Below are 57,671 nucleotides of genomic sequence, written 5' to 3'. Positions count from 1 at the left end.
CCTAATATAGATCCTAGCTTTTTACGGTTGATAGTGGCGATAATACATCCACCCAATCCTTTTTCAACCGCTCCCAACATAATGGTCTGAGAAGCAATACCTTGATCGCAATGAGAATCTTCAGCAATGGTTTTATCCAACAGAACAACAATATATCCAGTCGGACGCTCTCCTTCATTTGGACCGGGCCAATCCTTGAGATAACCAGCCCATCCCAAAAGAGGAAAAATTTCGGAGCATTCAGTTGGATCTACTGTAACATGATACTTCAATGGTTGCTTGTTCATACCAGATGGCATCAAACGAGCGGTATCAACCAAATCTACTAGATCTTCCTTTCGGAGAAGTTGTGCCTGGTCAAAGCGGCGGCGGCTTCTGTTGGCTGCCACCAATTCTTTGAAATTCATATACCCTCCTTACGTCAAGTTTCACTGTAGTAAAGGACTTTTCCTGCACCTGCAATGCAGATTTACGTCTCTTCTCAATAACCAACTCATCATGTTGATTTTCTCTTCTTTATGATGAAAAGTCTACTGACTACGAAAATAAATCTTTCCAACTCCATATTTAGTATGAATAAATTCTTCTCCTTTAAATTCAAGGAGTGAGATAAAGCCCTTGACGCAACAAAAAACATGAGGCAGCTTATGGTTATGAATTTTTTTTTATTTTATAGCTGTTCATTTTTTATGAGCTTCCAGTAGGGAACTCGTGGAACAGCAATGGCTTAGAGCGCCAAATCAAACCACGGGATTCCAGAACCGTGGTTTTTTATTGTCGATTGCGTGATTGATGAAGGTCAAAAAGGAGGACTAGGGGATGATTTACGATATACAGAATGAAACACTGCCTCGTGATGAAATGGAAAAACTTCAACTTAGACGACTCCAGGCCCTCTGCGAACGGGTCTACGCCAATGTTCCATTCTACCGAAAGAAATTTGATGAAAAAGGGGTCAAACCGACAGACATTAAATCTTTGAAAGACCTGAGTCTGCTCCCCTTCACGAATAAACAAGACCTCCGAGATCAATACCCCTTTGGCCTCTTCGCTGTCCCGAAAGACCAGATCGTCCGCATTCACTCATCGTCCGGCACGACAGGCAAAGCCACAGTTGTAGGATATACAAAGCGTGATATAACCAATTGGGGCGAACTTATGGCTCGTTCTTTCGTCGCATCCGGCGCTTCGGCGGCAGATGCTGTTCACAACGCTTATGGGTATGGCCTTTTTACCGGCGGATTAGGGGCGCATTATGGGGTTGAAGCTCTTGGTGCCACAGTTATCCCCGTCTCTGGCGGAGCAACTCGCCGACAAGTTATGTTGCTCAAGGATTTTGAACCCGATGTCATCTGCTGCACTCCTTCATATGCGCTCTTCTTGGCAGAAACTGGCGAAGAAATGGGAATTGACATCAAAAAGTTACCGTTGCGCATTGGTATTTTTGGAGCAGAGCCCTGGACAGACGAAATGCGTCTTCAGATAGAAAAACGACTTGGCATCACAGCCATAGATATCTATGGGCTTTCAGAAATCATGGGACCGGGAGTAGCTATCGAATGTTGGGAAGCACAAGATGGACTCCATATTCAGGAAGATCACTTTTTGGCCGAAACCATTGACCCTGAATCAGGAGAAACCGTTGCCCCCGGAGAAGAAGGTGAATTGGTATTCACTACACTGACCAAGGAAGGTATCCCCCTCATTCGCTACCGAACCCGCGACCTGACTACTTTAAATACAATTCCATGCAAATGCGGAAGAAGCACTACCAGAATGAAACGCGTTACCGGACGTTCCGATGACATGCTAATCATCCGTGGTGTCAATGTTTTTCCATCTCAAATTGAATCGATTCTCATTGAGACAGAAGGACTGACTCCTCACTACCAACTGCTGGTGGGACGACAAGGCAACCTTGACACTTTGGAAGTCCAGGTCGAAGTCAATGAAGCAATGTTCTCTGACGAGATCAAGAGTTTACAGCGTGTGGAATCAAAGGTAATGAAAAATATCAAAGAATTTCTTGGCGTCACAGCCAAGGTCAAATTGGTGGAGCCCAAAAGTATCGAACGCTCTTTGGGGAAAGCCAAGCGCATTATCGATAATAGGGATGAAGCTTAACAGCCATACTTCAAGGAGATCACCATGAAAGTCAATCAACTCTCCATATTCCTGGAAAACCGAGCAGGCCGATTAGCCGAGGTCACCCGCCTGCTTTCGGAAGCTCAAGTGAATATCCGGGCACTGTCTCTGGCAGATACCTCGGATTTCGGAATCCTCCGTCTCATCGTTTCCGATTTTGAAAAAGCTAAAGCAAAACTGAAAGAAAATGGTTTCACTGTAGGACGTACCACCGTTGTGGCAGTAAAAGTTCCCGACAAACCGGGTGGGTTGCATGATATTTTAACAATGCTTCAAAATGCTGAAATCAATGTTGAATACATGTATGCATTTGTACAGCAAAGTGGAGATTCAGCAATCCTCATTCTGCGCTTCGATCGCACGGAACAAGGAATTGAACTTCTCCAAAAAAACACCATCGAAATTATTCCCGGTGAAAAATTATACACGATGTAACCCAGCCATAATAAGTCGATGACTATCATGGGGTGGAAGCTGAAAGCTTCTGCCCTTTTTCATGGTATTCCTTCTCACGTAATTCCATACGATGATTCGCGTCAAAATTGTTGCCGAAAAATTACTGCTGACGTATAGAGATGAGAAGATGTCATTGTCTGGATGTTGAGGGGCTTTTGATTTTCACTTCGATTCTTCTGCAAAAGAATGATGTTGTAACATCGATCGATTGATATGGACAAACACGAAGTCATAGATAGTAAATTTCTTGATTCAATGGCTGGTAAACAACCGTTTTTAAAACGAATGTTTACCGTTTTTATCTCACAAGAGCCCAAGAGAATCCAAGAGATCAAGGATGCATTGGGCTCACAAGATGTTGAACGCCTCCGCCATTTGGCTCATGCTTTAAAAGGAGGAGCGGCAACAATGGGAGCTGGCAGAATCCGAGACTGTTGCTTGCTCCTTGAAAGAGCGTCCAAAGCAAAGGATATGAATGCGGCCCAATCCCATCTAAGTGAGCTTGAACTAGAAATGCGCCATGCATATGCTTTTATGTTCAATTATCTGGCTGAGCATTAATTCCAAACCTGAGCAAAGCATAAAAAAGGCTGCCGTGTGGCAGCCTTTTTTATGCTTTGCTCAGAGGAGCATCTCCTACACCTGGCCAAATTCGTACGATGCCAAATCCTGCCCGAAGGAGTGTCCAAAGAATTGTGACGAGCCATATGTAGTAAACAACGTCATTCGACTTAGCATCAACACAAAAGACTATTATTACACAAAGGACTGAAGAGATGACCATGGCATTACGAAGATATCTGAAATCGCCACTCCCCCAATGCAACCCATCTGTTGCGAACGATAAAGACCCCAAGGGCATGGAAAGAGCGGCAGCAGACCACGCCGGACCAAAAACACCTACAGCAGTCGCAGGCACAAGGAGCCACGCGACAAAATCCTTACCGAGAAGCATGGCTAAACAGACGACACATCCTGTCACGATGCTCCAGCGACATACAACAACAGCTACCCGATGTGCAAAAAAGGTGTCCCCACGCCCTAAAAAATAGCCGACCAGGCTTTGCCCAGTAATAGCATAAGCATCCAGCGTAAGAGCTGAAAAAATATAAAATTGTCGAATAGCCTGATAAGCGGCCCCTTGGTCTGCTCCAGCCCCATTCGCCACTCTGGTGCAGAGTCCGAAGAAGAATAAAAGCACCCCTGTTCTAATAAATAGATCTCCCCCCACTTGCATCAATTCGACTATCCCTGCGCCCTTAAATTTCCAAGTCAGTCCTATTTTTTTCCTGACGACAAGGAGTAACCATAGAGCGCCCCCCCATTGACTCACAGAACTGGCCAGGGCTGCGCCACTGACTCCCATCATTGGAAAGGGACCATTCCCAAAAATCAAGACCCAATCCAAAAGGAAATTGATGGCATTGATCCCGAGAGCGGCCAATAAGGGAGTCCTCATATCCTGAACACCTCGTAAGGCTCCGAAGCATACCAGAGAAACAAGAACAGCCGGAGCGCCTAAAAGCCTATATGCCATATATTTACAGGCCAGATCATTCACGACCCCATATGCCCCGAAAAGAGTGGCAATCGTATCAAGTAGTGGCAAAGAAGCTGCAATTAAAACAAAGCCAAGACAAAGAGCAACCATAGAGGCAAGTGACGTCACTTTAACCGAATTGCCACCTCCCCCTTCATTCCTGGCCACCTGAGTCTGGGTTCCAATCCCCAAAAAAGCAAAGACCCAGAAAAGAGAGGAAAACGCCACACTCCCAATCCCCAAGGCCGCCACAGGCTCAGGTCCTGTCAAACGAGCAATAAACGCAGTATCTGCCAAACCTGTCAGAGGCTCTGCAATCAGGGAAAAAAGTACAGGTAGAGCCAAACGCACCAACGTCAAATTAGGCGATTCCTGAAAGGGGTGTTGTGATAATTTTTCTTTATTTTCAAAGGGCATATTTACTATCCTACGGCCTTGATTCAGACCATATTTCCTCCGCGTGAGCAAGGGACTCTGTTCCTCTTTGAATAATTTTCTGCTATTTCACATTTATGAATTCTACTGATCTGAATTATTTATTTACCGCATTGAGTATAGCGTACACTGCGCTTGAGATAGGAGCGATAGCAACTGCGATCCTGGCTGTTCGCGACACAAGAACACCACAGGGCGCTGTAGCCTGGGCACTTTCACTCATATCAATCCCCTTCATAGCTCTCCCACTTTACTGGGTCTTTGGACGAAGTAAATTTCATGGCTATGTAGAAATCATGCGGGCGAGGAAAATACGGTATCTGAAAAAAATTAGTAAAAACAACATACCCACTATCAAAGGGCTTTCTGAAAGACTCTCTCCACATGCCCCCCGATGTGCCTTTGAAACATTGGCAGAGATTCCCTTCCTTGAAGGCAATGATGTTGCACTTCTTGTGGATGGAGTAACTACATTTGATGCGATCATAAGCTCAATAAAATCTGCACAAGACTCCATTTGCTTACAATTCTTCATCGTCCGCAGTGATCAATTGGGAAAACGACTTCAAAAAGCCCTGATTGACAAAGCTGCGTCAGGAATCTCGATTCGGTTCCTCTACGATGAAGTAGGGTGTGGCCCAACACCTTCAAGCTACTGGAAAAAAATGCAAGATGTTGGTATTCAAGCGCACTCATTTCACAGTACTAAAGGCCCTGGCAACCGATTTCAACTTAACTTCAGAAACCATCGAAAAATAGTTATCATTGATGGTTGTACTGCATTTGTTGGAGGGCATAATGTTGGTGATGAATACCTCGGACAGACAAACAAGTTCAAAGGCTGGCGCGATACCCATCTAAAAATTACCGGCCCTGCTGTCTTGGGAATCAAGATAAGTTTTGCCAAGGATTGGTACTGGGCTACCCATGAACTTCATGAGCACGATTTGGCAATGCCAGAACGGGCCGGAGATGTTGATGTGCTCGCTCTGGCAACAGGTCCGGCTGACGATCTCGAATCCTGTTCACTCATGTTCATCAGAGCCATCAATGCAGCCAAGAAGCGCTTTTGGATAGCAAGCCCCTATTATGTTCCGGACAGTTCCGTGACCAAAGCGCTTCAACTGGCAGCTATGCGCGGTGTCGATATTCGTATTATACTTCCCCAAAAGGCAGATCACCTTCTCGTCTATCTGGCTGGGTTTGCATGCCTCAACGATTTGAGACTCCCCGGCATTCGTATTTACCGCTATCATGCTGGTTTTTTACATCAAAAAGTATTTCTCGTTGACGACACCATCGCGGGCATCGGAACGGCAAACCTTGATAATCGTTCGTTCCGCTTGAATTTCGAAATTACCATGTTGGTTGAAAATCAAACATTCTGTCAGCAAGTTGAAGGAATGTTTGAAGCTGATTTTGCTCGATGTAAAGAAACAGATACTTTGGAATATAATCGGAAAAATATCATTTCACAAACCGTCATTCGCTTTGCCAGATTACTTTCCCCCATACTGTAATGCTTCAAAAAAAACGGGAACCGCTTGTATACACAGTCCCCGTTTCTTATTCTCACATAGAAGAGAATTACACCATATCTGCCATGGAGTAGAGCTTTCCGTTTTTTTGCTTTGCCAGCCATTTTGCAGCCCTCAACGCTCCTGATGCAAACGTTTCACGAGAATGAGCCCTGTGAGTTATTTCTATACGCTCGCCAGGTCCAAAGAAAAATGCTGTGTGGTCGCCAACAACATCACCACCTCGTAAGGTTTGCACACCTATCTCATTCTTGGGGCGTTCCCCAATAATACCGTCACGACAATGCTTCTTGACGTCATCATACTCCCAGCCACGGGCCTCGGCCATGCATTGAGCCAGCTTCAGGGCTGTTCCACTTGGAGAATCCTTTTTCATTTTATGGTGAGTCTCAACCATTTCCATATCATAATCTGGGCCAAGCGCCTTTACCAGCATAGGTAGAATCTTCAGCAAAGTATTGACTCCCACAGACATGTTTGGTGCCCAGAAAAGAGGAACCTCCCGAGCAAACACTTCCAAATCAGCTTGTTGGGTCGAATTCAGACCGGTTGTTCCAATCACAGCGGGGTTGCCATTTTTTGCTGCAATTTGAGCCATTGCCAAAGAAGCTTCGGGAGCTGTAAAATCTATTATAACAGCCCCTGGGACTTGTGGCAGAAGCTCCTCAAGACAGTCAGTCATGATGCATCCTTCATGCTCAATACCTCCTGTATTGCCTTCTCGTTCACATGCTCCGACAAGATTCAACTCTGCATCTGCCAGAGTCAAATTGACCAAGGTTTTTCCCATACGTCCCTTTGCACCAAGAATGACAATATCTGTTGTCATAACAGCTCCTCCTGAAATTTTATTACGAATCAGATGATTAAAGTAACGCTTTGAAAGCATCAGAATCAAGTATCTCAAGCCCCATTTTTTCTGCTTTGGCCCTCTTTGATCCAGCTTTGTCTCCAACCACCACGTAGTCAACTTTTTTTGAAATCGATTTCGCTGCGCTCGCTCCTTGAGCCTCCACAAGCGCTTGAGCCTGAGTGCGCGACATGTCAGGAAGACTCCCGGTAAAAAGAAACACTTTACCTGCCAACGGTCGTAATTCCTGTTCCGAAATGGCAGTAGATATGCTGCCTTGTGGCCAAAATTCAGCGGCCTTGAATTTTTCTATCAACTCTCGGGTTGAAGGACGCTGAAAATATTCAAAGAGACTCTCGGCTACGATCGGTCCTATATCTTCCAAATCCTGTAATTCTTCGCGTGTTACCAACCCAATCGCTTCCAAATCCGTGAAATGAGCTCCCAGCATCCTAGCAGTCTGTTCTCCCACATGTCGTATTCCCAATCCAGCAATCAACCGCCAGAGAGGAGCTTCTCGCCGTCTTTTTTCTACAGCCGCAATAAACTTATCGGCAGACTTGTCACCCATGCCTTCATACTTGAGCAGAGTTGTCTTCTCCAAAAAGAAAAGATCTGCCGGAGTTTTCAACACACCATCCAACGCAAGGCGTTCGACCCATTTTTTACCGACCCCCTCCATGTCCAGCCCTGCCTTGGAAACAAAATGAATGATCTGCTGAACCGCTTTGGCTGGGCATGTTTCATTGACACACCTCACAGCTTCACCGTCCTCTATAGCGACACTCATGCAAACAGGACAGTTACTTGGAAACTGATATGGGACAGCATCGTCCGGTCTCTCTGCTTTATCTACGGACAAAACTTGAGGAATAACATCCCCTGCGCGTTGTATCAAAACATTATCTCCGATACGAAAATCACGCTCTTCAATGTAGCCTTTATTATGTAGCGTTGCATTAGAAACCACGACTCCAGCCAAGGATACCGGCTCAAGCTCTGCAACCGGCGTCAAAACACCAGTTCTGCCAACTTGAATTCTGATTGAATTCAATCGGGTTTTGGCTTGATAAGCCGGGAATTTCAGTGCCAGCGCCCACCTTGGGGCACGAGAAGTATATCCCAAAGTTCGTTGTAGATCGAGACTATTGAGTTTCGCGACAACCCCATCTATTTCGAAGGGCAATGAGGAACGACGTTCCATAAGATCAAGAAAATATTCGGCAACTTCCTGCTTCGAATTGCAGAGTTTTGCTTCAGGAGGAATGGAAAATCCCAACTCGCTCAGCCCGCTCATTATTTCCGCTTGGCTATTCCACGAAAAAAGAGGTGTGCTCCACTCGATTGTCCCAATCCCGTACGCAAGGAATCGGAGAGGACGTGATGCTGCAACTTTGGAATCAAGCTGTCTGATTGACCCGGCAGCAGCATTACGAGGATTCGCGAAAACTTTGGAACCAGCATCTCGTTGTTTCTGGTTGAGAATGGCAAAATCTTGATTTGATATGACAACTTCACCACGGACCTCAAGTCGGTCAGGAACAATTTTCCCTTTCAAAACCATGGGCAGATTCATGACAGTTCTCATATTCCCCGTCACATCCTCACCGATAAGCCCATCTCCCCGAGTCGCGGCTCTGACATAGCGGCCCTTCTCATAGATGACCTCAAGAGCAAGACCATCCATTTTTGGATCAGCCCAGTATAATGCGTCTGATCGCCCTGTATTCGCAACGATCCGATCTGCAAAGGCATCCCATCCATCAAGGCTCATAGCATTATCCAAGCTATACATCCGCATGGAATGTTCATAGGGAGAAAACCCTTCAGCCGGTTCCCCTCCTACTCTTTTCGTTGGGGAATTCGGGTCATCAAACTCAGGATATTCCTTTTCCAGTTCAATCAGCTTGCGAAAGAGTTCATCGTATTCAGCATCAGTAATTTCCGGTGCATCCATGACGTAATAACGATGATTGTGATATTCGATTTTTTCACGCAACGAGTGAACGCGCGTTGCGACGTGAGAAGAAGCCATATGCTCAATGTGTCCGTTTTTCTTTAAAGGATTGCTTTAATTTCAGATAGATTCGTTTTCTTACCAACAGCTAACAGTGTGTCATAAGCGTGAATGACTTCTTTGGGACCAGGGTTAAATACCATTTCTCCAGTCCCTTTCTTGATGGCAATAATAATCAAATTAAAACGAGGTCTAATTTTGGACTCAATAAGATCCAATTCGCACAATTCGGAATGTGGTGTGATTTCCAATTCTTCCATTTGGAGATCAATACCACCACGAACTGCAAGTTCTATAAAGTTGGTAACCGTCGGGCGCAACACATTCTGCGCCATTCGAAGACCCCCTATAAAATGAGGAAGGACAACTCTATTTGCTCCCGCCAATTCCAAACGTGAAATATGAGACTTGTCCCCAGCACGGGCAACAATTGTAATATTTGGATTTAATTGCCGCGCAGTCAAAGTGACATAGACATTGGCTGCTTCACTCGTGAGCGCCGAAATAAGGGACTTGGCATGAAGCAGCCCCGCAGCAAGAAGAGTCTGATCACTTGTGGCATCTCCATCCAGGCAAAGAATCCCTTCCTGCTCCATTTTGTCGATAAGCTCCGGGTCCTGCTCGATAACAACAACATCAAGTCCTTCGTTGCTTATCTCCTGCACGACAATACTTCCTATTCGGCCGTGCCCACAGACGATAAAATGATTTCTCAATTTACTTATTTCTTTCATCATTTTATGTTTACCCCACATAATTTGCAATCGACCGTCAATAAGGATCTGTGCGAATGCACCAGCCATATAAACAAAACCGCCCACCCCCCCCATAATCAAAAAAGCCGTAAAAATCCGACCAGTCTGAGAGAGTTCATTCACTTCCATGAAGCCCACGGTAGAAAGGGTAATAACCACCATGTAAAATGAACTTGCGAAATCCCAGTTCTCATAGCCCATGTAAAAAGCAATCCCAACAATGAAGACGTTGAAGAGATACACAAGCCCCAGAATCACACTCCAGACTGACCCCAATTTAGCCCTCAATTTGAGCATTCGCCTGTGTACTGTTTCGAGCATGGATTACCCCAATTCTAAAAGACGTTCACGAAGCAAGGCAACACGGTCACGAAGATCGGCTGCTCGTTCGAATTCCAGTTCTTTGGCGGCGTCCCGCATATCACGCTCTAGCCGCTTGATACTTTTTTCCAACTGCTTCGGATCTGCACCATAATCCGCAGAAGTCTCCGCAGCCATTCCCATCTTTCCACTCTCTGATGCTCCGCTTCCCAGATCGCCAAACAAATTGTCCACTTTCTTCCGAATGGTTTGAGGGACAATCCCATGCTTAATATTATGATCCAGCTGTTTTTCCCGACGTCGCAACGTTTCATCCATGGCAGAAGCCATCGAACCAGTAATCTTGTCCGCGTACATTATGACGCGCCCTTCAACATTGCGCGCCGCACGACCGAATGTCTGGATAAGCGAACGATTCGAGCGCAGAAAGCCTTCTTTATCCGCATCCAGTATGGAGACCAGTGAAACTTCCGGAATATCAAGTCCTTCTCTAAGAAGGTTGATCCCTACAAGGACACAAAACTCTCCAGCCCTCAAAGCCTGAATAATTGCCATCCGCTCCAAGGTGTCAATGTCTGAATGCAGATATCGTGTCGGCACTCCCATGGAATTGAGATAATCATTCAGGTCTTCAGCCATCCTCTTCGTCAGTGTAGTCACAAGAACCCGTTCATTAACTGATTGTCTTTTTTTACACTCGGACAACAAGTCGTCAATCTGTCCCTGAACCTTTCGCACCTCCACGATGGGATCAAGCAATCCGGTAGGACGAATGATTTGTTCAACAACAAGTCCCTGAGCCAAATCCATTTCCAGAGGCCCCGGAGTTGCAGAGACATAAACGGCCTGTTTAATTCGATCTTGGAATTCCTCATAGTTGAGAGGTCTGTTGTCCAATGCAGAAGGCAATCTGAAGCCGAAATCAACCAAGGTCGTTTTTCTCGATCGATCACCATTAAACATCCCGCCCACCTGAGGAAGCGCAATATGTGACTCATCAACGAAAAGAATAAAATCTTCAGGAAAATAATCCAGCAAGGTTGAAGGAGGCTGCCCGACGGTTCGTCCGTCCAGATGCCGGGAATAATTTTCGATACCATTGCAGTACCCCAACTCTTCGATGATCTCCAGATCATACATCGAACGCTGTTCCAACCGTTGGGCCTCGACCAACTTATTGGCTTGCTTCATCTCTGCCAGACGGGTCTGTAATTCGTTTCGTATATCCTGCACTGCGCGATCAAGATTCTCACGATCGGAAACAAAATGGCTGCCCGGATATATGACTGTCTTACGAAGATGGTCCTTCACCTCACCGGTCAGAGGATCTGTCTCGGTAATAGAGTCAATCTCATCCCCAAAAAACTCCATTCGTATTGCCTTCTCTCGGCTATACGCTGGGATTATCTCGACAACATCCCCCCTCACCCGAAATGTTCCACGGTGGAAATCATAATCATTTCGTTCGTAATGAATTTCAACCAAACGACTCAAAAGAGTCTCCATGGGCATAGATTGCCCTTCCTCAATAGGAATGACCATTTTTGCATAATAATCAGGGGAACCAAGCCCGTATATACAGGAAACAGAAGCAACAAGAAGGACGTCCTGACGAGTCAGAAGCGCGTGGGTCGCGGCATGGCGCAATTTATCTATGTTGTCATTGATGGAGGAGTCTTTCTCAATGTATACATCTGAATGAGGAAGGTAGGCTTCTGGTTGGTAATAGTCATAATAGCTGACAAAATACTCGACTGCATTATCAGGAAAAAGCCCTCTGAATTCCGTGTAAAGCTGTGCCGCCAAAGTTTTGTTTGGTGCAAGCACAAGAGCAGGTCGATTTAATTCAGCAACAATATTGGCCATGGTGAAAGTCTTTCCGGTACCTGTCGCACCAAGCAAGACCTGATCCCTCACCCCTGCTTTCAAATTCTCTACCAATTGATGAATGGCCTCTGGCTGATCTCCCTTTGGAGAAAATTCACTAACAAGCTTGAAGTCTGGCATAAATTTCTGCTGAGTTGTGGAATTCAATTGAAAAACGTTATAAACAACTATATACTGTAATAATGACAGCTTGGAGGAACCAAATGAAAATAACCATTACAGAACCGAACTCAAAACCTCTGGCCCCCTACGCTCATTCCATTTCCATGGTCATCCGAAGTTTCAAAGGACGGCGAAATGTCGAGGTCCACCTCTTCCGGTCCAGTTGGAGCGCTTCCATGGAGGAGAGCATTGATTGGTCTCACACGCTATACACTCCAAAAACAGACATTCCAGTTTCGAAGAGTAGTCGAAATGTTGTTATGGAATCATTCACTCTTGATGAACGGAACCGTATTATAAACTATCTGAAAGAACAGTATTCCACAAGGCTTACAGCTATTCACTCCACCCCCCTATCCTTCCCTGTCCCAGACGGACTTATGGGGCTGTCGCAAGCTGTTCCGAATAAAAATCTCGGGGTTATAGAGTTCAAAAAAATTCCAAGTTATCCACTCAATATTCCACTCAAGGGATTATATGATCTCAGCAAACACCCGCCCCTTATCGAAGAATAAAAGAATAACACAAAGGTAAACCATGATTATTCGCTACCTGTGTGCCCTGGTCTTATTAACTTCCCTGCTTTTACCGTTAACAGCTTATGGAAACGAAAAAAACATCGACAAAAAAAAGATCCTTGCAGAAGCGACGACAGCCAATGGTGAATCAATTTTCTTACATGGGAAACACTCCCATGGAGCGCATATACCTTTTGATGGTGGTCCATACTGGCTTAGAAATAAAGGAGGAGGCTGCGCTGCTTGCCATGGCGTTCAAGGGCTTGGTGGCATCCAACCCGATTTCTGTTTTGTTGTCACCCCTCCCATCTCTTTTAAATATCTTGTCGAAGATGGCTACCCATTTGCCAGCCGACAAGACGGCTCACACCCTGCGTATACCATGAGAACCCTACAAGAGGCTCTCTACGAAGGACTGCGCCCCAATGGATATGAAATGGACTACTGCATGCCACGTTGGAAAATGTCAGATAATGACTTTCGGGACTTGCTCAGCTATCTTATAAGGCTTGATATCAAAGAATAACAGATGTTTACGAATCAAATACCCAGCGTCCTTCCTTTGTCGGTTGATTCATGGCTTCATGCAGCATGTCCAAAAAACGAAATCGCTGCATCTCTCTCGCTCCAAACCGTAAAAGATGCGCTGTTGTCTGTTGACAATCAATCAGAGTGAAGCCCCAAGCTCTTAACTGGTTGACCAGAACAACAAATGAAGCTTTCGAAGCATCTGGGATTTTGAAGAACATCGATTCACCAAAAAAAGCAGAACCAAGTGAAACGCCATAAAGTCCACCAACAAGAGAACCATCCTGCCATGCTTCTACACTATGGGCATATCCCAGTTCATGCAGCAGAGCATAAGCTTCAATCATTTCTTCAATGATCCATGTACCATCTTGATCTCCCCTCTTTGATGCCGCACATCCTTGAATGACCCCATCAAAATCCTGATCAAGGGTAAAGCTAAAGACATTCTTATTGAGAGCTCGCTTTAAACTCCGCGGTACATGAAGTTCTTCCGGCAACAAAATGAGTCTGGGATTGGTTGACCACCAAAGAATCGGAGAATCCTCAGCATACCAAGGGAAAATGCCATTTGCGTAAGCTGTCAGTACTCGTTGTGGAGATAAATCCCCTCCGACTGCCAGCAGACCATCAGGGTCTGCATCTTCCGGATCTGGAAAAACGGGGTCATCGAATAACCTGTAGATAGTCATTGAGGTCCTAAAAGCCCTCTCTACTCACCCAGCTTGAGAAGGCCACTACTGGAGAGGATCAGATAGTTCATGGAATCATACTTTAACCAACAACATTTTATAAAAAAACGGCTCGAAACGACAGGCGTTCCGAGCCGGACGACTGATGTGAATCACTATTGTTTTTTGGGAGTAGCTTCAAAAGCGAAGCTAAATTCTCCAGATTCCCCAACAAACGAAGCGGCCCTTCTCTTTTTCGATTTCTCAACGCAATCAACTGTTACGACTCCTCCTTTGGTCAATTCACCAAAGAGTAGTTCATCTGCAATAATATCCTTGATTTCCGTTTGAATAACCCGTCCCATAGGCCTTGCCCCCATAGTCGTATCATAACCAAGCTCGGCAAAACGGGTTCTCGCTTTATCTGTCAGTGTCACAACCACACGTCTGTCCTGCAATTGATCATTAAGTTCCTTTATGAATTTATCAACAATCAGTTCCATAACCGGTTGCTCAAGGGCCTTAAAGGTAATTATGGAGTCAAGACGATTCCTAAATTCAGGACTAAAGAGCTTTTCCAAAGCCTTCAGGGCATCTCCTGTACGGTCCGAATCCTGATTTCGAGTGAACCCTATAGCTCCTTTCGACATTTCTCGAGCACCTGCATTTGAGGTCATGAGCAATATAACATGACGAAAATCTGCCTTTCGCCCATTATTATCTGTCAACGTTGCATAATCCATAACCTGAAGGAGAATATTGAAAACATCAGGATGTGCTTTCTCGATCTCATCAAAAAGGACAACACAATGGGGTTTCTTACGAACTCCTTCCGTGAGCAGACCTCCCTGATCAAACCCGACATATCCGGGAGGGGCACCAATAAGACGTGCTACTGCGTGCTTCTCCATATACTCACTCATGTCAAACCGTAAAAAACCGATACCAAGCACCTGCGCCAGTTGGCGAGCAAGCTCTGTTTTTCCCACTCCAGTCGGCCCGGTTAACAGAAAACTCCCCACAGGACGCCCTATCTGTTTCATCCCAGCCCGAGAGCGTTTGATGGATTTTGACAAAGCCATAACCGCTTCATCCTGACCGAAAACAACAGCCTTCAAATCGTCCTGCAGGCTTTTAAGGCGAACCTTATCGGATACAGTTAAACGACGAGCAGGAATTCGAGCTATACGCGCAACGACTTTTTCAATGTCGGAAACTTTTATCCTATCCCCTTTGCGGGAACGACCAGACAATTTATACAGAGCACCAGCTTCATCCATGACATCAATAGCCTTGTCTGGCAGATGTCTGTCCATGATATGACGTTCTGCCAATTCTGCCGCGGCTTTCAACGAAAAGTGAGTATAATTGACTCCATGGAACTCTTCGTAGTGCGGTTGCAACCCCTTAAGTATTGCCACTGTCTCTTCAACCGAAGGTTCACTTATTTCTATTTTCTGAAAACGTCTGGAAAGTGCACGATCTTTTTCAAAGTGATTCTTATATTCCTCAAAGGTCGTGGATCCTATGCATCGGATTTCGCCGGACTGGAGCAGTGGTTTGAGAATATTGGATGCATCCATACTGCCGCCGCTGACTGAACCAGCACCAACAATCGTATGAATTTCATCCACAAAAAGAATGGCTTCACGATTAATCTTGAGCTGTGCCAAGACTCCCTTGAGTCGAGCTTCAAAATCCCCCCGATATTTGGTCCCTGCAAGCAATGACCCCATATCCAGAGCATAAATCTCAGCCTTGAGAAAATCTTTCGGTACGTGTCCTTCAACTATCATCAACGCCAGACCTTCAGCCATAGCGGTCTTACCAACGCCCGGATCACCAACAAAAATCGGATTATTCTTGCGCCGACGAGATAACACTTGAACAGTTCTCTCAAGTTCAGCGCTTCTTCCGATGAGCGGATCAATCAGTCCCTCGGCCGCCCGATCAGTCAGGTTGACAGTATATTCTTCAAGTGGACTTTTCTTATCAGCTGATTTGTCCAAAGGCGCACCCGGAACATGAGCTTCTCGATCTCCGAGGTCATTCCAATCGTCACCTGTAGACATTCCGTGAGAAATGAATTCAAGAATATCGAGACGCGAGACATCGTGTGTTCTCAAAAAATAGACTGCATATGAATCTTCTTCATCAAACATGGCAGCCAGAACATCTCCGACTTCCACTACGGTTTTCCCCGAAGCTTTTTTTTGCCATACGGCTCTTTGCAAAACCCGGCGAACTCCCAGAGTCTGGATAACCTCTGTTTCTGTCCCTTTGGGAAGAGCTTCCATGTTCTCGACAAAGAATCTCCCGAGTTGATCGCGGAGTTTCTCCATTTCTGCTCCACACGCTTCGAGAATTTCCTCTCCCTGTTCCTCGACGGAAATCGCATACAAAAGGTGCTCAAGTGTCAGAAATTCATGATTTCTTCGCTTCACCTCATTGACAGCTGAAGTCAATGCACTTTCCAATTCCTTACTGAGCATCGTCATATTTTATTCACCTTCCATGCTGCACTTGAGGGGATAGCCAGCACTTTTTGCCAGCCTGTGCACCAGGTCCACCTTGGTTTCTGCCACCTCAGCGGTGTAAATTCCACATATACCGTACCCTTGATTGTGTACGGACAGCATTATAGCTGTGGCCTGGTCTTCATTTTTTTTGAAAACACGGACGAGGACTTCAACAACAAAATCCATGGTCGTATAATCATCATTGTGCAGCAAGACCTTGTATTTTCGAGGTTCTTGAATCTCACGTTCATCAAGAAGCTCTGAGTCTAAGTGATCACCAGTAAAAGGGTCGCTCATATGCATTACTCTCCAACAGTCCTCTTTTTAATCCATATCAGCAAATATAAATTCGTTTTACCCATCTGTCGAGTGACGATGGCTAATCTTTCCCAATTTGTTTGTCGATGGCCTCTTTCTGTTCTTTCGTAAAGACAAAACTCTCCTCGTCTGCCAGGCCATTCTGTTTACGATATGCTACATTCAAGGCATGGTATGTCTGTTTTGAAGTCTTTGAATCTTGAATACCTAGCAATTTTGAGACTTGGAAAATATCATGTTCTTCTCCTTCTATCTCAACGAAAGACCCAAATGGCAATTCATCCAGACAAATTGCACATCGCATGAATCTCCACTTCTCTCTGACTTTTTCATACGAAAAAGAAATGAAAAAACCGAGAGTGTCCAAGATGGCAAGCATCGAATCAAAATCATCCACAGTTGTCTCAAGCTCTTCGACAACCTTCAACATGGAATCGATTATAACCTCTGGTGGTCGTTTCACCGTTAAAAGAACATCACTCCTTTTTTGACGAAGACGCAGGAGGATATTACTTTCCCGTAAAGACCGCTCTCTTGTATCAAAAACCAAATTTGTTTCAAAATATGGCCCAGAGCTTTCAGCCCCAAGCTCTCTCAACGCATTGCGTAACTTCTTAAAATCGACATTCAAATATTTTAATTCACACTCCAGTGCCATTGGCTTTCTCCCATTGAATTGATATGATGGCGCAAGGATAATAAAATGTTGACAAAAATACTCTTCCTTTCTGCAGGTGGTGCAGCTGGCACCCTTTCTCGATACTGGCTTTCAGGTGTAGCACAAAAATTGGCAGGAGGAAGTTTCCCCGCCGGAACCTTTGCTGTAAATATGCTGGGCTGTCTCTTCTTCGGCACTGTATGGGGATTCTTCGAAAACAGGCTCCTCCCGGGAAGTGAGATCCGCCTTTTAGCTCTCACTGGATTTATGGGAGCCTTTACCACCTTTTCAACATACATGTTTGAAACCGCAGAACTGGTCAAGCTGAGCCAAATAACAACAGCACTCTTTAATGTCGTCGGGCAAAGTCTTGTTGGACTATTCCTGGTTTTAACCGGCATCGCACTGGGTAGACTCATTTAAACACTATCGGCAGGAATGGCATGAAACTTTTGGAAAAAGCAGAACGCATAAGAATTTACACGGGCGAAGACGATAAAATTGAAGGCCGTCCACTGGCTAATGTTGTTGTTGAGCAGGCTCGCAAAATGGGACTTGCAGGAGCAACTGTTTTTCGTGGATTGGCAGGATTCGGTGCCAATAGTCGTATCCACACCAGTAAAATTCTCAGGTTGTCCGAAGATCTTCCCGTGGTCATTGAAATCATAGATCATCCGGACAGACTTGCTCCACTGCTGGCTTTTCTTGATGAATCAATCACTGAAGGAATGATCACGAAAGAACCTGTTCATGTCATTGTGTACAGACATTCACAAAAAATCTGACCAGAAAGCAGAATAGATGCCTCTCAAGAAAGGTCTCCCTCACAAAATCAGCCACAACTTTTGACGATTTCGCCTGCTATTTGCTGAAGTGGCATCACCTTGTGTACACCACCGTGCTTAATAGCCTCCTGTGGCATCCCGAAAACGACACATGTCGCTTCATCTTGAGCAATAGTGTATGCACCAGCATCGTAGAGTTCCTTCATACCCTTGGCACCATCATCTCCCATTCCTGTCATAATAGCGGCGACGACATTACCACCTCCATACCTCGCCCCCGAGCGAAATAAGACGTCAACAGATGGCCGATGCCTGGAAACAAGTGGTCCCGCCTTGACTTCGACATAATATTTAGAGCCACTTCGCTTGAGTAACATATGCTTGTCACCCGGAGCGATCAAAGCCTGCCCACGCAGCATGGGGTCTCCATCTTCAGCTTCTTTCACTGTAATCTGACAAATGGAGTTCAACCGATTTGCAAATGCTTTGGTGAAATGTTCAGGCATATGCTGGACTATCCCAATAGGAGGGCACCCTGGAGGCTGCATCTCAAGAAACACCTTAAGAGCTTCCGTTCCCCCAGTCGAGGCTCCCACGAGACATATCTTTTCCGTTGTCCCCATGGCTTGAGATTTTCCCATAGGTATGACCGCATCTGCATCAAGCTTGGGTGCAATCTTGATTGGCGTAATCGCACTGGCAGGTTTTGCTTTGGCCATTGCTGCGGCCTTGACCTTGTCAATGAGGCGAATGCTGGATTCTTCAAGAAATTTTTTTGTCCCGATTTTGGGCTTGGTGATAATTTCTACAGCACCAAGCTCCAGGGCTTTCAAACCGTTTCCTGTACCTTTCTCTGCAACAGATGAACAAATAACGACGGGAATAGGTTTCTGCTTCATTAACTTCTGCAAAAAAGTCAGGCCGTCCATACGCGGCATTTCGATATCCAGCGTTATGACATCTGGAACTTCTGTCTTGAGCCGCTGGGCCGCGACATACGGATCTGAGGCTGTTCCCATCACCTCGATATCAGGATCGGAACTCAATATATCTTCAAGAGTTTGCCTGACCACAGCAGAATCATCTACAATAAGAACTCGAATTTTCTTTGCCATTTATCAACGCCTCGTAAGTAACTAATGATGAAGCACGTTACTTGGATTCAGCCACAACACGACGAACCAAACTTGGTATATCCAAGATCAATGCAATGGAACCATCCCCTTTAATTGTGGCTCCGGAAATGCCCTCAACGTCCTTGTAAACTCGACTCAAACTCTTGATGACGGTCTGATGCTCACCGATGACTGTATCCACGACAATGCCAACCCGGCTCCCTTCGACTCCGGTTATCACAATCTGCTCAATGGGAGGGTTATCTCCCTCAATATCAAACCAATCACGAATATGGATATAGGGGACAATCTCCCCTCTCAGATGCAAAATTCGCTGTGCAGAATCACTCGCTTCTACTTCACTTCGAGAGAGTTCAACGCACTCTTCAACCAAGGATAAGGGAATAACATAATACTCATTTTCAACGCGAACCTGCAAACCATCTATAATGGCCAGAGTCAAAGGCAATCGAATCGTAATTGTCGTCCCTTGTCCCGGTTTGCTGTCAATATCGATAGTCCCCCGCAAAGAATCAATGGCACGTTTGACCACGTCCATCCCGACTCCCCTACCAGAGACATTTGTCACTTCTTTTGCTGTTGAGAAACCTGGCTCGAAAATGAGTTTTAGCAATTCTTTTTCTGTCAACTCGGTATCTCTCAGGATCAAACCGCGTTCGATGGCTTTCTCACGAATGGCTTCCGTACTCATCCCACGTCCATCATCCGTGATTCTAATCAGGACTTCACCACCGGAATGCTCGGCAGAAAGAAGAATCATCCCTTGAGATGGCTTACCTTGTGCCTGACGCTCCTCGGGGGTTTCAATTCCATGGTCAAGACTGTTTCTCAATAAATGGACCATAGGATCGCCAAGTCGCTCAATCACTGTTTTATCAAGCTCAGTGTCTTCTCCACTTGTCGACAGTCCAATCTCCTTGCCAAGCTCACCGGAAAGATCACGCACTAACCGTTTAAATTTGGAAAAGGAAGTGCCAATCGGCAACATGCGTATACCCAGAGTAGAATCTCGCAACTCATCACTCAAACGCTCCAGCTCCTCAGCCAGAGCAGTCATTTGCGGATCATTCCTCTCACTGACAACCTGAGATATCTGGGCCTGAACAATGACCAATTCACCAACAAGATCGACAAGAAAATCCAATTTGTCCGCAGCAACTCGAATAGAAGACATTGCTTCCTGACGTTTCTTATTGGCTTCTCTTTCCTTGACTTCTATTTGCTTTTGAACAGCTTTCTCAACCTTATCCGGCTCGATCTTTCCATCCTCTGCGAGAATCTGGCCCAATGGTTTCTGTTTTTGGAGAGCCTCTTGAACATCTCTTTCCGTCAATTCTCCAGAATCGATCAACAACTCTCCAAGCTTGGGAGGCGGAGTTTCAAGGGGTGTGCCAGCCCCTGTAGGCTGCAATGTTTTTGGGGGTGCAAGAGGAGAAGTCGGAACAATTTGCTCAGGAGATGTGGTAACTCCTTCCGCTTCCCCATTAAGAGAACTCGATAGAGACTCATTAAATTCACTTATTTCAATGGCCAAATCAGCATCAACAAAAAGAAATACATCATTGACATCATCCACGCCCACAGCAGTGTCAAGAGACAGTTCCCATTCACCTCCAAGTGGGTGTGTCCCATCTGAATCTTGAGGTCTGGAAACGATAGAAAATTCCCCAAGAGTTTCAAGCTCGTCGAAAACGGATTTAAGCATCGACTCATCAACATCTGAACCAGGTCTGGGGATCATCCTGATTTTATAGCGGACAGAATCAGAGGATTCGCCCCCCTCCTCTATGTCATCCGGTGAAACAAGAACTTCCGAACTTTCCACGAGCCTGGGCTCTTCAGCATCACCCATCCCTGAAATATCCTTCAAACCATCAAGGATTTCATCCCTCACAGGAGAATCTGCTGCCGCTTCACCGTCGAGCATAGACTTGATATAATCACGCGATTTGAGCCCAAGACCGCACAGAGCTGGTGAAACTTTCAGTTCACCATTTCTAACTATATCAAAAACAGTTTCAACTTCATGAGTGAATTCGGCAATATCCTCGAATCCAAACATGGACCCGGACCCTTTTATGGTATGCAGGGCACGAAAAATCTGATTAATCAAATCCATATCATCTGGATTTTCTTCCAACTCAAGCAAAGCGCCTTCAAGTTCTCCAAGGAGATCGTAAGCTTCTTCTCTGAATATCTGCCTGTTGAGATCGTCGGACATCCTCAATGCTCCTCAATGAATGCTAACTACCGTGATGTACATCTTGAAAAAACGCTCTCATATTCAATGCCATGATCACTATCACAGAAAAGAACACAAGTAGCCCATTATAAATTATAAACTGAAAAAGATCATGCTTTTCCGTAGAAGAGAATTTCTGCTCTGGCTGTATTTTCATCCAGTGGTTTGATTGCTATGGAAACCTTTTCTCCCTTGAAATCAGCCGCCCCCAGAAGCACCCCTTCAAAAAAATCGAAGAATCCACGACCAGACCTATAGTTTATAAACAACTCATCTCCTTTGTCTTCAAAAGTAAAGCTCGGCAGCCTGACCCCGTTATTTTTTGAAAGTAATTCCCCGTAAATATCATTCATTCTCAAATAAAAATTCTTCAAAGGTTCATCCTGGAAGTGCTGAGGGTACATTTCATGAAACTTTTTAATCGTAACTCGCCCAAGATCCAAGAAGAAATCCCTTACTGCAACTCCTTCCAAAGCTGAGAGCAACTCTGCCATTTCCATCATGACCGAATCTGAATAACTTTCCGTTGGCAGAAATGTCTTGATCCCCATCTCTTCTTGCAAACCATCATAGGCTTCAGCTCCATATGTTTGTCGAATAAAATCCTGAGTGATTATTGGAAGGACACCATTGAGCGTTGTTCCGGATTCCAGCAAGCGCCCTTCACCACCCCCGTGCATGAATTCATTTGCAACACCCAAAAGTTCCCGAGCCAGACCAGCCAAATCTCGTGTTGCTCCTGCTGCCTGATCTGCAGCTTCGTCAGAGTCACTCGCTATTTCAGCAATCTCATCAATACTTCTATTTATCAGCTCAGCAGCTGTCGACTGTTGCTCTGCGGCTGTCGCAATCTGAGAGACTCTTGCAACCATATTATCCATACTAGTGAGAATTTGCTGAAGAGCATCGCCTGCCAAATTAGACAAATCTGTACTTTCCAGAACGAGATGTTCTGTCGTTCGCATTGTGTCTGATGCATCATGTGACTGTTTTTGAATATTTTGAATAACTTCCGAAACATCTTTGGTTGCCAAAACTGTTTTTTCAGCCAATTTTCGGACTTCATCTGCTACCACAGCAAAGCCTCGCCCTGCTTCGCCAGCCCGCGCAGCCTCAATAGCAGCATTGAGAGCGAGCAAATTAGTTTGATCAGCTATCTCACTTATAGTGTTGATTATTTTCCCTATATCTCCAGCTTGAGAATCAAGTTCGGAAATTTGATGGCCCAACGTATCGGTGGATTCGGCGACCCCAGTAATCGCTGCAACAGCTTTGTTTACCATAGAAACACCTTGAGCAGCAGACTGTTGTGCGTCTTTCGCAGCATCACTTGTTGCCGCGGCATTCTGGGCAACATTAATAACAGTCCCTGTCATTTCTTCCATGGCTGAAGCGACTGCTTCCGTTTGACTACGCTGTTTTTTCGCTCCCTGAGCTTGATCATCCGCAGAGGCAGATAAAAGTTCCGTTGCTGATGCTAAATGTTCAGCAAGCCCGCTCAATGTTTCTCCTGCATGAATAATACGTTCTTGCTGCGTCGCCTGAGCCTGCTCTATCAACTCAGTCGTATCCACAAAAAAACCCACAGCTCCAATTTGATCATCAGAAGCAATCACCGGATTCACAAACATTTTGCCCTTAAGAGGTCTGCCATCCCACAGTTTCCGCTCAAGGGAAACTATGACCGATTGATGACTTTGGAGCGCTTTCTCAACCTCAGTTGGAACTGTTTCATTAAAGAAGGCCTGTGCAAAGGAAAAGCCAATCACCTGGGTAGGCGTTCTTTGCACAAGCGCCAAAGCAGGTGATCCAACCCAAATTATCCGCCCCATTTGATCAAAAATAAAAAGAGGGCTCCCAATATTCTTCAAAGATTCTTCATAAAAAGATATGGCCTTTTGCTTTTCTCGCAAAACCGAAGCCAAGGAACAAACTGACTTTTCAAAATTTGTGGTAGGTTCAAAACAAATTTTTTTTTCCAAAAAGGACGGCTCGACTAGCTCATCAAGAACCTTGTAAAATTTCTTTTGCGAGGCCCGTATATAAATCATCCCACCCACTATAATGATAAATGAGACAATTACTGCCCCGCTAAAAGCCCCCCCATTCCCCACAACAAAAGCCAAGCCAAAGACCCCACATAAAAAAAACCAAAAAACCAGAAGCAACCAGTGAGATTTGATCTTCATCAACTTAACTCCATTGGTTTTATGATTAAGCCAGCATAATATTGATAAAAAACAGGGATTACTAAGTAAGTAATTACTCCCTATTATTGGGAAAAGCAATCAAGTGAGATGAATACGGCGGGAATCTCTCTGATTAGATTTGTTATTCATGATTCCAAATACCGTCGAGCCTCAGCGTAAATGAGGTACGCTGAGGCTCGACGGTCAATTCTTTATTGATTTAAAATAGGTAAAAGCACATCAAAAAGACGTGGTGGATCAGTTACCAGTTCTCTTTCTGAGTTGTTTGATCGCGCGGCGCTTCCGATAACGCCTGATTATATATAATGAGAAAAAATATGTTATTATTGTAGCTGGAACCCCAAAAGCCAAACCGCCGACAAACATGATCAGAAAAACATCCCATCCCGCAGAGATCATCTTTGCCATTTCCAGATTCTGTGGATCGAACACAACATTACTAAAAGAAGTGACCGAATTCCCCACCTTAAAAAGGAAGTAATAAAAGGGAACCATTGTCGCAGCGTTGGAATAACACGTCGCAAGCCACGCTGCCAGCTTATTGACTCTGAAGAGAAATGCCAACGCAATAACAACAATCGACTGGAAGGGAATTATTGGCATGGCTCCGATGAACATACCAAGGGCCATGGCAGCAGCCAAATTCTTCGGCGAAGAATTTTGACGCATCAGGCGTAAATACCAGTATTTAAACCACCTCTTGGAACCAATCAGCCAGTCTTTCTTGTCTCTACTTTTTCCCTCTTCAAGAGAATGTCGACGGAGGTCACTCACTCACTACTCCAAAACATCAAACCGATGAAATTTCATGATAAAACCAGCTCGGCCCTGCGTCGCTGAACGCAATTCGGTCGAAAACCCAAACAAACTTTCCAATGGCGCAAGACCCTGTACAATCTTATGACCAGCCTTATCAAGCATGTTTTCTATTTTTGCCCCAAGAGAGCCCAGAAGCCCCACAACTTCTCCCACAAAATTCTCCGGCACATTAACTTCAATCCACATAATCGGTTCCATCAGCTTGGGAGATGCCAAAGACAGAGCCTGTTTGAGAGCTCCTGCAGATGCCATACGATAGCCGACGGGAGTTGATTGACCGTCTATCCGTTCCATTCCAAGAACCCGTACCCGTATATCCTGCACAGGATAGCCTCGGACAGTGCCACTTTGAAGACCATCAGAAATACCATCCTCTACAGCTTCAACCCAAGTATCAGGCCATTCATCATAAGCGAATTCAAACGAAATCTTACATCCCTGCCCGCGCTCTCGTGGCTCCACTGAAAGCAAGACCTTACCATAGTGCATGGCATCACCCAGTTCTCTATGGAATTCCCCACTGCCCTGAGCCTTGGTCATAACAGTTTCCTGATAAACAACTTGAGGCTTTCCAGCCCTTGGTTCCAATTTATATTCGCGCTTTAATCTTTCCAAAACGACAATGAGATGAAGCTCACCCATCCCTGATAGAATAATCTGATCGGTATCACCGTCGCGTTTCAAGTTCAGAGTCGGGTCTTCCAAAAGATATTTTTCAAGCGCTTCATCAAGCTTCTCTGCCTCTTCAGAGTTTCGTGGCTCTATCGCAAGTGAAATAACGGGCTTATAATCGGCAATCTGTTCTAAAAGAAGAGGGGATTCCTCAGAGCAGAGAGTATCCCCAGTCCGCGCAAATTTCATTCCCGTTGCACCAATCATATCACCTGCATAAGCCACATCTATTTTTTCCTTTCGTCCAGCATGAAGACGAAATAGACGGGCGACACGTTCAGACTTCCCCTGTGTCACATTATAGACTGGTACTGTCGTCGTGATCTTTCCTGAATAAAGCCGCATCATGGCCAACTTACGCCCTGAGTCCATGACCACTTTAAACACAAGGGCAGAAAGCGGTTCTTTATGAGAGACCTTAAAAGCACTCTTTTTTCTGGATGTTGGATCAATTCCCATAGCAGGGGGGACATCAAGCGGGCTTGGAAGGTAATCGCAGACAGCATCCAACACCGGCTGCACGCCAATATTTTTGAGTGCCGAACCAACTAAAACCGGCACAAAACGCCTTTCAAGCGTTCCCTTGCGAAGAGCTGAACGTATTTTCGCAGGTGGTATATCTTCCCCACCCAGATATAATTCCAAAATTTCTTCATCCTCATCCGAAGCAACTTCAAGAAGTCGTTCTCTCCAAGGAGCAAGTCTGTCAATCTCGTCTTCACTGAGTTCAACCGATTCAAAGATCTCCCCATTTGACTCAGCATCAAACTCAAGTCGTTTCATTGAAACAAGATCAAAGACCCCTTTGAAATCAACCCCTTCTCCATCCGGGAACTGAATGGGGAGAGCCAAGGCCCCCAGCTTCTCAGTTATAGAATTGACAACCCCTTCAAAGCAAGCACCGAGACGATCCATTTTATTGACAAAAACTATTTTTGGCACATGATAGGCTTCACTTTGCCTCCACACTGTTTCCGATTGTGGCTCTACTCCGCTTACACCACAAAAGACACCAACGGCACCATCTAAAACCCTCAGAGAACGCTCAACTTCAATGGTAAAATCAACATGCCCAGGAGTATCAATGATATTAATCATGCACGGGTCCCATTGGCATGATGTTACCGCAGAAGTGATCGTAATCCCTCGCTCCTGTTCCTCTGGCATATAGTCCATGGTGGCTGTCCCTTCATGAACCTCCCCAATCCTATGTATCTTCCCTGAATAATACAATATCCTCTCTGAGAGAGTAGTTTTTCCCGCATCAATATGAGCGATAATCCCTATATTGCGAAGATTCTGCAAAGCTTTCGCAGAAGGAGCATTGCTTTTGCCCATATTAGCCTCCGAGGGTCCAGGCTGTAGTATGAAATTGGAAGTGTTCAGGGTGTAGATCAGGCCAAATCCAACACCCCTCCTGCCCAGGACCAAGAATCAACTTTGCCCGGTTGAGGGCATCGGGAAGTCGGGCATCGGGAAGGTAAGCGACATCAATAAGAGCATTGAGACAATCACCAAAATCGGCACCTTCATATGAAAAATTATCAGTGGGCATCTCACACTCAGCACCAAAGACACTAAAAATGATATCGGGATGAATGAAAGCGAGGGTTTCCAGATCAAATGGAGCAGTCTTATCCATCCAAACGGTGGCAGCTCGACTAAACCGGGGGCGCCAAAAAGAAAGACGAGATGCAGCCTGAAGCTCGGAAGATTTGATCACAGCGGCTTTAGGCCCAAGAACCGTCACGGCTCCGGTATGGTTTGAATCTCTCAACTCATTGAACAAACGACGGACTTGGACATCCGTCATATCAACCACCAGTTCCTGCCCCGCCAATTCAAGTCCGGTTAAAAGAGCTTCGCGCCAGGGAGGTTGTGCTGAAACACGAATTGCCAGAACATTTTTGACCCCACCTGCAAGTGCCGGCACCAAAGCTGCCAACAATCGGGCGGGAGATTGAAGACTACCATCAAAAAGGACAACAGCAAAATCGACGACCTCATAGGCAGTTCTGGTTTTAAAGCCCGCATCCCAAATTCTGGTCACATGGCCGGAAGTGTCTTTGCGCGGGCCATACCAGTCAAACAGGCGGGCAATGGCGGTTTTCATCCAAGCCCGCTGAGTATCGGCAATACCATCGTATGCCTGAGCAAAGAGTTCATCCGCGGGAATGAAGTCATTTATCCAGTCTGGAAAAGAAAAAGATGTATGTTTCATAATATAAAAAGGCGGTCGAAGACCGCCTGTGTTTTATAGCCACTCCTTAAGCCAGAGCTTCCAACTTCCTTGAATACGCAAACGTTCCTCTTCCGAGATCGTCTTTTGATACTCAAAATATGAATACTCTGCCCTTTTTCTGGCATAATCCCGCAAATCTTTAATGTCTGAAAAATTTTCAACAACATACTGATACCGATGCCATGCTGGGCCATATTGTTCAGTACGCCAAAAGAAATCCGCAATATAAACTTCATGCTCTGCGAGTATTCTTCGACTCTGCACAATCAACTCGCGCGCGGTCTTCGCGTATTTTGAGTCAGGATAAGTTTCTTCTAGACGATAAAAATACTCTAGTCCTTCCTTGATATTTTCCTGACGCCTATCAATTGATTTGAATAAATTATAGTTACCTTTTCCAATCTGGAAAAGAACATATGGGATTTCTGAGTTGCTGGGATGAAGAGCCTCAAACTCTTTATATGCATCCAAAGAGAGTTGATATTTTTCATCAAGAAAATAGGCATCACCCAAAGCCAATTCGGCCTTCAGGGCATATGGACTGAACGGGAAACGATCTTTAAGATTCGTAAAATACCCTTGCGCTGTGCTAAATTCTTTTTCCCCCATGGATTCCATACCGGCCTCATAGAGTTCCTGTGCAGTATCATCTGGAGGAGGAAGAAAAAATTTATCAATCAGTGCACAACCAGACACGAGACAAAGCACGAGTATGGACACAAAAACGCGCGATGAACGCATGCGGACTCCTAAATACCGAACTGTTGGAGGTATGTGAACGCGGCATTAGCCGCAGTTGCACCATCCCCAACAGCGGATGCAACCTGACGGCACAGTTTTGAACGGATATCACCAGCTGCGAAAACCCCAGGAATATTCGTCCGCATTTCCACGTCTGTTATGATACCATTTTTATCCCGCTCGACTTCCACTGGGACAAAATCCATAATAGGTTCAAAACCGACAAAAACAAATGCCGCATCAATCTTCAAATGTGAGCTTTCTTTGCTCTTCACATTGCATAAGGCCAAGGATTCAACCTCATCAGCCCCCTCAATCTCATTGACGACGGTATTACGGACAACCTCGATTTTTTCATGATTAAGGCACTTGTCCTGATAACAAAGAAGACCACGAAAAGCGTCGCGTCGATGAATGAGATACACCTTGTTGACCAACCGAGCCAAATACAAGGCTTCTTCCAAGGCGGAGTTTCCTCCCCCGATAACAGCAACATCTTGACCACGAAAGAAATTCCCATCGCATAAGGCGCAATAAGAAACGCCTTTCCCAAGCAATCGCTCTTCTCCTGGAATCCCAAGCTTACGATACCGAGAACCGGTTGCGAGAATGATCATTTTTGTCTGGACTACCTGCTCGCCGACATGAATGGTATGAAGCGATGTGCCGAGTTCAATAGAACGGACCTCATCATTAATACGATCCAATTCATCATTCTCGATATGCGCTGCAAACTTATCTGCCAGCTCCCAACCCTGAAGTCCCTCAGGAAAACCAGGATAATTCTCAATCTCCGCCGTCATGAGGACCTGCCCCCCAGGGGCAAGTTTTTCAATCATGGCTGTCTTGACACCAGCCCTCAAAAGATAAAGGGCAGCCGTCATTCCTGCCGGCCCCCCTCCAATGACTACAGCGTCATATGATTTCATGTAACTACAGCGCCTTCTTGGTAATCATTTCCTTGATGCTGCTCTTGGAGACAGCCCCGGTAGACTGATCAACCACTTCTCCATCCTTGAACAAGATCAAAGTCGGAATGGCACGAATACCGTACTTACCCGGAGTAGCGGAGTTCTCATCCACATTCATTTTTACAATCTTCACCTGATCCGCATATTCCTCAGACAATTCATCAATAACAGGTCCCATTGCACGGCAAGGGCCGCACCAAGGAGCCCAGAAATCAATAAGGACAGGGATTTCACTCTGCAGAACTTCCTGATCAAAAGTACCGTCCGTAATCTGATGTGCCATTTGAATCTCCTTTTCCGGCTCCCAGCCGTCGTATTATCGTAGTATTTATTCGATGTTTCCAGACTCGCGGAAAACATCATATGTTCAATAGATTTATTTAAAATAGGTTCCTACACACTCGGCTGTCAAGAACAGCTAACGTATTTATTACCCTGCTCAGACGCTTTTGCCAACCTTCCAATCCATTGGGACAACCTGCCCTCTCGGGATAGCTTCGATATCAAGGCCATGACTGTATCCGGCTTCGATCAAAAGAGAACCAGCATAGGCAACCATGGCTCCATTATCTGTACATAAATCAAGCTCCGGCAATGTCAACTGAAGTGATTTTTTAACAGCAAACTCCTGCATGGTATTTCGAAGCCTTGTATTGGCGGCAACACCTCCAGCAATGACCAGGCTCTTCACTCTTCTCGTTTGCTGCAAAGCGCGCTCAACCTTTATTTTCAAAGTTTCGACGACGCTCCAATTGAAGGAAGCACAGACCGTTGCCAAATTATGTCTTTCATTACTAGATAAAGCTTCGATAGCGTCAGTGTCGGCCATTTCTGAAAATATCAATTCTGGGTGAGAAGCAACATATTGAGCGACGGCAGTTTTCAACCCACTAAAGCTGAAATCAAGACTTGAGTTGTCAATATAGGGACGAGGAAAGAGACGTGTATCCGGCTCTGCCTCATGACCCAGCATATCAATAAAACGACCACCAGGATAAGGAAAATTCAAAAGTTTCGCGACCTTATCAAATGCCTCTCCAGCTGCGTCGTCCAGTGTCCGACCGAGCAACTCGAATTCGATCGGTGAGGATATCAAATAGGTATGAGTGTGCCCCCCGGAGACCAAAAGCCCTAACGCTGGAAAAGCAAGCTCTTCAACGAGTCCTGGTGCCAACAGATGCGCCCAAAGATGATTAACACCAATAAGTGTCGCCCCTGTAGCCAAACTTAATCCCTTGGCAAAACTCACACCCACGAGGAGGCTCCCAAGCAACCCTGGCCCCCTGGCAACGGCGACATTATCAATATCGCTTGCCAGAATACCGGTTTCAACGAGAAGCTCCTGGAAAAGACACGGCAAGACACGCAAATGCTCACGTGAGGCTATTTCCGGCACCACCCCACCAAAGAGCGCATGGACATCTATCTGTGTGGCCAATTTCTCACAGAGAAGTTTCCCATCCTCAACTAAAGCAACTGCTGTCTCATCACATGATGTTTCAATTCCAAGCGTCAGCATTACTTTTTCTTTTTTCTCCGGGCTTCGGCTTCAAAAATCTCTTGGACAACTTGAACATCTTTGGCTGAACCACAAAAAAATGGAGCACGTTGGTGCAAATGCTCAGGCTCAATGTCCAGAATCCGTTTCAATCCATCGATAGCCAAGCCACCGGCCTTTTCAACAATAAAAGCCATAGGATTGCATTCACAGGTCAACCGCAGCTTACCCCATGGTTTTTTAGGATCTCTCAAATCTGCGGGGTACATGAAAATACCACCGTACAACAAGTTACGGTGAAAATCTGCGACAAGAGAGCCGATGTACCGCCCACTATACGGCTTTCTCAAGGCGTTTTTTGGTGATTTGAAATATGACAGAGCTTTTTTCGTATCCCTATCCCAATAACGTTCATATCCTTCATTCACAGAATATATTTTACCTTGCTCAGGTATACGAATATTCGGGTGAGACAAAATGAATTCGCCCACACTGGGATCAAGTGTAAAACCGTGTACTCCGTCACCAGTAGAAAAAATCAACATGGTTGAAGAGCCGTAGAGTATATACCCGGCAGCAACCTGTTCGCTCCCCTTTTGCAAAACATCACTCGAAAGCAAAGCTGCATCCGAATTGGATCGACGTTTGAAAATTGAAAAAATCGTCCCAATATTGACATTCACATCAATATTGGATGAGCCATCAAGTGGATCAAAAATTATAATATAATCTCCACGCGGAAAATTCTCCGGAACCTCTATAATATCAGCGTTTTCTTCAGAGGCCATAGCACAGAGCACACCTGAACGCGAAAGTCGGTGAATCAGAATTCGATTCGCATATTCATCGAGTTTTTTGACTTCTTCGCCTTGTACATTAATATCACCGGTAAAGCCCAGCACATCGACAAGGCCTGCTTTGTTCACTGCACGCGCAATAATTTTAGCCGAGAGAACCAATTCATTAAAAAGGCGTGTAAACTGCCCAGTTGCTCCTGGTATCATTTTTTGATGCAGGAGAATATGCTCTGTAACCGTTACTTGCTGTGACATTCCTTCTTCCTTTACCCGTGTTAGTATGAATCAGAAATGGAAAACACTAAAAAGACCACCAAGAGTCGACATCAGCCTCGGGAGCAACACTTTCTGTGGCGTAAACATAAGGGTCTTTCCCCACATAACGGGCCAACCAAGTATAATGTTTCTCTCCGACCTTGATCTGCCCAAAAACATTTTCCTTCAAAAGTTCCTTCCACGGCACTGCCAGAAGCGCCTCTTTGTCGATATCAGCCCCACGAGACCACACGCCGCCTCCTGGGTGAATGATAATCAGCTTACTGGGTTCAGGACTCAACGACAATAATGCACGCGGATCAAACCCCACTCCAATCAGACCATTAAAACGGGTATCCTGAAAATAAGGACGGCCTATATATAACTCAGGCCCGAGGTCAGAATAATCGACCACAGTCAGAAGCTGGATATCACGCCAGACTCCCTTAAAAACAAGAGGCTTGGAAATTTTCTTTACCGGGATTTCCGGTTGCATAAAAATAATAGTTCCATTTTCATCGGTAACCAGGACACGACTAACCCATGGGAAGCGCGCCAACAAGAGGTCAAGCCAATCAACTCCCGGCAGTGTGTCCTTGTCATCAACAAAACGAGACAGCGAAGTCAGTGGGCCATCAACAGGAGTGAATAAACGAGCCAATTTTTCCTGGTTGGGACTTTCAAACTGATAGTTATCAACATCAATTTGCGGTGGTGGATCAATATATGCCTTTGTCGTTCCCCATGAATCCTTGGCGTATTCTTTCGTAGAAGTCCACATTCCACAACCAGCCGTCAGAAAAAGCTGCCCTATTACTAGTAAACAAATATATCTCATATTAGTACCATAAATAAAACAACGGACACCCATGACCGATGCCCGTCGTAATTGGTGAATTGGTTAATTCTGAATTCTTGCTTCAAAACGAGAAGCAAGCGTTTCAAGAGTACTGATCAAACGATTTTTGGCATGGACACTAAAAGCATCTTCCTGCCTGTCGGCTTCGCTTTCATTTCCAGTGTCTGATTCAAGCTCGGTGATTCGCTTGCTCAACTCAGCACGCCTGTCGTCGGAAAGAGTTGAATGCAACAATTCGCGATAAATTTCCAGTGCTCCATTCACATCACCCTGGGAAGCGAGCAGGTCAGCCATCGTTTTGGTTCGATAGGCCCCTGCCCTCGGCCTGGGGGGCTCTGGTTCGTCAAAATCAGAGGAGGTATGGCTGTCCGCTTCTACATGAGGCTGAAGAGATGAAGAACGGGTATCACAAGGCGGAGGCAAAGGTGCTCCTACCAACCGTTTGGCTAAAGTGCTTATGCCTTCAAAAACAACATCAGTCCACTTGATCGTATCTCCCATAAGATTCGACGAAACAAGCATCAGAAAAACGGCAAGATCTCTTTGATTTTCTGGGAGGCTTCTCGCCCATCCACGCCAAAAAGCAGGATAATCCTGTAAGGGAGTGATAACCCGTTTGAGTTGTTCGTGAACTTCTTCCTCTCGTCCCAACTCGGTCAATAACTCGACAAGAAGCATTCTGGCTTCAAGGTAGTCCGGATGTCTGTCCAATCCCCGCCGTAGAGCAATGACTGCATCTTCAGGCATACCGTTTTCAACAAATAATTTTGCCAAAGGGAAAAAAACCCGCGATCCGGGTTCTAGGGAAAGAACTTCTTGATACCATTCAATCTTTTTACTCATCAGCACCCTCTCCACCGGGGTTGACGGCCTCGTCCGGGAATATGTATAAGACCTCGTCTTTTTTCACAAAATTCATTCTTTCGCGAACAACCTTTTCCTGATAAGCCTTATCGGATTTCAATCGACGTATTTCTTGACTCAAATCCAAACTCTGCTTGTCCACATCGTTGATATTGACCTGCAATGTCTCATATCTGTTTTTAAGCTCCCAATAAGCAAAAACACCCTGATCACTCCAAATCAAACGAAAGAGCAAGAGAAGATTGATAAGGAGCAGAAGGGCGACAATGAGAACACGTCCTTTCATGATAGCTACTGAAGCCTACGCCTGACTTGATCGTGAAAATTGCTTTTCGCTAAAGGCACCTGCAACTCCTTAAGAAAATTTGCAGTTGCCACTTCAATGCGCTCGACATCAGCTTCACTCAAATCTACTCTATCTATCTTTTCCAAAAAGGATTTAAGGACGATGAATTCGTCAAGGAGAGAGTTCCCATGCTCCAACTTCTCAAGCTGCGACTCCAATTCCAAAATGGTTTGAAGGCAGTTTGTTATTCGGACGAGATAACTCACGGAGCTCGATTCGTTCATAGTACACACCGTTTTTCTAATCAATTCTCAGTACTTTTTAACCACTTTTTATAAAAATTGTACAGATAATTCCCACCCGAAAAAACAGTCAAAACTAAAGCAAGCCACAGGAGACCTTGCCCAATCGGACGAGGATCCCAACCCCAAAGCGGATAATGGAATATTAAAAATCCTCCAGCGAGGCTTTGCGCCAGTGTTTTGGCTTTCCCGTATTTATCTGCGGCGACAACCTGCCCCATTTCCGCGGCGATAGCACGCATACCTGTCACTGCCAACTCTCTACAGATAATGATTATGACTATCCAGGCAGGCACTTTCCATTCTGGCCCGAGACGAACCAACATGATAAAAACAGACCCTATGAGCAACTTGTCCGCCAATGGGTCAAGGAACTTGCCAAGTGTCGTAATTATATTCTGACTTCTGGCAATTCGACCATCAAAGTAATCTGTCATACATGCCAGAAAATACACACCAAAAGCACAGTAGGAACCAATCCTGAACTGAAACCACATTTCAAGATACAAGAGAAAAACGACAAATGGCGCGGCAAGAATTCGAGTCATAGTCAAACAGTTCGGCAAATTGAATATTTCTTTGTTCATGATAAATTCGCTTAATCGTGTGAGGTCGATGCAGCTTCAAAACTTTTTAGGGCAGAGTCTGCAATGGTGTCTGCGAGAGCAAGGAAAGCCTTTTTTGCATATGAATCTTCATTGAGGAGTACCACAGGCGTCCCCAAGTCGCCAGCAATGACAGTAGCCGGGTCCAGAGGAATTGCGCCGAGAAAATCAAGCCCGTATTTTTCGGCTAGATCACGCCCCCCTCCTCGTTTGAATAAGTCAATGGACTCATGACAGTGAGGACAGACCAGACCACTCATATTCTCGACAACCCCCAGTATGTTCGCTTGAGCGTACTGAAGAAAGTTAATGGACTTACGGACATCAGACAACGAAACCTCTTGAGGCGTTGTCACTACCACCGCCAACGCTTCAGGAATATTCTTTAAAACGGTCATGGGTTCATCTCCTGTTCCGGGAGGCGAATCAATAACAAGAAAATCGAGTTCACCCCATTGGACGTCGGAAATAAACTGCCTAATGGCTGAAGTTTTCATGGGGCCACGCCACAAAACAGCTTGATCTGGATCCTTGAGCAGTGATTCCATTGAAACGATATGAAGATTTTCATTGTATTCTTTTGGAATAACCAATGACCCTCGATCCATATCCAGAGTACCTGAAATGCCCAACAGGGTCGGCACACTGGGACCATGGATATCAACATCCAAAATGCCAACCTTGAATCCCTTTGCAGCCAGAGCCGCTGCGATATTGACTGAAACCGAGCTTTTGCCGACTCCGCCCTTACCACTCATGACAAAGAGCTTATATTTGATTTTTTCCAGAGTGGATTTAATCATCTCATCCTGAATCTGCTTCTTCGCGCTCTCTTTGGTCTTGGTTCCCCCGCAGGAACCCGAACTGCAACCACTCATTTCAATATCTCACTTTTTTGAAAACCTTTTGCCTCTTTCCCTCAACGACCACCACGAGACAGTCTATCCAACAATAAAACAGTCACTGCCCCGGCTATAGCCAAACCTAAGGCGATAAAAAATTGTTCATCGAGTGCAGGAAGAACGTTCTGCTCCCGTAGAATATGGATTTTTTCTCGGATGACTATGGATTCGAGAGTTTCTTTCCACGGCCAGACCTTTCTCAAAGCACCGAGCATGAATCCCGTTAACATACAAATTGTCGCAGAATGCCACCTATGGAGCAAATAATGAATCACTCGGGAAAAAAAGAGTATCCCAGCGACAGCACCTGTTGCAAAAACCACTAAAACAAGGAGGTGATCAGCGACAAAGGGATTCTTGAGCATCCCTGTTATATACTCATACTTCCCGAGCAGTAAGAGCAAAAAAGCGCCACTGATACCTGGGAGGATCATGGCACAGATGGCGATTGCCCCACAGAAAAAAATAAATGGCATAGTCTCAGGCGTCGACACAGGGATCATCCCAACCAAGAAATAACTACAAAAACACCCGGCAAAGACAAATCCAATAGACTGAATCTTTAAATATTGAATTTCACGCCCGACGACATATATGGAAGCAACGATAAGGCCAAAAAACAGAGACCAGATTTCGACCGGAAAACTGCTGAGCATAAAATGCATGACGCTTGCCATGCAAATAATCGCAGTCAGGATGCCAAAAAGGAGGCAAAAAAGGAATCTGACGTGAACGAGAGCCAAGGCTTCCCTAAAATCTAACGATATCACTCTACGAGCAAAATTAAGATCAAAAGAACGAATGGCATCAATTAACTGTGTGTAAATACCTGTTATAAAAGCAATAGTTCCGCCAGAAACTCCCGGAATAATATCGGCTCCCCCCATACATATACCTTTTGACCAAAGCAGAATGCCACCTTTGAAATCACGCGGGCCAGGGGTCTTGAAAAAGGCTTCTTTATAGGTCAACTTTTTCATTGAATCGAAACTGTTACCAACCATGTTGCCCAACCAAATCAACAAAGGCCACATCACCTTTATTCGTTCGAATCACTTCGCCATCTTTTTTTTCGATGAGAATCAACTCCTGATATCTTTTTGAACCACCAACCGGAATAATCAAACGCCCCGGATCAGCTAATTGATCAATAAGCGGCTCTGGTATCTCAGGTCCACCTGCCGTTACTATGATACGATCAAAAGGAGCTTCTTCCGGCCAGCCCATAGTCCCATCATCAAGCTTCAGCTTGACTGAAAACATCCTCATGTCCATAAAACGCTTACGGGCCGCAAAAAACAACTTTTTAATCCGCTCGACCGTGTAGACATCTGCCCCCATGTCTGCCAGGACTGCAGCCTGGTAACCTGACCCCGTCCCTATTTCGAGCACTCGCATTCCGGGCTGGACCTGAAGCATCTCGGACATCAATGCAACAATGAAGGGTTGAGAGATTGTTTGCCCTTCTCCGATAGGGAGAGGGCCGTCTGAATAAGCCTTATATGCAAGGGCTTCCTCGACAAAAAGATGCCTCGGAAGAGTTCGCAGTGCATCGAGAACCGCCCGATCGGAGACGCCCCGCGCTTCGATCTGCTCACGCACCATGCGTTCCCTCGATCTCACCGGATCAACCATGAAAACTCCTTGTATTGCGGCTAGCCAGGCGCAAAGAAAATTCGCCTGCGGGATGCTGACCAGATTCTGCGGACAAAGTCAACCGACAGGCGAGGGCTCCTCCCATTTTCGCTATCCCCATCTTGACATGATCTTGTGTTTCATGAACATTTACAATGCGCAAAAAATTGGAGGATTCGCATGCTTAAGATAAAGGACCTGATGACTCATCCTGTATTCTCGCTCAAGGAAAACGACTCCTTATATAGCGCTCGCTCACTGATGGCCTTACAACGGATAAGACATATTCCTATTGTCACTGTTGATAATAATTTCGCAGGTCTCATAACCCATCGAGATATCTTGTCAGCGACTATATCGCAACTGGCCGAACTTGATCCCGAAACACAAAAAGAGATTGATGCCGGTATCCCCATAAGAGAAGTCATGCAAACCGATATCGCGACTGTCAATGGAGAAACGACACTCAGAGATGCCGCGCAAACCATACTCAACCACAAGTATGGCTGCTTACCTGTGATTGAAAACAGGAAACTCATAGGAATTGTAACAGAAGCAGACTTTCTTCGACTCACGATCAATCTTATGGAGACATTACAAGTCCAGATTGAAGAATGACCACATAGATACTCTCATCGCCATCAACAAGAAGTTTTTTCCCCATCGATCACTTGTGTCCTGTCGTATATAGGTATAGAAATAGTCTAGACTAATGCAAAATATAAACATCTTGACCTAAGAGATATCAGCTCAATGCAAAAAGAAAACAAAACGATATTTCCCCTTGCTCTGACAACAATCATTATCCTTCTGGCTCTCGGAGCAGGTGCTTTTTTGCTTTTCAAGGATACCCTCCCCCCGGAAATAACCATCAGCCCCGAAGAAACGAACGTGGGCAAAGGATCTCAGATTACCATAGGACTGAATGATCCAGGAAGTGGCTTGAAATCTGTTGAAATCAGCGCCCTGCAAAATGGGAAAACCATCCCACTGATTAAGAAAAGTTACCCCGGTGGGGTTACTCAGACCGAAGAAATTCTTGATCTTGCAAAAAACGAATTACAAGAAGGCGAATTTCTGATTCAAGTTAAAGCGCAGGATGCCTCCCTCTATCCCTTCGGAAAAGCAGGTACTTCGAGCAATGAAAAACTCTTTGCCTATGATGCAACTCCCCCGCGTATATTCATACAAACCCACACCACCAATCTAAATCAAGGTGGTAGCGGTCTCATGGTCTACACTCTTAGCGAAGTAGCTGAAGAAACAGGAATTCACGTTGGAGATCGTTTTTTCCCTGCCTATTTGCAACCGGCTACAGGCAATGAACATCTCTACTATTGTCTTTTTACTATCCCGTGGGATACACCTCCAAGCCAGTTCTCTCCAGTTATCAGTGCCAATGACAAAGCTGGCAATGAGGTGGAAAGATCCTTCAACTTTCACGCTAATGCTCGACATTTTCGAAAAGATAAAATCAATTTATCAGACTCTTTCATGGAACGGACTGTCCCTGAATTTCAAGGCTTGCTGCCTAATACCAATGGAACAGCTCTGGAACAGTATCTCTACATAAACAATACAATGCGTAAGCAAAATCGAGCAAAACTGGTTGAACTCAGCCGCCAAACGTCATCGACAATGTTATGGCACGGTACTTTTAAACGTCTGCCGAATGCAGCTAACAGAGCACGCTTTGCGGACGCGCGCGACTATATGTACAAAGGGAAAAAAGTCGATGCTCAAACACACTTGGGGCTTGACCTTGCAAGTCTGAAGCATGCTCCTGTCCCGGCTGCAAATGATGGTGTCGTTGTCTATGCAGATTTTCTGGGAATCTATGGAAACGTTGTAGTCCTGGATCATGGACTAGGACTCCAAACTCTCTACGCTCACATGAGTTCACTTTCCGTCAATCAGGGTGACTCGATAGCAAAAGGTGATATACTCGGGCATACTGGCACCACAGGACTAGCAGGAGGTGATCACCTACACTATGGAGTCATTGTAGGCGGTACCCCTGTCCAACCTATTGAATGGTGGGATGGAACATGGATAAAAAATAATATCACATCAAAAATACAATAAAGAAAAGGGCCTCTCCGGAGGCCCCTCTTCTTTAGAAAAAGATACCACTTTCATAATACCCTTCTCCCCCCCCCTCATCCCTGGAATTGGGATATATCTCAGGCTCTTTTTTATTTTTAAACCATTGATGACAAAAAAGTCATGGAGGGAATCCAATATATCGGCATCCTGAAGAGACACAATCACGTTATCATAAACTGAAGTCTGCACTAAAGATCGTGTACTATCCAGAGCCATTCAAAGGATTGACTCCCAAGCTTCGGCTGCAAAATATAAAGCGTTTTTTGCATTATCCAAACGTTTTCAACTTGCTTTCGTCATTCATCAAATAGTGCAGTCACTTTTTCAGCATAGTTCAAGATTTCGTCTTTATCGCTAAGCCCATCGAGGAAGCGCAAAGGGATTCCCTGAATTCCAACAGTTGCCCCAGCAAGCGCTCCAGTCATACTGGCTCGAGCCATATTGTTACCTCCCCCATTGATGGCTGCCAAAACAGCATATTCAAAATCATTGGCATAACGGCAAGAAAGCCAATATGCGGCAGGGGCCAAAAAACCAATCTGACAGGCCAATCCATAAATTTGAGAGATAGCATGTGGAGGTTCAACAACAATCTCTGAATCAGCAGCTGCGTCATGAATGAAAGCAGGCTGTAAAAAAACATCCATCAGCGCTGTATCAACGACTTGTTGCCCCCACCCCATCAATGACTTACCTGCACTTTTCAAAGATTTCCCACGGATCAAACGACATACTGAAAGAATAAATGCGAGAGACTGGGCCATGACAAATGGCTCAGCATGAGTCAAATGAATATTGCCTGCGGCTAACTTTGCCAATTCACGTGGTGTATCGGCATAATGAGCTGCAAGCACAACACCACGTATAGCCGCTTCACCTGTATCCGAGAGCCCCGCAGCTTCATTCCACCCAAGCCCTGAGTGCCGAGCTTCCCAAACTTTGCGCATGGCAATATCGGTATATCGTCCACTCTTTGGAGTGCCGTCCAAGCCTTCCAAAAAAGAATCAAGATGAGCGGTAAATTTTTCTTCTTTATATTCTCCTTCCTCTGCCAAAGATTTCAGGAGAAGAAGTGCCACCTGACCAGTTTGAGAAATGTCACCAGCACGACACCCATCATGGTAGCGTCCTTCTTTTGGTGGCATATAATCAGTAATCCATTCACCATAGTCAGCGCGGAGTGCTTTAAGGTCATAATACCAATGAGGCCCCAATCCGAGCGCATCTCCTACAAAAAGACCTAGTACGGCCCCCATTGCCCTCTCTCTTCTGGTTACGTCTGCCATGACAACCTCCTGATCTTTTTCTATAAAGAATTAAAATATGCAGCATCTTTTTACATCGGAGGCACTCATTCTAGCAGATCCAAACCTGAGATGTAACGCTCAATTACAAAATCAGAGAATTGATGATAACGAGACAGGGAGATATTCTGTCTATCGAGATTGATTTGGTAATACACAAGCATCGGGTAATAATTCTTCCATAGTCCAAACAATGGTTTCGCCAGAATCACATACAGAAAAAAACAACAGTGTCTGATGATAAAAATGCATGCAGGACCTGACGACATGCCCCAGAAGGAGCCAAAGGAGAGTCTCCTGGAACCCGGATGAACAATGCGGAAAAACAACCCCGTCCCCTGCCATCAGAGACTGCGGGAAAAAAGCAGAACGTTCAGCACAATTATTTAACCCAGATGCAGCATTTTCAACAGTACACCCAACATAAATATCACCATCGTCGGCAAGAAGCGCAGCTCCAACACAAAACCACCATATGGCGAATATGCATGAAGGGCGGCCCCTCTGCAGCTTCCTCCAGTGCCTGCATCATATCTTTCGTTATTTTAACCATGGAGAACTCTCCTAAGCATACAAGAAAGCCGAACAGTAAACTGTTCGGCTTCTCACTCAATGGGTGTGTATAATCTATTGGTGTGCAGGCTTACGCTGTTCTTCTTTAAGCAGATCATTAGATAAAGGTGGCTCATTGTGCTGACTAATCAACACAGTTTCACCGCCATTATCAAGAGCCTTGTCAATGACCTCATCCATAGTCATAACTGGGATTATTTCGAGGTCTTTCAGAATATCCTTGGGAACTTCCTTAAGATCTTTCTCATTTTCAGCTGGTATCAGGACTGTTTTAATCAATCCCCGGTGAGCAGCAAGCAGCTTTTCGCGCAACCCACCGATTGGTAAAACACGACCACGTAAAGTGATTTCGCCAGTCATGGCCAGATCATGCCGAACAGGAATATTCAACAGGGCCGAAATCAATGCTGTCGTCAACGTTATTCCCGCGCTGGGACCATCCTTGGGAGTAGCTCCGTCAGGAACATGTATATGCACATCCACCTTGGTATTGAAGTCGGGTTTCAGGCCAAGCATATGTGAACGAGCTCGAATGTAGGAGATGGCGGCGCGCGCTGATTCCTGCATGACATCGCCGAGTTTACCAGTTATCTCGACTTTACCCTGCCCAGGCATCAGTGCGACTTCGACCAGCAGCATTTCTCCGCCAAGTTGCGTCCAGGCCAATCCGTTACAGACTCCTACCTGCGCTTCCTTTTCTCGCTCGCCATAAGAATATTTTGTCACTCCGAGCATCTTTTCCAGCGATTGTTTCGAAATATGGATAACTTTATCTCTATCGTCATCCTCAACAATCCGCATGGCAGATTTACGACAAACTGAGGCTATTTCGCGCTCCAGATTTCTGACTCCGGCCTCGCGAGTATAGTAACGAACAATATCAAGCATGGCATTGTCAGAAAACTTCAGATTTTCAGCCTTCAAACCATGCTGCTCAATCTGCTTGGGAAGAAGATACCCCTTGGCGATTTCGACCTTTTCGGTTTCAAGATACCCTGGCAACCGAATAATTTCCATCCTGTCCTGCAGTGGAAGAGGAATCCCCTCAAGCTGATTGGCCGTCGTGATGAAAAAGACCTTGGATAAATCATAATCAAGATCAAGATAGTGATCATTAAAAGCATTATTCTGTTCAGGATCAAGTACTTCCAGCAAAGCTGCCGAGGGATCACCTCGAAAATCAGCACTCATCTTGTCAACTTCATCCAGACAGATAACGGGATTATTATTTTCAACCCTCTTCAGAGATTGAATAATCTTTCCAGGCATGGCTCCGACATAGGTCCGCCTATGTCCTCTAATTTCCGCCTCATCGCGAACTCCACCGAGAGAGATACGCAAAAATTCTCTCCCCATGGAACGGGCAATAGACTTTGCGATGGAAGTTTTACCGACACCAGGAGGACCAACAAAACAAAGAATTGGTCCTTTCATGGTATCGACAAGAGTTTGCACGGCCAAATATTCCAGAATACGTTCTTTCGGCTTTTCAAGACCGAAATGATCTTCATCTAAAATACTCCGAGCCTCTTTTATATCAACGTCACTGTCATTTGTAACTTGGTCCCACGGCAGATCAAGAACCCAATCAATATAATTTCTGACAACTGTGTACTCGGCGCTACTTGGTTGCATCGTGCGCAACTTTTTGAGTTCCTTCCCTACACGTTCTCTATTTTCTTCAGACATAGGCTTGGCCTGGAGCTGTTCCTCCAATTCCTTTGCCTCGGCCTGAGGGTCGTCTTCGCGCCCCATCTCTTTGTTGATAGCTTTGGACTGCTCATTAAGATAATATTCGCGCTGATTCTTCTCCATCTGGTCTTTAACACGTCCCTTGACACGTTTTTCAATGGAGACAATTTCAATTTCACCTAAAAGCAGTTCATAAGCCCGTTCCAATCGTTTGGAAGAATCCATTTCTTCAAGAACGTCTTGCTTCCTGGCAAAATCAATCTTCAAATGAGGCATGACCTGATCAGCAAGCTGCCCAGGGTCTTTTATTGTCGACATGGCCAGAATTGCTTCTGGTGCGACTTTCTTGTTTATCTTTCCGAACTCCTCAAGTGACTCATGTACAGCGCGCACAAGAGCTTCTCCCTCGACCGAGGTATTCAAGGGGTCTTCAATGTAATTTATAGAGGCTTGAGGAAACTCGTCAGCAAGACTCTCGTCATAACTGAACTGGCTCCCCTTGGGATCCCATACAGCCCGTGCAACACCTTCAAACAGAACTTTGATTGTTCCATCTGGTAAACGAAGCATCTGCAAAATTTTACTAACGACGCCAAGCTCATAGAGATCGTCAGCTTCGGGATACTCTTTCTCGGGAGACTTTTGAGTTACCAGAAAAATTTGTTTGCCATAATCAGCCACAGCAGTCTCAATAGCCTTAATAGAGGCTTCACGCCCCACAAATAAGGGGACAATTGACCGGGGAAACATGACAACTTCCCGCAAAGACATCATGGGAAGAGTCAAGGTTTCAGGGGATTTCTTGCCGTCAAAACCAAAATTCGGCATCTATTCCTCCGAGCGTTATATATGTGGTATGCACTCACCCCGTGCGAGGTGAGTGCATACCTTCGATGAATTGAAATAAGACCGCTGAAACGATTGTCAAACAAAGAGTTTCAACCGACTATGCGGTTTTAACTTCCTGATGATACAGGAGCAAAGGCTCCATACCATTATCAACCACAGCCTGATTAATGACGCATTCCCGAACCCCGGAAAGGGACGGGAGCTTATACATTATCTCAAGCATGGTCTTCTCAAGAACATTGCGAAGGCCACGAGCACCGGTTTTCCGGCTGATAGCCTGACGAGCAATAGCGGTCATTGCATTTTCTGTGAAGCGAAGCTCGACCTTGTCTAATTCAAAGAGCTTTTGGTATTGCTTTACCAAAGCATTCTTCGGTTCCTGAAGTATCCGGACAAGGTCTTCCTCAGTTAATTCCTCAAGAGCGGTCTGAACTGGGATTCGCCCAATAAACTCAGGGATAAGCCCAAATTTTATAAGGTCCATAGGCTCGGAAAGAGCAAAGGATTCACCAAGATCCATTTCCTTTTTTGCCTCAACCTTGGCACCAAATCCCATGCCCGAGCCGGATTTACGCTGCTGAACTATCTTATCCAACCCAATAAACGCGCCACCAAGAATAAACAGGATGTTGGAAGTATCCATTCGGATAAATTCCTGCTGTGGATGCTTACGCCCACCCTTGGGCGGAATATTCGCTTCAGTTCCTTCTATTATCTTCAGCAGTGCCTGCTGAACACCTTCACCAGAAACATCACGAGTAATCGAGGGGCTATCCCCTTTGCGTGCGACCTTGTCGATCTCATCAATGTAGATGATTCCACGGCTTGCTGCGTCAATGTCGTAATCGGCATTCTGGAGCAACTGAACTAGAATATTCTCTACGTCCTCTCCAACATACCCGGCCTCGGTCAAAGTTGTGGCATCTGCGATGGCAAACGGCACCTTAAGGACGCGTGCCAATGTTTGGGCAAGAAGAGTTTTTCCTGACCCGGTGGGGCCGATGAGAAGGATGTTTGACTTGTCTATCTCAACCTCATCCGGGCCCGAATTGGCAGCAGCATAAAAGACACGTTTATAGTGATTATGAACAGCCACAGAAAGGATCTTTTTGGCCTGTTCCTGTCCGATGACATACTCGTCGAGTAAAGTCTTTATCTCCTGCGGAGGTAAAAGACGCCCATCTTCGAACTCTTCACTGATGGTTTCCTGAGCCATTATGTCGTTGCACAGCGCGACGCACTCATCGCAGATATAAACATCAGGTCCGGCGATGAGACGCTGCACATCTATCTGGGTCTTGCCGCAGAAAGAACAACTCAAATCAGAATTGTTGTTGGTGTCGGCCATAATTACTTACCTTTCTTGTCTTCAACCGCATCCTTGCGAGAACTCATCACCTTGTCGATGAGACCATACTCCTGGGCTTCTTTGGAACTCATGAAGTAATCACGCTCGGTATCTTCGCGGATTTTTTCCAGTTTCTGGCCGGTATGTCCAGCCATGATTTCATTCAACTCGTCCCGCAAGCGCAGGATTTCCTTGGCGTGAATATGAATATCCGAAGCCTGCCCCTGGGCTCCTCCCAGTGGCTGATGAATCATAATACGACTATGGGGCAAAGCATACCTCATTCCAGCTTCACCAGCGCCAAGCAAAAGTGCTCCCATGCTAGCGGCCTGGCCGAGGCACAACGTCGCCACAGGCGCCGAAATATATTGCATTGTATCATAAATAGCCATTCCCGATGACACAGAGCCACCAGGAGAATTTATATACATATATATTTCCTTTTCCGGGTCTTCCGACTCAAGAAAAAGAAGCTGTGCACATATCAAGCTCGCCACATGATCATCAATGGCACTACCAAGCAAGATGATCCGGTCTTTAAGAAGGCGGGAATAAATGTCGTAGGCACGTTCTGTACGACCGGTTGTTTCAATAACCATCGGGATGGCGACCATGAACCTCTCCTTGAAAGATCTTTTGAAGTTTATCAAAGGCGAAATGAAAACCTGCTGTCCTTTTCTCCATCTCATAAGATGCTTAGGACAAATTCCGCTTTGTGTCAGATTGGTTGTAGTATGAGGTATTTCCCATATGAGGACAAGGGAAACTTACTTATTATACTCATTCTAAATAGGCATAATCAAGCCGAGGTCAAGAGTATTTTGATAAAAAAGCGGCGGCCCGTAGAACTCGGGCCGCCGCAGTATGAGCAAAGTTGAGAGAGAATATGATAGCTAGGCTTCCTGCTCTGCCCAGAATGCCTCGGCACGTTCCTGAAGCTTGGCCAAGGAATACCCTTTTGCTGTGGATTCTTTCAGTCCCAGATTTGCCACTGCGAACGCAACAGCCTCTGCCTTATTTTCGAACTTTTCCGTGTCGCTCTTTGCAGCAGTAGCTTCCGCTTCCGCAGTTTCTACTACATCAGTCACGGTAGGAGGCTCGATTTCTTTGACTTCAGCAGAATCATAAATCAATTCTGAGGCTTTATCGCACAACAGACGGTCCTTAAGCGGAACGATAAGATTATTATCTTCATAATATTTTTTAAGATCATGAAGAGGCTGGCGAGTCTGCATGGCGAGTTGAGAAAGGGTTGTCTCAATCTCTTCTGGTGTAATTTCTAGCCCTTCTTCAGCAGCAACAGCCAAAAGGAAAATCTCAGACTTGACTGTGGAGATTGCCTCATCCTTAAATTCGTCACGCATCTGCTGAGGAGTCTTACCCAAGGACTGAAGCCCTTTCCCCTGGCGATCAAGCTTATATTCAAGGTCTTGAATCAACCTATCGATACGATCTTCAACCATGGATGGCGGCAAGGGGAATTCAGTGATCCCGTCAATGATCTGAGACAAAAGCTGACTCAGGGCTGCAGACTTATTCATCTGTTTGCGCTGCTGAGCATAAGACTCCCGGATCCCTTTGCGCATGGTCTCGACATCTGTAAAACCAGCTTTCTTAGCAACGCTATCATTCATTTCAGGAGTGATACGTTCTTTGACAGCGTGCAATTTCGCTTTCATGGTCACAGTCTGACCTGCGAGAGTTTCGTTAATGAAGTCTTCAGGGAAAGTAATGTCGACTTCCCCTTCTTCACCGGCAGTCATCCCTTTGATCATATCTTCGAAATCGGGAAGAGCCTGACCTTGTCCCAGCATAAGATCAAAATTTTCAGCCTGGATGCCTTCAACTACTTTGTCGTCTTGGTAGGCACCAAAAGTAACTGTAGCTACTTCACCGTCTTGAGGGGGCCGCACATCCTCAATCACGTTCACTTCTGCATTATTCTCAAGAATACGAGCCTCGACTTCAGCAATCTCAGCATCACCGACAAAGGCCTTGATCTCATCGACGGCAAGCCCCTTGTAATTCGGCAATTCTAATTTGGGGGCGACTTCGAACTCAATAGCATACGTGAAATCTTTATCACGCTCGAGTTCTTTGGCATCAACATCAATACGAGACATAGGTTGAATGCTCAACCCGCTCATAATTTCATTGATCTGATAATTGATCAGGTCTGTCGTCGCTTCCCCGTAAATTTGCTTACGAAATTTGGACTCAATGACGCTGGAAGGGACTTTACCTTTACGGAAACCTTTCACATCAGCCTGCATACGATACATGGCGATGGCGGTCATAATAGCCGCGTTGGCCTCCTCAGCCGGCACCTCAACGGTAATTTTCCGTTTTACCGGAGAAAGTTCTTCAACATTATATTCCATGACGACGTCTCCTCCTGAACACCCATTTGGGTGCATGATATTGCAATTTTGGTGCGGGCGGAGGGACTCGAACCCCCAAACCGTGAGGTACCAGATCCTAAATCTGGCGCGTTTACCAATTCCGCCACGCCCGCAGAAAGACCGTGCTTATTAAGCAAGCTCCTGAAGATATGTCAACCTTATACCGCAGTAAAACTGCATTGAAGGCTTTTTAGCATGCTCAATCCAATGTTTTCAAAATTTTGAAAAGTTTCTTCATCTTCTCAACCAAATCTCCAACGTCTTTGGCCAAGAGTCTTAAAACAGGCTCATAGCCATATCCGCCAGGATCAGCTATTGCTTCAACAATTCCCGGAGCCTTATGTTCTTTTAAAATTGTAAAAGTTCCCCACTCTTCAAATCGACCATGCTCCAACGAAATATAATCAGGCTTTCCTTCTCTCTTGATCCAGATGGATTCAAAGTCGGACAAATGAAGAACCTGTTTCATCTTTTTCGTTAAACCAAGGGTAACGGCGCACCCTACTTCAGGATTCAGGCGTTGAACAGCCAAAAGAGTTGCTCCCGTCCTTTCTGAAACACCAAAATCAGGAAAACCGACAGAAAGGGCATCACCGCCGTGTGTCCCGACTATCCCTCCGCTCATGCTCGCGACTTCCGAAAGATCTTTGGCATAGGGCAAGGAGATGGCTATATTTCCACGCCCCTTTGGCAGTAATGCAGCTATCCCATCAGAGGCTTCCAGCCATCGACAGAACTGATTTAAATCAGACAAAACCTTTTCACGAGCTTCAACTTTAAGCCAAGGGGCTAAATGGTTTGGCGGCCCCCCCCCCTCACCTATCGGAAAACTCGCACGCAGGCCAAGATTTAAATACTCTTGAGCTTTTTTGATCGTAGCTTCAATTTCTAGCCCCTGTGCAAGCCCTGTAGCTATGGCCGCCGAGAGAGTACACCCTGTTCCGTGGGTTGAAATTGTTTGGACACGTTGTTGTAAAAAAGGAATGGGGTCACGATCTCTTGCTACAAACCAATCTGTTATGGCCCAAGATTGAGAGTGCCCACCCTTGATAAGCACTGCATGCGGTCCCATATCCAAGAGAATACGGGCAGCTCTGAATACGTCTTCTCTGTCAGAAATTTTGATACCGGTGAACATTTCCGCTTCAGGAATATTCGGGGTCAAGATATCCGCACATGGGAATATCAACCTGATCAGAGCATCCACAGCGTCTTCTTTGAGAAGTTTGGCCCCGGAAGTCGCAACACAAACAGGGTCAACGACTAACGGGTATTTTTTGTGGCGCAGGAGTGGTGCTATTGCTTCTATGATTGGCTCAGAAAAAAGCATTCCGGTTTTCGCAGCGTCTATTTGAATATCTTCTGTAACGGTCAACAACTGCTGAGCGACAAATTGCGAAGACGGTGCATGAATTCCTGTCACGTTTTTAGTGTTCTGTGCAGTCAACGCGGTGATGACACTGGCAGCATAGCCACCAAGCATGCTTATGGTCTTGATATCCGCTTGAATACCAGCTCCACCTCCGGAATCAGAACCGGCTATCGTGAGAACACAAGGCAATCTATCCATCCCACCTCCACAAAAAAACGACTACCGGCAGCTATAAACGCTTGCAGCCGATAATCGTAACAAAACGAAAAACTGTTAGTTCGTCATCCCAAAAAAATGCTTAACCACATGAAAGCTTAACATAATCTTCGACTGAAACCCCATTCCAGGCCTTACTGACCCAATATGCAGTCGCCCAAATCATAAGAGCTGTCGCCTGCAAATCCGTCAAACGCCGCAACTTCACTTCCAAGTTTGATTTACTGGCCCCATGCTGAATATGTACGCTATGCTCTTCACACGCTTCTTCAACTCGCAAAAGCAAATAGGCCTGCTTGGATTGATTGGGCAGGAGTTTCACATCCCTATGTGACTCAAGTATTGTTTTCAGTTCGGCAACTGAAAAGTCACTGGAAACATTTCTAATAGACTTGAAAAAGACATCAACAGCCCACGGCAGAATAAATTCAGCCCCAGCGCTTTTGGTTTTGAAATAGTCCTTGAGCCATTTTTCCTGATCATTTGTAATTCTAGCAGCGACCTGGGGCATACCGTCTCCTCCATCGAACCGGCGAAACTAACTAGCTATGGTACTATTGAGCAGTGATTTTATAAGTGAAAAAAAACAAAGAATCAAGATTTTTTCTAGAGTTATCACAAACAAAAAAAACATCACCCATTAAAGACCGATCGAAGTTGCCGAAACAATGTCAACAATAAAATATCCGGAGCGTCAGTTCCATCGATATTAAGACGATTTATCTCTGTCACGATATTCTGACTGGGCGTAATTGTTCTTTTGGCTACCAGAATAATATCCTGTTCGCGTTTTTTTTCAAGATCCTGGGTATGAACAACCAGCACCCAATGTCTACTTTTGCGCTTCCATGAAGTGGAAACTTTCATTATATCCGACTCTTTTCTTTCAATAAGATGAACAAAATCCTTTAGTGAAAAATGACTCCGCCCTTTTCCTTGTACCCCAAGATATTCTCCATCTGAACAAATAACGAGAGGACTTGATAAGAAATCAAGAGAAGGAAAATCGATCCCCCCCGCTTGCTTCGATGAAGACGTCAACTTTTTCAAATCTGCAATCTCATGCTCAAGAAAAACAATTTTATCTTTGTACCGAGCTTCCGAGCTTCTTATTTCACTTTGTAACGTTTCGACCTTATCTTTTAATACCTTTATTTCGCTACGAAACAGCGTCTCATTCTCTAAAACATCAGATATTTTGACCAACACACCACTTATTTCTTGAGAAAAGTCAGTAGAGATTCCTCCGAAAGAGAACTGTGATGATTGTTGCGTCAGCATTTCCTTGTCCATCAACAAGCTAAATTTCAGCGCCAACTCCTGCTCTACCTGCTCAGTGGACCAATTATCATTGAACATTTGACGAATCTTTCTGAAAATATCTATCGCTTCAGCGGGATACTTTCTTCTTCGCCCAGCACTCCCTTCAGATGGAATAAAACGATCAAATTTATCTTTATAATAAATGATAGTAGAAGGAGGGACTCCCAACTGACGTCCGATTTCTCTGAGACTTATATATTTTTTGCTCACAAACCTGCATTCCCTTTTCGTTGTTCATTGATCTCCGATTGGTCATGAATAATTATATATATCAATATATAAAAGATTCATTTCCAAACAATGAACAACAAGTGATCAAGGTGTTACACTAAAAAAAACGGTGACCTAAGTCACCGCTCCCAAAGAGGACTGCACCTTTTACTGCTCTAACCCAGTTCGAATTTCCTTGAGCCCCTGCAGTACTTCTTGCATTTTTACACGTAACGATTCATCTTGAAGTGTATCGGTCAAGTAAAAGGCCTTCATGGTCATTTCATTAACTATATCATGAGCAAGCATACGCTGCATCTCATGAGGAATATCAGATTGCATTTGGACCACTTGTTGATCCAAAGAGTTCACATCATCTCGCAACACCCCAAGAGACTGAACTTCATCAGTAAGTCCTGCTATATTTTGGTTCATACCGAAAAAGAATATTACGAGTAAAAGGACAGAGAGCAAAGAAACAATTAATGCAACTTTACTCATATCTTTTTGCGTATTGCCCATTCTATTCGCACGCACTTCATCGTTCTTCGCCCCGTTCTCACCATCAGCTTCGTCTTTGAAATCTTCCAGTTTATGCACTTTTCCACAGCTTGTACTCATATCCAACTCCATTTCTTAATAAAACCTAATCTCAAAATTGATCTCAAAAACTATACTTCATACATCAAATGAGAGCAAGAAATTCTCAGAACCACTGAGTTATCTCATTAGATACTTTTTTTTGAAATAACATTGATTACAAACGTTTTGCATTGACAAATACAATGCCCATCATGATATACAAATAAACCCGATTAGTTAAAATATCATTATGACAAAGTTGCAGACGTATGAAGTATGCTTTAATTACGCTAAACACTAATATAAAAACTATGTATTTATTTTAACACTCAACAGCTTATTCAACAGGAGTTACTCTCATGGAAGATTACTTGAAAGAGGCATTAGAAATTGTCAAAGCGCAAGCGAGTGTACGCACTATGACTGAAGATGAAATAACTTCAATGGTTCAAAAGTTATCGACCGGTATTCAAGCAATTGCGGAAGGTGGCTCCCTAGAAACAGAAGAAGTATTTGCCGTTGACCCAAGTAAAGCTATTCGCGAAAAATCTATCTTATGCTGTTCCTGCGGCAAGTCTTTCAAGGTTTTGACCAAAAAGCATCTTTCCAGCCATGATCTAACTCCAGATGAATACAGAGAAAAATATGGCTATAAAAAGAAATTGCCTCTGGTCTGCAAATCATTACAAAGAGAACGTAGAAAGAAAATGAAAGAAATGAAGCTCTGGACTAAACGAGGTCAAAATAAATAAATTACTAAAGCGCCTGGCTCTTGAGCCAGGCGCTTTAGTAATTTATTAAATGAAAAGCCTCCAGAACACTCTCATTCAAATTTTATAATATTCCTTATTTGAGTATTCCAGAAAGAAGTTGATCTATTGTTCTTTCGAGTCTTTTCCATCCTTCATCTGCACGAAGGTCTATACCTCCAAGGGAAGGATATATTCGTGATCTTACGACAATAAAATTTATTGCTCCTGCCATTAATAATACAAGTGCTGTTAAATCTACATTCTTTGGTGGATCCTGCTCCATATATTCAAAAAATTGAAGAGCAGTTTTTGATCTAATCTCTTCTAGCGTTTTCGTTAATGCATTCCGTTCTATAGCCTCCCAAGCAAGAATTTCAAGCGTATATGGGCGTTTTAAGATGGCATGCATATATCTCTTGAAAAAAAGGGCCATGACCTCATGTGGTGGTAAACTAGAAATAACATCTTGTTCATCTCCGAGCAGTTCTTCTACATCTGGCCAAAAATCCTGTGTCTGACCATACTCATAAACGAGTCCCTGAAGTCCCCCAAAATATTGATATATCAATTTTCTATCAAGACCTGCTTCATGGGCAACTTGGTTGACATCCAAATTCTGAAATCCAACATTTGCTAGCACTTTTCCCACAGCCGACTTAAGTCTGTCCTTGGTCATTTCTCTAGAATGAATAGGGATAACGTTCGGCACAAGAGCTAAATTATTCATCCTATCCTCCCATATTAAAAGCATTGGGCTTAATTCGATACGAATACTGGCTGAGCATTGAATTATAAAATCCTATGAACAGTTAAATAAAGCTCCATAGTCAGCCAGTTTTTTTAACTTCTTCATTCTTTATAAAATAACCATCAGTAAGGAATTGTAAAATGATCGATGACATCATAAAATCATGCTGGTACTCACCATCCTGAAATATCAGATAAATTAATTATCAATTTTCTACGTAGATTTTCACATCCTGAACAAGATATTAGCACCATGAAGCACTCTCAGGTCTCAAACTTTGCTGAAATTGCTTGAATAACTCATTCCGTAAAAAACACTCTGCTCCTCTGCCTTTTTGTGGTTCATCCATTTCAAGTGTACTTTTGACAAAATGAAAGGACATAGCGTCCAACCATTGGAAGCATCACCAACCAACGGAGGGATGAATCTCCATGTTCACGAGTTTCATCTACCATGCGCTCGGCCTGCGAGGTTGCGACCACGCGGCAGAATTTCATCACAGGCAATATCATCCAGAACGTACAGTCCAAGGATGACTTGATTCGTTGCCCTTGCTGCCATTTCAGAAACATCATTCGCTTGATCACATTCAGATCGCCGACTCCAGGAACTGGTATACGAAAGCTTTTGAGTGATATGCTCTCGCCCTGGCAAAAAAGATGACAATACAAGATGTGCCCGACCTGCTCGGCATTGGGTGGGATACCATCAAATCAATCTTCAAACGATATTTGGTTCACCGCTTTTCAAAGCCCTATCCGGGGGAGCTCAAGTATGTCGCCATCAACGAAATCAGTGTCCGCAAGGGGCAAAAGTCTTTGACATTAGTTATGGACCTTGAAAACGGCGCAGTCGTTTTTGGCGGCGAAGGTCGAAGCCGTGAAACACTCCTCCCGTTCTGGGAACGCCTCAAGAAGACGAGAGCCAAGATTACGGCTGTGGCGAAGAACGTGAACGCCAGTTTTATCAGCGCATTCATGGAGAACCTGTCGAATACGGCTATCGTGTTTGACTGGTTTCATGTGGTCAAGCTGATGAATGAAAAGATTACACAGATACGTCACCAGCTCTTCCGGAAACTCGCCTCGCCACTTGAAAGGAAGGAGATCAAAGTGGCTCGGTGGATTTTTCTGAAAAAACGAAAATTCTGGATGAAAGCTACGATGAAACGGAGCGCTGCGACTGAACAAACCTTCGGCGATAGCCTACTATCTAAAAGAGGACTTGCGGCAACTCTGGTCCTAGTCGGACAAGGAGATGGCAGAGAAGGTCATCAACGACTTGATCGTCAAGGCCGAAACCTCCGAGATACGCCCTTTTCGGGGCATGACGAGGACGCTTGCCGCATCTTATTTCGACATCCTTACTACGATCACCCCATCTTGTCAGGCCCAATCGAAGGGACGAACAACAAGATCAAGACGCTGAAACGACAAGCCTACGGCTATCGAGACACCGAGTTCTTCAAGCTCAGGATCATGAGAATTCCTCAAGCGAAGTATGCTTTAGCCGGATGAACCATTTTTGCTCCCCTACTTTTCTGTTGCGTATTGTCGCTGCTGTTTAGTGGCGATTCAGGGCATTAGCGACGGCAGTGGGGAGATGCGCCTTCCATGGGGATATGTCTGGACGCGGAGAGTTGCTGGTTCACTCTCTGAAGCGAACAGGGAGGGGTGGTCTCTGGAGGTGGTGAGGAGAAAACTAAAACGAGAGGGACTCTGTGGTATTCAGTCATTGTATTGAGGGTCAACTTAGTCCAATGAGACCCCCCCCAGCTCTGCTGGGGGACCAGTAAAGTTTGACTTATGCGGGAGTAATATAAAGCCTCTCCTTGTGAGCTGCTCAGAGTGAGCAGAGGAGAGGCTCTATGAAGTGCAATTCAAGCCTATGCCATACAAAATGGGACTGCAAGTATCATGTTGTGTGGATACCGAAATGTCGGCGTAAGGTATTGTTTGGCAAGTTGAAAAACTACTTGGGCGAGGTGTTCCACAAGCTCGCACGTCAACGTGAATGTATGATTTTGGAAGGGCATTTATGCATTGATCATGTGCATATGTACATCGCCATTCCTCCCAAATACTCTGTGGCACAAGTAGTTGGTTATATAAAAGGTAAGAGCGCAATACACATAGCGCGTGAAGTCCAAAATCGCGCAAGGGGATTTGCAGGGCAAAGCTTCTGGGCGCGTGGTTACTATGTGACCACGGTTGGACGAGACGAAAAGGTAATAAGGGAATACATCCGCAAACAAGAACATGAAGACAAGCGGGTGGAGCAGTTGAAATTCCGCCTTTAGGCGGTTCTTAAAGCCACTTTGAGTGGCTCACAAGCTCAAGCCCCCGGCTTTGCCGGGGGTGTTATGACTGTGGGAAAGCATTGTGTGTGGACGGGGAGTGCGGAGTACGTGGGGACGAACTGGAAAAACAAGTGAGCTGTTTGTTGCTGGCGATGCCGGGGAAGTTTCAGATTTTGGAAACTGGTGGGATAAGTGGCGGGGTGTTCGGAAGAAGAACAAGGAAAAGCCCCTGATTCGTATGAATCAAGGGCTGAAATATTCCTTGGCACCGACCTACTTTCCCACACGCTACCATGCAGTATCATCGGCGATGGAGGGCTTAACTACCGGGTTCGGAATGGGACCGGGTGTACCCCCTCCTCCTTGGGCACCAAGAAAATCTGGTGAACCGGAAGGGTTCAAATATATAAGTCAATAGGGAGAAGAGAGAATTCCATTAATGTAAAATAAGCCGCACGATCTATTAGTACTGGTCAGCTGAACAACTCACGCTGCTTACACCTCCAGCCTATCAACCTTGTAGTCTTCAAGGGATCTTTAGGGACTAATGTCCAGGGAGAACTTATCTTGAGGCTGGCTTCCCGCTTAGATGCTTTCAGCGGTTATCCGTACCGAACATAGCTACCCTGCAATGCCACTGGCGTGACAACAGGAACACCATAGGTTCGTCCACCCCGGTCCTCTCGTACTAGGGGCAGACCCTCTTCAATTCTCCTACGCCCACGGAGGATAGGGACCAAACTGTCTCACGACGTTTTAAACCCAGCTCGCGTACCACTTTAAACGGCGAACAGCCGTACCCTTGGGACCTGCTTCAGCCCCAGGATGTGATGAGCCGACATCGAGGTGCCAAACCGCGTCGTCGATGTGAACTCTTGGACGCGATCAGCCTGTTATCCCCGGCGTACCTTTTATCCTATGAGCGATGGCCCTTCCATGCGGAACCACCGGATCACTAAGACCAACTTTCGTTCCTGCTCGACATGTCTGTCTCACAGTCAAGCTCCCTTATGCCTTTGCACTCAACGGCTGGTTTCCAATCAGCCTGAGGGAACCTTTGCAAGCCTCCGTTACTATTTGGGAGGCGACCGCCCCAGTCAAACTACCCACCAGACACTGTCTCCAAGCCGGATGACGGCATTGGATTAGATATCTAAGTAATAAAGGGTGGTATTTCAAGGGTGACTCCACACACTCTAGCGAGCATGCTTCAAAGTCTCCCACCTATCCTACACATTATTAATCAAATACCAATGTCAAGCTGCAGTAAAGGTGCACAGGGTCTTTCCGTCCTTCCGCGGGTACCCAGCATTTTCACTGGGAATTCAATTTCACTGAGTCTCTGGTTGAGACAGTGGGGAGATCGTTACGCCATTCGTGCAGGTCGGAACTTACCCGACAAGGAATTTCGCTACCTTAGGACCGTTATAGTTACGGCCGCCGTTTACTGGGGCTTCGATTCAGAGCTTCGACCGAAGTCTAACCCCACCTCTTAACCTTCCAGCACCGGGCAGGCGTCAGTCCCTATACATCGTCTTACGACTTAGCAGAGACCTATGTTTTTAGTAAACAGTCGCCCCCCCCGATTCACTGCGCCTCAAGCGTGCTCAATAAGTAAATTACATCACACGTTCGAGTACCCCTTCTCGCGAACTTACGGGGTCATTTTGCCGAGTTCCTTAACCAGAGTTCTCTCAAGCGCCTTGGTCTGCTCGACCCACCTACCTGTGTTGGTTTGCGGTACGGTATGCATATGCTAAACTTAGAAGCTTTTCTTGGCAGTCTGGAATCAATGACTTCTGTCGATAAAGACTCGGCATCACGCCTCGGCCTTAAAGAAGAGCGGATTTACCTGCTCCTCAAGCCTACACGTTTGCACCGGGATATCCAACACCCGGATCACCTATCCTTCTGCGTCCCTCCATCGCACACATACACATGTACAGGAATATTAACCTGTTTCCCATCGGCTACGCATTTCTGCCTCGCCTTAGGGGCCGACTTACCCTGGGAAGATTAGCTTTACCCAGGAAACCTTAGGTTTACGGCGAATAAGTTTCTCACTTATTTTATCGTTACTCATGCCAGCATAATCACTTCTCATTAGTCCAGCAAACCTTCCGGTTCACCTTCATCCCATCTGAGAACGCTCCCCTACCGCTCGTAGTAAACTACGAACCCAAAGCTTCGGTACAATGCTTAGCCCCGTTACATTTTCGGCGCAGAATCGCTAGGCCAGTGAGCTATTACGCTTTCTTTAAAGGATGGCTGCTTCTAAGCCAACCTCCTGGATGTATCAGCAACTCCACCACCTTTCCCACTTAGCATTGATTTCGAGACCTTAGCTGTTGGTCTGGGCTGTTTCCCTTTCGGCCATGGACCTTCGCACCCATAGCCTGACTGCATGACATCATTTTACGGCATTCGGAGTTTGATAAGGGTTGGTAACCTGGTGGGGCCCCTAGCCTTGTCAGTGCTCTACCTCCGCAAAACTAATCACACGCTATACCTCAATATATTTCGGGGAGAACCAGCTATCACCGGGTTTGATTGGCCTTTCACCCCTATCCACAAGTCATCCAAATCGTTTTCAACCGATACTGGTTCGGCCCTCCACTTGATTTTACTCAAGCTTCAGCCTGCTCATGGATAGATCACCCGGCTTCGGGTCTACTCCGCATTACTTGACGCCCTATTCAGACTCGCTTTCGCTACGGCTACACTTACGCTTAACCTTGCAATACAGAGTAACTCGC

At 45.3% G+C, this 57,671-nt stretch carries 53 protein-coding genes, 1 tRNA gene and 2 rRNA genes (2 of these 56 running past the window's edge); 13 read left to right on the top strand and 43 right to left on the bottom strand.

Annotated features, from left to right (window positions below; all coding sequences use genetic code 11):
• Positions 1 to 407, bottom strand: the 5' portion of a protein-coding gene (locus BN4_RS01810; protein WP_015413638.1) for a nitroreductase family protein. The gene continues 178 nt to the left of window position 1, outside the view; the window shows 407 of its 585 coding nt (coding positions 1-407); it begins with the start codon at positions 405 to 407; the stop codon falls past the left edge of the window.
• A 412-nt stretch (positions 408 to 819) separates the two neighbouring features.
• Between BN4_RS01810 and BN4_RS01805 the strand changes: the two genes are divergently transcribed.
• From BN4_RS01805 to BN4_RS01795, 3 genes are all read left to right on the top strand, one after another.
• The gene (locus BN4_RS01805) at positions 820 to 2,124 is read left to right on the top strand and encodes a phenylacetate--CoA ligase family protein (protein WP_015413637.1); all 1,305 of its coding nucleotides are present in this window, start codon (positions 820 to 822) and stop codon (positions 2,122 to 2,124) included.
• Between the two features lie 24 nt (positions 2,125 to 2,148).
• Positions 2,149 to 2,580: an ACT domain-containing protein gene (locus BN4_RS01800; RefSeq protein ID WP_015413636.1), complete on the top strand. Its 432-nt coding sequence runs from the start codon at positions 2,149 to 2,151 to the stop codon at positions 2,578 to 2,580.
• A gap of 234 nt (positions 2,581 to 2,814) precedes the next feature.
• On the top strand, positions 2,815 to 3,162 hold the full coding sequence (locus BN4_RS01795) for an Hpt domain-containing protein (RefSeq protein ID WP_015413635.1): 348 nt from the start codon (positions 2,815 to 2,817) through the stop codon (positions 3,160 to 3,162).
• Positions 3,163 to 3,211: 49 nt separating this feature from the next.
• Here the strand turns inward: BN4_RS01795 and BN4_RS01790 are convergent, their stop codons facing one another.
• Complete coding sequence (locus BN4_RS01790; RefSeq protein WP_015413634.1) at positions 3,212 to 4,558, bottom strand: MATE family efflux transporter; 1,347 nt, start codon at positions 4,556 to 4,558, stop codon at positions 3,212 to 3,214.
• A gap of 95 nt (positions 4,559 to 4,653) precedes the next feature.
• Here BN4_RS01790 and cls point away from each other — a divergent pair, with 95 nt between their 5' ends.
• Positions 4,654 to 6,096 carry a cardiolipin synthase gene (gene cls / locus BN4_RS01785; RefSeq protein ID WP_015413633.1) on the top strand — a complete coding sequence of 481 codons (1,443 nt, stop codon included), beginning with the start codon at positions 4,654 to 4,656 and terminating at the stop codon, positions 6,094 to 6,096.
• Between the two features lie 67 nt (positions 6,097 to 6,163).
• Here the strand turns inward: cls and dapB are convergent, their stop codons facing one another.
• Genes dapB through uvrB form a run of 4 tightly spaced genes read right to left on the bottom strand, consistent with a single transcriptional unit; the run spans position 6,164 to position 12,064 of the window.
• Positions 6,164 to 6,943, bottom strand: coding sequence for a 4-hydroxy-tetrahydrodipicolinate reductase (gene dapB, locus BN4_RS01780; protein ID WP_015413632.1), 780 nt, complete (start codon positions 6,941 to 6,943; stop codon positions 6,164 to 6,166).
• Positions 6,944 to 6,980: 37 nt separating this feature from the next.
• Complete coding sequence (gene ligA, locus BN4_RS01775) at positions 6,981 to 8,999, bottom strand: NAD-dependent DNA ligase LigA (RefSeq protein ID WP_015413631.1); 2,019 nt, start codon at positions 8,997 to 8,999, stop codon at positions 6,981 to 6,983.
• A 23-nt stretch (positions 9,000 to 9,022) separates the two neighbouring features.
• Positions 9,023 to 10,057, bottom strand: coding sequence for a potassium channel family protein (locus BN4_RS01770; RefSeq protein WP_015413630.1), 1,035 nt, complete (start codon positions 10,055 to 10,057; stop codon positions 9,023 to 9,025).
• 3 nt (positions 10,058 to 10,060) lie between these two features.
• On the bottom strand, positions 10,061 to 12,064 hold the full coding sequence (uvrB, locus tag BN4_RS01765) for an excinuclease ABC subunit UvrB (RefSeq protein ID WP_015413629.1): 2,004 nt from the start codon (positions 12,062 to 12,064) through the stop codon (positions 10,061 to 10,063).
• 83 nt (positions 12,065 to 12,147) lie between these two features.
• Between uvrB and BN4_RS01760 the strand changes: the two genes are divergently transcribed.
• The gene (locus BN4_RS01760) at positions 12,148 to 12,621 is read left to right on the top strand and encodes a hypothetical protein (protein ID WP_015413628.1); all 474 of its coding nucleotides are present in this window, start codon (positions 12,148 to 12,150) and stop codon (positions 12,619 to 12,621) included.
• Between the two features lie 22 nt (positions 12,622 to 12,643).
• Entirely contained in the window at positions 12,644 to 13,150 is a 507-nt protein-coding gene (locus BN4_RS01755) for a c-type cytochrome (protein WP_015413627.1), read from the top strand.
• Positions 13,151 to 13,157: 7 nt separating this feature from the next.
• On the opposite strand, the gene aat is transcribed toward BN4_RS01755, so the two are convergent.
• From aat to BN4_RS01735, 4 genes are all read right to left on the bottom strand, one after another.
• Positions 13,158 to 13,844, bottom strand: a complete 687-nt coding sequence (gene aat, locus BN4_RS01750) for a leucyl/phenylalanyl-tRNA--protein transferase (RefSeq protein WP_015413626.1) — start codon at positions 13,842 to 13,844, stop codon at positions 13,158 to 13,160.
• A gap of 155 nt (positions 13,845 to 13,999) precedes the next feature.
• Entirely contained in the window at positions 14,000 to 16,315 is a 2,316-nt protein-coding gene (clpA, locus tag BN4_RS01745; RefSeq protein WP_083863130.1) for an ATP-dependent Clp protease ATP-binding subunit ClpA, read from the bottom strand.
• A 9-nt stretch (positions 16,316 to 16,324) separates the two neighbouring features.
• A complete protein-coding gene (gene clpS, locus BN4_RS01740; RefSeq protein ID WP_015413624.1) occupies positions 16,325 to 16,639 on the bottom strand; it encodes an ATP-dependent Clp protease adapter ClpS in 315 nt (104 codons plus the stop codon).
• 82 nt (positions 16,640 to 16,721) lie between these two features.
• The gene (locus BN4_RS01735) at positions 16,722 to 17,318 is read right to left on the bottom strand and encodes a class IV adenylate cyclase (protein ID WP_015413623.1); all 597 of its coding nucleotides are present in this window, start codon (positions 17,316 to 17,318) and stop codon (positions 16,722 to 16,724) included.
• Positions 17,319 to 17,366: 48 nt separating this feature from the next.
• Here BN4_RS01735 and crcB point away from each other — a divergent pair, with 48 nt between their 5' ends.
• Positions 17,367 to 17,741, top strand: coding sequence for a fluoride efflux transporter CrcB (gene crcB / locus BN4_RS01730; protein ID WP_041720541.1), 375 nt, complete (start codon positions 17,367 to 17,369; stop codon positions 17,739 to 17,741).
• A gap of 20 nt (positions 17,742 to 17,761) precedes the next feature.
• The gene (locus BN4_RS01725) at positions 17,762 to 18,103 is read left to right on the top strand and encodes a DUF190 domain-containing protein (protein ID WP_015413621.1); all 342 of its coding nucleotides are present in this window, start codon (positions 17,762 to 17,764) and stop codon (positions 18,101 to 18,103) included.
• A gap of 47 nt (positions 18,104 to 18,150) precedes the next feature.
• Here the strand turns inward: BN4_RS01725 and BN4_RS01720 are convergent, their stop codons facing one another.
• From BN4_RS01720 to BN4_RS01630, 19 genes are all read right to left on the bottom strand, one after another.
• Positions 18,151 to 19,218 (bottom strand): protein-glutamate methylesterase/protein-glutamine glutaminase, encoded by a 1,068-nt coding sequence (locus tag BN4_RS01720; RefSeq protein WP_015413620.1) that lies wholly within the window; start codon positions 19,216 to 19,218, stop codon positions 18,151 to 18,153.
• 37 nt (positions 19,219 to 19,255) lie between these two features.
• Positions 19,256 to 21,460, bottom strand: a complete 2,205-nt coding sequence (locus BN4_RS01715; protein WP_015413619.1) for a chemotaxis protein CheA — start codon at positions 21,458 to 21,460, stop codon at positions 19,256 to 19,258.
• Between the two features lie 131 nt (positions 21,461 to 21,591).
• Positions 21,592 to 23,670 carry a methyl-accepting chemotaxis protein gene (locus tag BN4_RS01710; protein WP_015413618.1) on the bottom strand — a complete coding sequence of 693 codons (2,079 nt, stop codon included), beginning with the start codon at positions 23,668 to 23,670 and terminating at the stop codon, positions 21,592 to 21,594.
• 258 nt (positions 23,671 to 23,928) lie between these two features.
• Positions 23,929 to 24,465 carry a DUF2062 domain-containing protein gene (locus BN4_RS01705; protein WP_015413617.1) on the bottom strand — a complete coding sequence of 179 codons (537 nt, stop codon included), beginning with the start codon at positions 24,463 to 24,465 and terminating at the stop codon, positions 23,929 to 23,931.
• 3 nt (positions 24,466 to 24,468) lie between these two features.
• Entirely contained in the window at positions 24,469 to 26,520 is a 2,052-nt protein-coding gene (gene fusA, locus BN4_RS01700) for an elongation factor G (RefSeq protein ID WP_015413616.1), read from the bottom strand.
• 1 nt (position 26,521) lies between these two features.
• Positions 26,522 to 27,403 (bottom strand): hypothetical protein, encoded by an 882-nt coding sequence (locus BN4_RS01695; RefSeq protein ID WP_015413615.1) that lies wholly within the window; start codon positions 27,401 to 27,403, stop codon positions 26,522 to 26,524.
• Positions 27,404 to 27,436: 33 nt separating this feature from the next.
• Positions 27,437 to 28,165 carry an outer membrane protein assembly factor BamD gene (locus BN4_RS01690; RefSeq protein WP_015413614.1) on the bottom strand — a complete coding sequence of 243 codons (729 nt, stop codon included), beginning with the start codon at positions 28,163 to 28,165 and terminating at the stop codon, positions 27,437 to 27,439.
• 8 nt (positions 28,166 to 28,173) lie between these two features.
• Positions 28,174 to 29,094, bottom strand: a complete 921-nt coding sequence (gene trxB, locus BN4_RS01685) for a thioredoxin-disulfide reductase (RefSeq protein ID WP_015413613.1) — start codon at positions 29,092 to 29,094, stop codon at positions 28,174 to 28,176.
• 4 nt (positions 29,095 to 29,098) lie between these two features.
• Entirely contained in the window at positions 29,099 to 29,419 is a 321-nt protein-coding gene (trxA, locus tag BN4_RS01680; protein ID WP_015413612.1) for a thioredoxin, read from the bottom strand.
• A 156-nt stretch (positions 29,420 to 29,575) separates the two neighbouring features.
• A complete protein-coding gene (gene tsaD, locus BN4_RS01675; protein WP_015413611.1) occupies positions 29,576 to 30,655 on the bottom strand; it encodes a tRNA (adenosine(37)-N6)-threonylcarbamoyltransferase complex transferase subunit TsaD in 1,080 nt (359 codons plus the stop codon).
• Positions 30,655 to 31,686, bottom strand: a complete 1,032-nt coding sequence (gene fbp, locus BN4_RS01670) for a class 1 fructose-bisphosphatase (RefSeq protein WP_015413610.1) — start codon at positions 31,684 to 31,686, stop codon at positions 30,655 to 30,657. The genes tsaD and fbp overlap by 1 nt, the downstream gene beginning before the upstream one ends.
• Before the next feature lie 46 nt (positions 31,687 to 31,732).
• On the bottom strand, positions 31,733 to 32,467 hold the full coding sequence (locus BN4_RS01665) for a hypothetical protein (protein WP_231856565.1): 735 nt from the start codon (positions 32,465 to 32,467) through the stop codon (positions 31,733 to 31,735).
• Positions 32,468 to 32,587: 120 nt separating this feature from the next.
• Positions 32,588 to 33,388, bottom strand: coding sequence for a tetratricopeptide repeat protein (locus BN4_RS01660; protein WP_015413608.1), 801 nt, complete (start codon positions 33,386 to 33,388; stop codon positions 32,588 to 32,590).
• Positions 33,381 to 33,695: an FtsB family cell division protein gene (locus BN4_RS01655; RefSeq protein WP_015413607.1), complete on the bottom strand. Its 315-nt coding sequence runs from the start codon at positions 33,693 to 33,695 to the stop codon at positions 33,381 to 33,383. The genes BN4_RS01660 and BN4_RS01655 overlap by 8 nt, the downstream gene beginning before the upstream one ends.
• A 5-nt stretch (positions 33,696 to 33,700) precedes the next feature.
• The gene (locus BN4_RS01650) at positions 33,701 to 33,979 is read right to left on the bottom strand and encodes a hypothetical protein (protein WP_015413606.1); all 279 of its coding nucleotides are present in this window, start codon (positions 33,977 to 33,979) and stop codon (positions 33,701 to 33,703) included.
• 20 nt (positions 33,980 to 33,999) lie between these two features.
• Positions 34,000 to 34,584: a CDP-diacylglycerol--glycerol-3-phosphate 3-phosphatidyltransferase gene (pgsA, locus tag BN4_RS01645; RefSeq protein ID WP_015413605.1), complete on the bottom strand. Its 585-nt coding sequence runs from the start codon at positions 34,582 to 34,584 to the stop codon at positions 34,000 to 34,002.
• 11 nt (positions 34,585 to 34,595) lie between these two features.
• Positions 34,596 to 35,480 (bottom strand): Mrp/NBP35 family ATP-binding protein, encoded by an 885-nt coding sequence (locus BN4_RS01640; protein ID WP_015413604.1) that lies wholly within the window; start codon positions 35,478 to 35,480, stop codon positions 34,596 to 34,598.
• Between the two features lie 41 nt (positions 35,481 to 35,521).
• The gene (locus BN4_RS01635) at positions 35,522 to 36,508 is read right to left on the bottom strand and encodes a DUF368 domain-containing protein (RefSeq protein WP_015413603.1); all 987 of its coding nucleotides are present in this window, start codon (positions 36,506 to 36,508) and stop codon (positions 35,522 to 35,524) included.
• A complete protein-coding gene (locus BN4_RS01630) occupies positions 36,498 to 37,139 on the bottom strand; it encodes a protein-L-isoaspartate(D-aspartate) O-methyltransferase (RefSeq protein ID WP_015413602.1) in 642 nt (213 codons plus the stop codon). The genes BN4_RS01635 and BN4_RS01630 overlap by 11 nt, the downstream gene beginning before the upstream one ends.
• A 180-nt stretch (positions 37,140 to 37,319) precedes the next feature.
• On the opposite strand from BN4_RS01630, the gene BN4_RS01625 reads away from it, so the two are divergent.
• Together BN4_RS01625 and BN4_RS01620 are read left to right on the top strand one after the other, a co-directional pair.
• Positions 37,320 to 37,757, top strand: a complete 438-nt coding sequence (locus BN4_RS01625; RefSeq protein WP_015413600.1) for a CBS domain-containing protein — start codon at positions 37,320 to 37,322, stop codon at positions 37,755 to 37,757.
• A 324-nt stretch (positions 37,758 to 38,081) separates the two neighbouring features.
• Complete coding sequence (locus BN4_RS01620) at positions 38,082 to 39,224, top strand: M23 family metallopeptidase (RefSeq protein WP_231856564.1); 1,143 nt, start codon at positions 38,082 to 38,084, stop codon at positions 39,222 to 39,224.
• Here the strand turns inward: BN4_RS01620 and BN4_RS01615 are convergent.
• The 11 genes from BN4_RS01615 to BN4_RS01560 all read right to left on the bottom strand — a co-directional run bounded on the left by BN4_RS01615 (position 39,210) and on the right by BN4_RS01560 (position 51,155).
• Positions 39,210 to 39,461 carry a hypothetical protein gene (locus BN4_RS01615; RefSeq protein WP_041720084.1) on the bottom strand — a complete coding sequence of 84 codons (252 nt, stop codon included), beginning with the start codon at positions 39,459 to 39,461 and terminating at the stop codon, positions 39,210 to 39,212. The genes BN4_RS01620 and BN4_RS01615 overlap by 15 nt on opposite strands.
• A gap of 80 nt (positions 39,462 to 39,541) precedes the next feature.
• Positions 39,542 to 40,531 (bottom strand): ADP-ribosylglycohydrolase family protein, encoded by a 990-nt coding sequence (locus tag BN4_RS01610; RefSeq protein ID WP_015413598.1) that lies wholly within the window; start codon positions 40,529 to 40,531, stop codon positions 39,542 to 39,544.
• Between the two features lie 645 nt (positions 40,532 to 41,176).
• Positions 41,177 to 43,642 (bottom strand): endopeptidase La, encoded by a 2,466-nt coding sequence (gene lon / locus BN4_RS01600; RefSeq protein ID WP_015413596.1) that lies wholly within the window; start codon positions 43,640 to 43,642, stop codon positions 41,177 to 41,179.
• 118 nt (positions 43,643 to 43,760) lie between these two features.
• Positions 43,761 to 45,011, bottom strand: a complete 1,251-nt coding sequence (gene clpX, locus BN4_RS01595) for an ATP-dependent Clp protease ATP-binding subunit ClpX (RefSeq protein WP_015413595.1) — start codon at positions 45,009 to 45,011, stop codon at positions 43,761 to 43,763.
• 2 nt (positions 45,012 to 45,013) lie between these two features.
• Positions 45,014 to 45,625 (bottom strand): ATP-dependent Clp endopeptidase proteolytic subunit ClpP, encoded by a 612-nt coding sequence (gene clpP, locus BN4_RS01590; protein WP_015413594.1) that lies wholly within the window; start codon positions 45,623 to 45,625, stop codon positions 45,014 to 45,016.
• Between the two features lie 279 nt (positions 45,626 to 45,904).
• Complete coding sequence (gene tig, locus BN4_RS01585) at positions 45,905 to 47,392, bottom strand: trigger factor (protein WP_015413593.1); 1,488 nt, start codon at positions 47,390 to 47,392, stop codon at positions 45,905 to 45,907.
• Positions 47,393 to 47,441: 49 nt separating this feature from the next.
• Positions 47,442 to 47,526 (bottom strand) — tRNA-Leu (locus tag BN4_RS01580).
• A gap of 86 nt (positions 47,527 to 47,612) precedes the next feature.
• A complete protein-coding gene (gene thiD / locus BN4_RS01575) occupies positions 47,613 to 48,983 on the bottom strand; it encodes a bifunctional hydroxymethylpyrimidine kinase/phosphomethylpyrimidine kinase (RefSeq protein WP_015413592.1) in 1,371 nt (456 codons plus the stop codon).
• A 100-nt stretch (positions 48,984 to 49,083) separates the two neighbouring features.
• Positions 49,084 to 49,512, bottom strand: coding sequence for a hypothetical protein (locus BN4_RS01570; RefSeq protein ID WP_015413591.1), 429 nt, complete (start codon positions 49,510 to 49,512; stop codon positions 49,084 to 49,086).
• A gap of 122 nt (positions 49,513 to 49,634) precedes the next feature.
• Complete coding sequence (locus BN4_RS01565; protein ID WP_015413590.1) at positions 49,635 to 50,534, bottom strand: MerR family transcriptional regulator; 900 nt, start codon at positions 50,532 to 50,534, stop codon at positions 49,635 to 49,637.
• A 168-nt stretch (positions 50,535 to 50,702) separates the two neighbouring features.
• Complete coding sequence (locus BN4_RS01560) at positions 50,703 to 51,155, bottom strand: hypothetical protein (RefSeq protein WP_015413589.1); 453 nt, start codon at positions 51,153 to 51,155, stop codon at positions 50,703 to 50,705.
• Between the two features lie 320 nt (positions 51,156 to 51,475).
• On the opposite strand from BN4_RS01560, the gene BN4_RS01555 reads away from it, so the two are divergent.
• Positions 51,476 to 51,868 (top strand): MucR family transcriptional regulator, encoded by a 393-nt coding sequence (locus tag BN4_RS01555; RefSeq protein WP_015413588.1) that lies wholly within the window; start codon positions 51,476 to 51,478, stop codon positions 51,866 to 51,868.
• A gap of 94 nt (positions 51,869 to 51,962) precedes the next feature.
• On the opposite strand, the gene BN4_RS01550 is transcribed toward BN4_RS01555, so the two are convergent.
• Complete coding sequence (locus BN4_RS01550) at positions 51,963 to 52,595, bottom strand: TetR/AcrR family transcriptional regulator (RefSeq protein ID WP_015413587.1); 633 nt, start codon at positions 52,593 to 52,595, stop codon at positions 51,963 to 51,965.
• 680 nt (positions 52,596 to 53,275) lie between these two features.
• On the opposite strand from BN4_RS01550, the gene BN4_RS01540 reads away from it, so the two are divergent.
• Both BN4_RS01540 and tnpA read left to right on the top strand, forming a co-directional pair.
• Positions 53,276 to 54,133, top strand: coding sequence for an ISL3 family transposase (locus tag BN4_RS01540; RefSeq protein WP_015413586.1), 858 nt, complete (start codon positions 53,276 to 53,278; stop codon positions 54,131 to 54,133).
• A 350-nt stretch (positions 54,134 to 54,483) separates the two neighbouring features.
• Complete coding sequence (gene tnpA, locus BN4_RS01535; protein WP_015413585.1) at positions 54,484 to 54,915, top strand: IS200/IS605 family transposase; 432 nt, start codon at positions 54,484 to 54,486, stop codon at positions 54,913 to 54,915.
• A gap of 260 nt (positions 54,916 to 55,175) precedes the next feature.
• Here tnpA and rrf read toward each other — a convergent pair.
• Positions 55,176 to 55,290, bottom strand: a 5S ribosomal RNA gene (gene rrf / locus BN4_RS01530).
• A gap of 67 nt (positions 55,291 to 55,357) precedes the next feature.
• Positions 55,358 to 57,671, bottom strand: a 23S ribosomal RNA gene (locus BN4_RS01525) (it continues 624 nt past the right edge of the window).

The organism is Pseudodesulfovibrio piezophilus C1TLV30 (assembly GCF_000341895.1).
In the GTDB taxonomy this organism is placed as follows: Bacteria; Desulfobacterota; Desulfovibrionia; order Desulfovibrionales; family Desulfovibrionaceae; genus Pseudodesulfovibrio; species Pseudodesulfovibrio piezophilus.
The sequence above is the reverse complement of the archived record's forward strand: the minus strand, read 5'-3'. Positions and strand labels throughout refer to the sequence as shown.

Bases quoted from the DNA above. Each gene is read 5' to 3' on its own strand.
- BN4_RS01805 (WP_015413637.1), top strand. From the start codon at position 820: ATGATTTACGATATACAGAATGAAACACTGCCTCGTGATGAAATGGAA.
- BN4_RS01800 (WP_015413636.1), top strand. From the start codon at position 2,149: ATGAAAGTCAATCAACTCTCCATATTCCTGGAAAACCGAGCAGGCCGA.
- BN4_RS01795 (WP_015413635.1), top strand. From the start codon at position 2,815: ATGGACAAACACGAAGTCATAGATAGTAAATTTCTTGATTCAATGGCT.
- BN4_RS01790 (WP_015413634.1), bottom strand. From the start codon at position 4,558: ATGCCCTTTGAAAATAAAGAAAAATTATCACAACACCCCTTTCAGGAA.
- cls (WP_015413633.1), top strand. From the start codon at position 4,654: ATGAATTCTACTGATCTGAATTATTTATTTACCGCATTGAGTATAGCG.
- dapB (WP_015413632.1), bottom strand. From the start codon at position 6,943: ATGACAACAGATATTGTCATTCTTGGTGCAAAGGGACGTATGGGAAAA.
- ligA (WP_015413631.1), bottom strand. From the start codon at position 8,999: ATGGCTTCTTCTCACGTCGCAACGCGCGTTCACTCGTTGCGTGAAAAA.
- BN4_RS01770 (WP_015413630.1), bottom strand. From the start codon at position 10,057: ATGCTCGAAACAGTACACAGGCGAATGCTCAAATTGAGGGCTAAATTG.
- uvrB (WP_015413629.1), bottom strand. From the start codon at position 12,064: ATGCCAGACTTCAAGCTTGTTAGTGAATTTTCTCCAAAGGGAGATCAG.
- BN4_RS01760 (WP_015413628.1), top strand. From the start codon at position 12,148: ATGAAAATAACCATTACAGAACCGAACTCAAAACCTCTGGCCCCCTAC.
- BN4_RS01755 (WP_015413627.1), top strand. From the start codon at position 12,644: ATGATTATTCGCTACCTGTGTGCCCTGGTCTTATTAACTTCCCTGCTT.
- aat (WP_015413626.1), bottom strand. From the start codon at position 13,844: ATGACTATCTACAGGTTATTCGATGACCCCGTTTTTCCAGATCCGGAA.
- clpA (WP_083863130.1), bottom strand. From the start codon at position 16,315: ATGCTCAGTAAGGAATTGGAAAGTGCATTGACTTCAGCTGTCAATGAG.
- clpS (WP_015413624.1), bottom strand. From the start codon at position 16,639: ATGAGCGACCCTTTTACTGGTGATCACTTAGACTCAGAGCTTCTTGAT.
- BN4_RS01735 (WP_015413623.1), bottom strand. From the start codon at position 17,318: ATGGCACTGGAGTGTGAATTAAAATATTTGAATGTCGATTTTAAGAAG.
- BN4_RS01725 (WP_015413621.1), top strand. From the start codon at position 17,762: ATGAAACTTTTGGAAAAAGCAGAACGCATAAGAATTTACACGGGCGAA.
- BN4_RS01720 (WP_015413620.1), bottom strand. From the start codon at position 19,218: ATGGCAAAGAAAATTCGAGTTCTTATTGTAGATGATTCTGCTGTGGTC.
- BN4_RS01715 (WP_015413619.1), bottom strand. From the start codon at position 21,460: ATGTCCGACGATCTCAACAGGCAGATATTCAGAGAAGAAGCTTACGAT.
- BN4_RS01710 (WP_015413618.1), bottom strand. From the start codon at position 23,670: ATGAAGATCAAATCTCACTGGTTGCTTCTGGTTTTTTGGTTTTTTTTA.
- fusA (WP_015413616.1), bottom strand. From the start codon at position 26,520: ATGGGCAAAAGCAATGCTCCTTCTGCGAAAGCTTTGCAGAATCTTCGC.
- BN4_RS01695 (WP_015413615.1), bottom strand. From the start codon at position 27,403: ATGAAACATACATCTTTTTCTTTTCCAGACTGGATAAATGACTTCATT.
- BN4_RS01690 (WP_015413614.1), bottom strand. From the start codon at position 28,165: ATGCGTTCATCGCGCGTTTTTGTGTCCATACTCGTGCTTTGTCTCGTG.
- trxB (WP_015413613.1), bottom strand. From the start codon at position 29,094: ATGAAATCATATGACGCTGTAGTCATTGGAGGGGGGCCGGCAGGAATG.
- trxA (WP_015413612.1), bottom strand. From the start codon at position 29,419: ATGGCACATCAGATTACGGACGGTACTTTTGATCAGGAAGTTCTGCAG.
- tsaD (WP_015413611.1), bottom strand. From the start codon at position 30,655: ATGCTGACGCTTGGAATTGAAACATCATGTGATGAGACAGCAGTTGCT.
- fbp (WP_015413610.1), bottom strand. From the start codon at position 31,686: ATGTCACAGCAAGTAACGGTTACAGAGCATATTCTCCTGCATCAAAAA.
- BN4_RS01665 (WP_231856565.1), bottom strand. From the start codon at position 32,467: ATGTGGACTTCTACGAAAGAATACGCCAAGGATTCATGGGGAACGACA.
- BN4_RS01660 (WP_015413608.1), bottom strand. From the start codon at position 33,388: ATGAGTAAAAAGATTGAATGGTATCAAGAAGTTCTTTCCCTAGAACCC.
- BN4_RS01655 (WP_015413607.1), bottom strand. From the start codon at position 33,695: ATGAAAGGACGTGTTCTCATTGTCGCCCTTCTGCTCCTTATCAATCTT.
- BN4_RS01650 (WP_015413606.1), bottom strand. From the start codon at position 33,979: ATGAACGAATCGAGCTCCGTGAGTTATCTCGTCCGAATAACAAACTGC.
- pgsA (WP_015413605.1), bottom strand. From the start codon at position 34,584: ATGAACAAAGAAATATTCAATTTGCCGAACTGTTTGACTATGACTCGA.
- BN4_RS01640 (WP_015413604.1), bottom strand. From the start codon at position 35,480: ATGAGTGGTTGCAGTTCGGGTTCCTGCGGGGGAACCAAGACCAAAGAG.
- BN4_RS01635 (WP_015413603.1), bottom strand. From the start codon at position 36,508: ATGGTTGGTAACAGTTTCGATTCAATGAAAAAGTTGACCTATAAAGAA.
- BN4_RS01630 (WP_015413602.1), bottom strand. From the start codon at position 37,139: ATGGTTGATCCGGTGAGATCGAGGGAACGCATGGTGCGTGAGCAGATC.
- BN4_RS01625 (WP_015413600.1), top strand. From the start codon at position 37,320: ATGCTTAAGATAAAGGACCTGATGACTCATCCTGTATTCTCGCTCAAG.
- BN4_RS01615 (WP_041720084.1), bottom strand. From the start codon at position 39,461: ATGGCTCTGGATAGTACACGATCTTTAGTGCAGACTTCAGTTTATGAT.
- BN4_RS01610 (WP_015413598.1), bottom strand. From the start codon at position 40,531: ATGGCAGACGTAACCAGAAGAGAGAGGGCAATGGGGGCCGTACTAGGT.
- lon (WP_015413596.1), bottom strand. From the start codon at position 43,642: ATGCCGAATTTTGGTTTTGACGGCAAGAAATCCCCTGAAACCTTGACT.
- clpX (WP_015413595.1), bottom strand. From the start codon at position 45,011: ATGGCCGACACCAACAACAATTCTGATTTGAGTTGTTCTTTCTGCGGC.
- clpP (WP_015413594.1), bottom strand. From the start codon at position 45,625: ATGGTCGCCATCCCGATGGTTATTGAAACAACCGGTCGTACAGAACGT.
- tig (WP_015413593.1), bottom strand. From the start codon at position 47,392: ATGGAATATAATGTTGAAGAACTTTCTCCGGTAAAACGGAAAATTACC.
- thiD (WP_015413592.1), bottom strand. From the start codon at position 48,983: ATGGATAGATTGCCTTGTGTTCTCACGATAGCCGGTTCTGATTCCGGA.
- BN4_RS01570 (WP_015413591.1), bottom strand. From the start codon at position 49,512: ATGCCCCAGGTCGCTGCTAGAATTACAAATGATCAGGAAAAATGGCTC.
- BN4_RS01560 (WP_015413589.1), bottom strand. From the start codon at position 51,155: ATGAGTACAAGCTGTGGAAAAGTGCATAAACTGGAAGATTTCAAAGAC.
- BN4_RS01555 (WP_015413588.1), top strand. From the start codon at position 51,476: ATGGAAGATTACTTGAAAGAGGCATTAGAAATTGTCAAAGCGCAAGCG.
- BN4_RS01550 (WP_015413587.1), bottom strand. From the start codon at position 52,595: ATGAATAATTTAGCTCTTGTGCCGAACGTTATCCCTATTCATTCTAGA.
- BN4_RS01540 (WP_015413586.1), top strand. From the start codon at position 53,276: ATGACAATACAAGATGTGCCCGACCTGCTCGGCATTGGGTGGGATACC.
- tnpA (WP_015413585.1), top strand. From the start codon at position 54,484: ATGAAGTGCAATTCAAGCCTATGCCATACAAAATGGGACTGCAAGTAT.